Source organism: Pseudoalteromonas sp. 2CM28B (genome assembly GCF_023161935.1).
The window spans coordinates 115,343-173,013 of sequence record NZ_JALNTH010000008.1; the positions used below are offsets into that span (position 1 = coordinate 115,343).

Genomic DNA, 57,671 nt, shown 5'->3' on the forward strand with positions numbered 1-57,671 from the left:
AAGTGACTAATTGTTTAGAAATAACATACATGTCTTTTTGCTCAACTAGCTTTTTTTGAATACTGCTTGATAGGGCATCATCTTCTATGGCGCTATCTATGCTTTCGTAGGTATTTACAATAAGCTGAGCCGATTTAGTCCCTATGCCTTTAACGCCGGGTACATCGTTAGTTTTATCGCCCGCTAAGGCCCAAAAATCAATAAGTTTACTTTGCTCAATACCAAAGCGCTGCTCAATGCTGTCGCAATCTAGGTAGCTCTTTTTAAAATAATCGTACACACAAATATAGTCGTTCAAAAAAGGTAAAAAACCCTTATCGGTAGAAACAATGGTACTGATTATCTTATTTTTTGCAGCTTTGTCGGCTAAGGTGGCTATGATATCGTCGGCTTCATCGTTAAGCGGTTCAAATACAACGATACCCGTTTGCTCTATAGCTTCTTTAAAGTTGTGCAGCGCATTTTTAAGCGTGTCGGGCATGGGGGCCCTAGAGTGTTTATATTGCTTATAAAAGTGGTAGCGCCAGCTTTTGTCGCCATCAAAAACAGCTATAGCGTGAGTGGCATTTGTTGACTGTAAAAGCTTTTTGCAAGCATGTGCTACGCGCGCGCAACTGGCCTTTAGCATCTGCTCTTCACTATGGTGTGTTTGGTTAGCGTCAACTGCGTAAATGCGCCTAATTAAATTAAGCGCATCAATTAAAAGTAAATGGGGTTTCAAATAGTCAAACTCATGCTTTTATTTCATAACAAGGGATATACTTACTACCGGGTAACTTCATACGACCTTGGTCTACAAAGGCTTGTAATAGTTTATCCATATCTTTCATTAAATCAGGCTCACCACTTAACACATAGGGTCCATGTGCTTTTATAGCGCGCAGGCCTTCATCTTTGACATTGCCAGCAACAATCCCCGAAAACGCTCTACGTAGGTTAGCCGCTAATTGCTGCTTGGGCTGTTCTAGGTGCAAATCTAAACTTGCCATGTTTTCGTGCGTAGGTGCAAAAGGTTGCTGAAAATCGTTATCGATTTTAAGTGTCCAGTTAAAGTAGTAGGCATCGCCTTGGCTTTTACGATAATTACGTACATTTGCCATAGCTGATTTTAATTTTTGCCCTACTAGCGCAGGATCATCAATGATTACTTCAAACTTATCAAGGGCTTCTTTGCCTAATGTCAGCTCTACAAACTTACATAACTCGCTAAAGTACGCTTCGCTTTCTTTAGGGCCGGTTAAAATAACAGGCAAACACTGTTTTTCGTTATCTGGGTGCAGCAAAATACCTAATAAATAAAGTAATTCTTCTGCAGTACCGGCACCACCTGGGAATATAATAATTGCATGCGCCGTTCTGATAAATGCTTCAAGGCGCTTTTCAATGTCGGGTAAAATCACCAGCTCATTTACAATAGGGTTTGGCGGCTCTGCGGCAATTATACTAGGTTCGGTCAAACCAAGATAACGGTTTTCGCTAATACGTTGTTTAGCATGGCCAATAGTGGCACCTTTCATCGGGCCTTTCATTGCCCCTGGGCCGCAGCCAGTACATATATTTAAACCACGTAAGCCAAGCTCGTAACCTACTTGTTTTGTGTATTTATATTCTATTTCGTTAATTGAATGTCCACCCCAACACACAATCATATTTGGTTCGCTGTTAACGCGCAGCGCGCCGGCGTTTCTAAGCATATCAAATACCATGTGGGTAATGGCTTTTTGTTCTTTAAGATCTTTTTCGTACTTTTGGCAAATAAATAAAATATCGCGGATCACCGAAAAAATATGCTCGTGAATACCGGTAATTATTTCGCCATCAACAAAGGCGGTTTCGGGAGGGTTTTCTAACTCAATTTTAATGCCGCGCTCGCGACTGACTAGACGAATATCAAAGTCTTGGTATTTGTCGTAAATTTCATTACTTGCGTCTGTGTGGCTGCCTACGTTAAGGACGGCTAAGGCACAGTTTCTAAAAAGTCGATAACGTTCACTGGCTGAAGATTGCTCTAATAAATCAACTTCCAATTGTGACAGTAAATCTAAAACCCCAGTCGGGTTTAACTGTATTAACATCGGCATTCTCCTTGCTGCTTAAAATGTAAAAACTGCATGTCATCTACTTTAGCACTCAAACTAATTGAGAATTATGACATTATTTACTCATACAAAGGCGATCCCGACCCGTTTTCTTTGCTTCATAAAGGGCGTCATCTGCTCTGTCGAATGCTTTGAGCGGTGTATCGCCTTTTTTAAATTGTGTAGCGCCTAACGAAATGGTGATTTCTATTTCTTTTTCTCTAAATTTAAAAGGAATATTTTTAATCACTTTTCTAAGTTTTTCAAGCGGCTGCGCTGCGTTCAACAACGAAAGCCCAGGCATTAGTAAAACAAACTCTTCTCCGCCGTAGCGGGCTATAAAATCAGACTGCCTTACTGATTTTTGCAGCGCCTTTGCAATAACTTGTAAGGTTATATCGCCTGCAGTATGACCAAATCTATCATTAATTGACTTAAAGTGATCCACATCAATAACCACTAGGGTAACATCCGAGGCTTGGACATTAAATAAGTGAAGCTCGTGATTGTAACGTTCATCAAAAGCCGCTCTGTTAGGAAGTTTTGTAAGGCTGTCGAGTAAACTTTTAAAGCGTTGCTCGTTTAGGCGTTTTTTATATTTGGTTAGTTTGCCTTCTAAGCTGCCGATTCGCTCGTTAATTTCATCAAAGCTGGCAATCAGCGTTTCGCGGTCTTTTCTTTCTAGCTGCTCTTTAGCAATAAAGTCTTGGCTGAGAGATTTTAGCTCGTTATCAACTAATTCTTTTAAAGAGGAAATAGACGTAGCAGATTGGGTTTGCTCGTTTAAATGCTTTATTTTTCCTTCAATACGTTTATTTAGTGTATCGAACTCTTCCCCCATTGACTTAGAGTGCTGGCTGGTAGATACAATTGATGAGTGCAACTCTTCTAATGTTTGGTTAAGCGAGACTAAAAAGCTTTGTGCCGATTGGCGCTCTTTACTGATATTTTTGACCACGATGCTTATTATATTTAAAGCAGCTTGCAACAGGGCTTCTAAATTATCGTTTTCGGTAATTGTATTTTTTATTTGTTTAATTTGTTCAGTCGATTCATCCTCTAACACCAGCTCATTTGCAAGCTCTAACAGCTTTTTAGCCATACGAGGAGAAGCATTGGTGCTTGTTTCATCCGTGGTTGAGAGCTTGCTATGCAAAGCATGGTGATAAAAGTTAATAAGCTGATTTAATATCGGGATGTAGTCGTGCGTAGACTGTACATTATTAATTTCGTGGTCGAGTAAATGTCTTAAGGTGCGGCGGGTATCATCTGGTAAGCCTTTGGTTTTTTGTAAAAGCTTACCGGCTGTTTGTACGCTCGAAAACAGCTCTCGCTGATGGGCTGTTTGTAACGCCTCTTGGTTTTGGAGTAATAATAAAATGTCATCTATTAAAGGGGATAATATTTCAAACCCGACACCTTTATTTAGCGAACTTCTAAATTTGGCGAGTTTATTATCAAGCTCAATATCAAGCCCTTTACAGCTTAAAGACAGTTTTGCAGTTAGATTTGATAAAGTATCAACTTGGAGCTTACGCGCATTTTCAATGGCTACCCTTGCTTCAATTGCTTGCTTTAACTTTTTATCTACAGCGTTAGAGTTTTCAGACACCTAAGCATACCGCCATCGTATTAATTACATTACCTTCAGTTTACAACAAAATCATATTAAGTGTAGTTATCTAATTAAAAACTTAGCATTTTTACTTAGACCCTGCATGTAAACTGAGCTATTAGGTTGTTTGTCGTTTTTAATTCACTTTTAATTTATGCCTTGTTAGGCTTATTTCAAATAATAAGTAACCTTGAGTCATTATGAAAAAGCGTTTTGTCCTGTCAATGTTAGCGGCCTGTTGTGCAGCCCCTGCGTTAGCCGATGTAAATTATTCTTTAAGTATTACACAGCCACAACATCATTTAGGTAATGTAAGTGTAGAGTTTCCAAAGTCGGCGCAATCGCATATCGATGTTAAATTGCCTGCATGGCGTACTGGTCGCTACGAAATATTAAATTTAGCCAATGGGGTACGTTACTTTGCGGCCACAGACGACAATGGCAATGCATTAAAATGGGAAAAAATTAATCACAGCACATGGCGAGTGCATTTAGCTGAGCCAACACACGTGAATATTGATTACCAAGTATATGCAAACGAGTTAGGTAAACGTGCACGCCACATAGACGATAGCCATGCGTTTATTGATGCATCTGGCTTTTTTATGTTTAGTGAATCGTTTCGCCAAGAACCAGTTACCGTAGATTTAAAGGTGCCTAAAGCGTGGCGCTCTGTATCAGGCATGGAAAATGCGAGTAATAAACACAGTTTTAAAGCAGCAGATTACGATGTACTGGTAGACTCACCAATAGAAACAGGAATTAACAAACTTCATAAATTTGAAGTAGATGGCCGCCAATACGAGTTAGTTATATGGGGCGAAGGCAACTACGATGAGCAACTAATGCTTACTGATTTAAAAAAATTAGTGACCACAGGTAATGTTATTTGGGATAGCTACCCGTATGAGCGTTATGTATTTATGGTGCATGCCACATCGGGTGCTGGCGGGGCTACTGAGCATTTAAACTCAACCATTATACAGCGCCCACGGAATCGTTTTGGTAGCCGCGAAGACTACTTAGGCTTTATAAGTACCGCCGCGCATGAATTTATTCATACCTGGAATGTAAAAGCTTACCGCCCTAAAGGGCTGGCGCCTTATGATTACACCAACATGAACTACTCAAATTTATTATGGATTTCGGAAGGTTCTACTAGCTACTTTGAAGATCATCTATTAGTGCGATCAGGCATAGAAACCACCGATGAGTTTTTTAAAGTGATGAGTAAAACGATTAATCGCCACTTACAAACACCAGGTCGAGAAGTACAAAGTGCCAGCGAAACAAGCTTTGATAAATGGATAAGCCAAGGCGGCGACCACGCGCGTAATTACAGCACCAATATATATTTAGAGGGCTCATTGCTTTCTATGTTGTTAGATATACATTTATTAGAAACAACCCAGGCAAAAGTTAATTACCGCCAAGTACACAATGCTTTATACAACAAGCACACGTTACCACAAGGGTTTACTGAGCAAGATGTACTGGCAATATTAAAAGACCTAACAGGTGAAGACTACACAACGTGGTGGCACGATAACGTGAGCACCCCAGCTAATATAGATTTTGATGCTTTATTAGGTAAAGTTGGCTTAGAGCTTACTCGCCCTGAGAGCGCTAAGCCATTAGCAAGCATTGATGCAACTGCAAAAAATAGCGGTGAGTTATTAACGCTCACCCACGTTCGCAGAGGCGGAGCAGCATGGCAGGCGGGCCTCACAACAGACGATAAAATTGTGGCGGTTAACAAGCAGCATGTTGGAAAAGATTTAAAATCGAGCTTAGAAGTATTTAAAGCGGGAGAAAAAGTCACTATCGATTTTATTCGTCGCGATGCGCTCCAATCGACAACCCTCGTTTTATCGCAAGATTATGATAAACCTAAAAAGGTGGTTGCTGATAAAAATGCAACTTTATCTCAACGGGCCTTATTTAAAGCATGGATGGGGGTAGAGCACCCAATTAATGTGCAAGCTGATTAACATAATAGCGTTTTATTAAAGGAGCTTTGGCTCCTTTTTTATATCTTATGCAAAGGTATATCACTTAAAAACCAACCTAAAAGTGCTAATTTTAAGAGTACGTCCTATTATTGTGTTAATAACGACTCTAGGTTGCGTATAAATGAAGTCATTAAAAACCACTCAAATCCTCTCACATCAATTTGTGCTTAACGATCCGCTGCATCAGTTATTTGATGCGATACACAGTATTTCTGTGCAAGGATACGATGAGCAGCGCCGCGTTATTTATTGGAATAAAGGCAGTGAGCTGCTTTATGGCTATACAAAAGAGTACGCAACCGGAAAAAAACTAGAAGATTTAATTATTCCGCCCCCAATGCAAGATGCGGTTATAGATGCTCATCGTGAGTGGCTCATAAACGATATCGAAATACCCGCGGCTGAGCTTACATTACAGCATCAAAATGGCAGCAATGTTACTGTGTTTTCAAGCCATGTTATGTTTACAAATCAGCATGGGGTAAAACAGATGTACTGCATAGACATAGACTTGAGCGATGTAAAACAAGCACAAGCGCAAGCTATGGATAAACAGCAGATGCTCGAAAAAGTATTTGAAGCCATTCCTGATTTGTACTTTTTACTCAAACCGGATGGCACCATAGTTGATTACCATGCAAATGATTTGAGCAACTTACATTTACAGCCTGAGCAATTTTTAAATAAATCGATGTTTAGCGTATTGCCCTATACTGTAGCCAAAATGTTTAAAGACAATATTCAAGAGCTGTTAATTCACAAAGGTAATGTATGCTTTGAATACGAACTTTTAGTACCCAAAGGCGTGTTGTATTTCGAAGCGCGAGTGAGTTATTTACATCATTCAGACCAAGTAATGGTGATAATTCGCGACATAACAGAGCAGCATGAGTCAAACAAACTTATACGTAAACAAGCCTATTACGATAGCTTAACGCTACTCCCTAATCGTTTTAATTCTTTAAAACGACTTACTCAGCTAATTAACACTGCGAGCGAAAAAAACACTTTAGCCGCTGTTATTTTTATCGACTTAGATGACTTTAAAAAAGTAAACGACACACTCGGGCATGAAATTGGCGATTCATTACTTATCAGCGCCGCTAATAAATTGAGCCAAATAGTTAATGAAAACGCGACCGTAGGCAGGTTGGGGGGCGATGAATTCATTATTTTACAACCAGAGCTACACAGTAAAAAACAGCTAGACGAGATTGTTACACGCTTACTTAAAAGCTTTAGAACCCCCTTTGAAATAGATGGCCGCGAATTGTTATTAACGTTAAGTATTGGCGTGGCTTTGTACCCTGATAATGGGGTAACAGCCTCTGATTTATTACGCCATGCAGACACAGCAATGTACCAAGCAAAAGCGCTTGGCAGAAACACCTACGCCTGCTTTACCAGCGAAATGAATACCGCCATAAAAAGGCGGTTAGCAATAGAAGAGCAGATGCATGTTGCTCTTGAAAAAAACGAATTTGAATTGTATTTCCAACCTAAATGCGATGCTAAAACACTTAAAATAATTGGGGCTGAAGCGCTATTACGCTGGAACAATAGTGTGCTTGGTAAGGTTATGCCCGATGAGTTTATTCCGTTAGCAGAGCAAACAGGTTTAATTATTCCTATTGGAAAGTTTGTTATTGAGCAGGCATTAGCATTTTTAACGCAGTGGCAGGCAAGCTCTCAACAAAACTACAGCATGGCAATTAATTTATCACCAAGCCAATTTAGAGATTCAGAGCTGCTAAATTTTATAGCAAGCACGTTAGAAAAAACCGGAGTAAGCGCTAAAAATGTCGAGCTTGAAATAACCGAAGGCGTGTTAATGAGCGTGCAAACCAATATTACAGAGTCATTGTATGCACTTAATAAGCTCGGTATTAAACTATCTATGGATGACTTTGGCACAGGCTACTCATCGCTTCGCTATTTAAGGCAATATCCGTTTGAGGTATTAAAAATAGATCGCAGCTTTATTTGTGGTATTACCGAAAACCAAGAAGACTACAGCTTAGTTAAAGCCACAATTGCAATGTCGCATAGCTTAGGCTTAAGTGTGGTAGCTGAGGGCGTAGAAACATCAGCACAACAAAAACTACTAGCCGAGCTAAATTGCGATCTGATTCAAGGTTACTATTTTAGTAAACCGCTGCCTGCATTACAGTTACTTGATTTTAAAGCGTTATAAGTACATTTATTATAAGTGTCAACCTAAACCCAGTGAGCTGTAAATAGCGTAAATTGAGCCGCCCACCGCATTTAGTATTTAAACCCTTTAGCCAAATAACGCTACACATTAATATGATAGGCTTTACTGCTTCTGCTTTGGTATTTTGATAAAACAAAACCTATGCAGTGAAATAAAACACCCTCTAGATTGAGCAAAACTCATCCCGCAAACTTTAATACCCCTGACACTCATAATTCATTAATTTAATTCATGTGCATTTTATAAGCTAATAATGCTAGGTTTAATCATCACAATATTGAAGGAAATAATTATGAAATTAGAGTCATTAGCACTGCACCATGGTTACGAGTCTGAAGAAACCACAAAATCAGCAGCAGTGCCTATTTATAATACCTCATCTTACACGTTTGATAACACGCAACACGGCGCTGATTTATTCGACTTAAAAGTACCAGGCAATATTTATACTCGTATTATGAACCCAACCAATGCGGTGCTTGAACAGCGTATTGCTGCAATGGAAGGGGGCATTGGTGCGCTAGCGGTAGCCTCGGGCATGGCAGCTATTACCTATGCTATTCAATGCTTGTGTGAAGTAGGCACTAATATTGTGAGCACCAGCCAAGTATATGGCGGTACATATAACTTATTTGCCCATACGTTACCGCGCCAAGGTATTGAAGCTCGCATGATTAAAGCTGATGATTTTAGCGCCTTTGAAGACGCGATTGATGATAATACCCGCGCAGTATTTTGTGAGTCCATTGGTAACCCGGCAGGTAATATTGTCGATATTGAGCGTTTAGCTAATATTGCTCATAGTAAAGGGGTACCACTTATTGTTGATAATACTGTGGCTACCCCGTATTTATGCCGCCCATTTGAGTTCGGTGCCGATATAGTGGTTCATTCACTGACAAAGTATATAAACGGACACGGTACAGCTATTGGCGGTATGATTGTTGATTCAGGTAAATTTGATTGGAAAGCCAATGCCACACGCTTTGCTATGATGAACGAGCCCGATCCGTCGTATCACAATGTGGTCTATACCGATGCCTTTGCAGAAGCAGCCTTTATTGGTCGTTGTAGAGTAGTGCCACTTAGAAATACCGGTGCAGCACTTGCGCCTAAAAACGCATCTGACATTTTAATTGGCCTAGAAACCTTAGGCTTGCGAATGGATCGCCACTGCGAAAACGCGCAGCAACTGGCTGAATACTTAGAAAATCACCCTAAAGTTCTTTGGGTTAACTACGCTGGTTTAACATCAAGCCCATATAATGCAATGAGCCAAAAAATCACCAGTGGTAAAGCCTCAGGCATTTTAAGCTTTGGTATCGCGGGCGGCCTTGAAGCAGGTACGCGCTTTATTGATGCGCTTAATATGATCCTGCGTTTAGTTAATATTGGCGATGCTAAATCGCTGGCTTGTCACCCAGCGTCAACCACGCACCGCCAATTAAATGATGAAGAGCTTGCAAACGCAGGTGTGAGCCGTGATTTAATTCGCCTATCAGTCGGTATTGAAAACATTGCCGATATTATTGCCGATGTAAGCCAAGCGCTCGATAAAGCATAGTTATAAAATTAAGAACCTTGCGTAAGTAAAGAAGGTGCTTTTGAAGCGCCTTTTTTATTAAGTTTAATTTGCTTGGTTTGTTTTATAAATGCATTTGTATAAAGTTTATTTAAAACGCCGCTGTGTAATTGTTGAAACTTACGTTTAAAAAAAGCTTTTTTAACCTTGGTTTTAGTAGCGCAGCTTGCAATATCGCTCTGTATGTCTGTATTTTGCAAAACAGGGTATGGCATAAGCGAAAAACCATTTACGTGGGTTTCCCAAATATGCTGTAAGTCGCAATCTACAGGGCGGCCAAATTGGGCTGTGGCTTTAAGTAATTGCTTAGCCCCTTCATAGCTTATTGCCGTAGCACAACAGCCGGTCATTAGCTTTTTATGTATGACTAATTGCTGGTGGTTATTTAGGTTTTGCTGATAGGCAATAGGGCGAGTGCGGTTTTCATAAGCGGCGAGTTTAATAAGCTGCCAGGGCTGCTGTAGCAGCTCAATATTTTTTATCGCATTATGAATGCTCTCATCAATATAAAAGTCATCCTCGAGCACAATCGCGTAATCTAGTTTTTCATCAACTATTTTTTGCCATGCTTTACGGTGGCTTAAATAGCAGCCAATTTGGCCATTGCTTAGCGGATAGTGATACTGCTGTTTATTTAATTGCGGGCTGTAATGTAGGAGCTTTTGTTGTGTACTCAATTGTGCGCCATCTACGGCATCAATCCGTTCAAATGACAAGTTAACACGTGCCAGTTGCGTTTGAGTATTTGCGAGTCGCTGCGCGGAGCGCGCTAAGTTTATTACAAATAATGCTGCCATGATGTTCACCCCCTACCGTTTTTAGCAATACTAAAGGGGGGCTGTTACACGCAAGTGGCAAATTTATGGCTTTTTTAAGTCAGCTCGCGGCTGCGCTAAAATGGCGTTTTTTTCTTCTTGGCTGAGGATGATCCAATCAAATATTTCTTCATTAGTTCGCCCGCAGCCAGTGCAATAACCGCTGCGGCGCTCACATATGCCTAAACAGTCTGTTTTTAACTTAGTGTTTGAGTGTGTGGGTTTTTGCATTTAATTTCCTAGCGGTGGAGCAATTTCAAAACGGGTAATATAGCGCGTTCTGTTTTGAGAGGTAAATAAGGTGATAACTGGATGAGCTTCATCCAAAACAAAGTTACTACTCATTGAGGTTGCTGACTCTTTCGTATTTTCGTACCAGCCTTGTGACGCTACACATTGACGTATTTTATCCACTGTTTGTATATGTAGATTTGTGGCATGGGCTTGTTTGTTCTCACTCGTGCATTGATAACTAAACTGCTTATTATGTTGAGTAATGGTGCAGGTATTGCCTATAAAATGAGTATTAGCATGCCACTGGTTTATAAAATCATTTCCCACTTTATTTGCTTTTACTGCATTAAAGCCGTTAGTGTGCGCATTAAGTAATGTGTTTAGTGGCCTACATGCGTTTTGCGTTTTTACTATTTTAGGCGCAGGGGCTTTTTGGCTTACACAGCCTGTTAGTACCAATAAGGATAAGGCTGTGATAATTGATTTATTCATAAGCAACGCTAAAAGAATTCGATAAGCTGCACCATACGCAACCTATGTAAAAAAATAAATACCATAACGTAAAAAGGCCCATAAAATATGGGCCTGTAAATGCGCTAAAATAAAGCAGCTGTATTATTTATGGCGACCTTGCAGGCATTTTACAACGTCTTCAAGGGCTAAGCCTTGGCGTTGTAGTAATACAGTAAGGTGGTAAATTAAATCAGCGGATTCATTAGTAAGCTCATCGTTATCGTGTTTCATTGCAGCAAGCGCTACTTCTACGCCTTCTTCACCTACTTTTTGACAGCTACGGCTTAAGTCTTTAGCAAACAATGAAGCTGTGTAGCTTTTTGATGGGTCGTCGTTTTTACGCTCAACAATCACATCTTCTAATTGCGCTAAAAAGCTTAGGCTAGGTTTTGCGTCATCACCAAAGCAGCTTTGTGTGCCTAAGTGACATGTTGGGCCTTCTGGGTTAGCCAGTACTAAAATTGAGTCGTAGTCACAATCGGTATGCACTGATACTACGTTTAAGTAGTTTTCTGATGACTCACCTTTGGTCCATAAACGTGACTTTGAACGCGAGTAAAAGGTTACTTTGTTACTTTCAAGCGTTACCTTTAGTGCTTCGCTGTTCATGAAGCCTTGCATTAAAATAACACCAGAGCGAGCATCTTGAACAATCGCAGGGATCATTTCGCTTTTAGCAAAATCTACTTGAGTTTGGTTTTGTTGTGTTACTTGCATAGTCTTGCTGCCACTTGGTTATCAGTTAAAAATTGTTTTAATTCGCCAATGTTAATCACATTTTTGTGAAAAACGCTTGCTGCTAATGCGCCATCGACTTCGCTTTGTTTAAATACATCAGCAAAGTCTTGCATACTGCCTGCACCGCCTGATGCGATTAAAGGAATATTACACAATGCGCGCATTTTACTTAGCTGCTCATTGTCGTAACCGTTACGTACGCCATCTTGGTTCATACAGTTTAAAACAATTTCGCCTGCGCCTAAGTCTTGTACGCGTTTAACCCATTCTTCGGTTTTATAACGTGTACGGCTTGATGCATTAGGATCGCCGGTTAATTGATACACTAAGTATTCACCGGTTACTTCATCGTAAAAGCTATCAATACCTACAACAACACATTGCTTACCAAATTCATCATGTAGCTCTTTTATAAGCTCAGGGCGGGCAATAGCAGGGCTGTTAATACTTATTTTGTCAGCGCCACGCTCTAGTACACGTGCTGCATCGGCTACCGATTTAATACCGCCAGCCACACAAAATGGAATATCGATGTGGCGGGCAATGCTCTCTACCCAATTTACATCAAGTAGGCGTTTTTCAACGCTTGCGCTGATTTCATAAAAAACCAGTTCATCGGCGCCGGCATCGCTGTAGGCTTTTGCCATTGTTAAAATATCGCCCACTATTTCGTGGCCTTTAAATTTAACGCCTTTTACTACTTGGCCGTCTTTTACATCTAAACACGGGATTATGCGTTTTGATAACATGCCAACGCCTCCTCAACACTAAATGCGCCATCAAGTAGTGACTTACCTAAAATAACGCCGCCTACGCCCAGCTCTTTAAGCTTTTTAATGTCATCAAGTGAGCTTACGCCGCCCGAAGCTTGCACTTTAATGCTGCTGTTATGGCGAGTTAAATCTTCATAAAGCTCAAACGATGGGCCAGTCATGGTGCCATCTTTACTGATGTCCGTGCATAAAAAATCAATAACGCCCAAGCTTACATAAAAATCTACAAGCTCAAGTAAACCAAATTCAGATTCACTTAACCAACCATGGGTTGCAGGTGCCCAGCCCGTGGCTGTTTTATTTACATCAAGGGCAATAACAAAGTGCTCTGCGCCAAATTGTTCAATCCAGGCTTTTACTTGCTCGCGTTTTTCTACCGCCATAGAACCAATAACAACTTGGTTAGCACCGGCTTTTAGCCAATCGCTTACATCTTGCTCTGAGCGAATACCGCCGCCCACTTGATACGGTACGTTAAGCGCTTTAGTTGCGGCTTGAATATGTTGCCACTGTTTTTTACTTGGATCGCGTGCGCCTTCTAAATCTACAAGGTGCAATTTACCTGCGCCGCTGTCGGCGTATTCTTTTAACCGTGCGCCAAGCTCAAAAGGGTAAAACTGAGCGGTGTCGTACTTACCTTGGTATAAACGAACAATTTGATTTTGTAATACGTCTAATGCTGGAATAATCACAAATAATCTCTTTATTGTTGGTTAATGGGCCGTTTATAACTGCCAATCAACAAAATTTTGTAATAAACGTGTGCCTACTTTTGCACTGCGCTCTGGGTGAAATTGCATGCCAGCGTAGTTGTCTTTTGCAACAATGGCTGAAAAGGTTTGGCCGTATTCGCCGCTTACAAGTGTTGCATCGTTTACGGTGTGCGCAAAGCTATGTACAAAGTACACTTGCTCGTCTTGTGTCAAGCCTTTGGTAAGTGCATGCTCTTTATTTACGCTTAAGTTATTCCAACCCATATGCGGCGACGTTAAACTGCCAACATCAAGGGCTTTTACTTGCCCTGGTATTTTACCTAAGCATTGTACGTTACCTTCTTCGGTGCTTTCGCACAGTAACTGCATACCTAAGCAAATTCCCATAAGTGGGCGCTGGTATTCGTTTATAGCTTGTTGCCAGCCGTTACCTACAAGGCGTTTCATGGCAACTGATGCATGGCCAACGCCTGGTAATATTGCACGCTCAAAACCAGCTAATTGCTCTGGTGAGGTAATGACTGTTGGCGTTTGACCTAAGCGTTCAAAGGCAAAACGAACTGAATTTATATTGGCACACCCGGTATTAATTATGGCAATCATAAACATCCCTTAGAGCTGGCTGTTTGTTGGGTCGTGTCTTGTGCTACTGCCATACGAAGGGCACGTGAAAACGCTTTAAATAAGCCTTCTACTTGGTGATGACAGTTACCGTCGCTCACCGATAAAATAAGGCTAATAGCGGCATTATCGCTTAAGCTTTTGAAAAAGTGCTCAACCATTTGTACGTCTAAATCGCCGGCTTTTTCGCGGCTAAAGTTAGCGTTTAATACAAATGAAGCGCGGCCCGATAAATCAATTTGTGCTTCAGCTTTACACTCATCCATTGGCAGCGCAAAACCATAGCGCGCTATTTGCGATTTAGTACCCAGCGCTTGTTTAAGCGCAACACCAAGAGCAATACCTATGTCTTCAACAAGGTGGTGCTCGTCTATGTGTAAATCGCCTTTCGCTTTAATATTTAGACCAATGTTGGCGTGGGTGCGAATTTGATCAAGCATATGATCAAAAAAGCCAAGGCCTGTTTCAATGCTACCGTTTTTAGTTTGATCTAGGTTTATGGCTACATCAATTTGGGTTTCTTTGGTGTTACGCGTAACACGACCTTCACGGTTGGCAGTTGTAAGCTTTGTAACAATGGCAGGCCAGCTGCCATCATACAAAATGCCTTCACAACACAAGTTTTGAGCAAGGCCAATATCGGTTTGACGATCGCCAATCACGTATGAGCGAGCTAAATCAACTTTGCCAGAGCGCATAAGTTCAGTTAATAAACCTGTTTTAGGTTTACGGCAATCACAGTTTTGCTCGTCAAAGTGTGGACAAATCAATACCTCGTCAAAGCTAATGCCTTGGCTTTGCAGTATGTCCATCATTTTATCTTGAGCTATATCAAAGTCAGCAGTCGGGAAGCTGTCTGTGCCTAAGCCATCTTGGTTAGATACCATTACTAAGCGGTACCCTGCGGCTTGTAATTGTAATAAAGCCGGGATAACACCAGGTAAAAACGCTAATTTTTCTAGGCTGTCTACCTGTTTGTCGGTGATTGGCTCTTCAATTATGGTGCCGTCACGGTCAATAAATAAATAGGGGTTACTCATGATACTTCTTGTCCTGATAAAAGAGGTGAGGTTGCTGGCTTATCAAGGCCATCTAACCAAATTTTTACTTGCTCAAGTTCTTGCTCATTACCAATGGAGATACGTAACCAATCGTCTTCACCGTATAGGGTAAACGCGCGCATCACTAAACCTTGTTCAAGTGCTACTTTAAAGTAGTTTTTGTCGGCTAATTTTAAGGTAACAAAGTTACCTTCACCAGTGAGAATTTTTAATGCAGCTGGGGATGCGTTTAACCACTGTACAAGTTTAGCTTTTAAACTATTTAAAATAGTCACTTGTCGGCGCATTGATGTTATTGCATCAGGCGCTATGGCTTGTGCTGCAATACTTGCTACCACACCCGATACCGGATACGGCGCAATCACTTTACGAATAGGTGCAAGTACAGTTTCTTGTGCAAGTGTAAAACCGGTTCTTAGCCCTGCAAGTGCAAACGCTTTAGATAAAGTGCGCAGTACCACTACATTACTATATTCGTTAATCAGCGCTGTAGCACTTTGCTCAGGGCAAAACTCAATGTAGGCTTCATCAACAATAACTAAAGCTTTACCGGCAAGCGCTGTTGCAATTGCTTTTACTTTTTCAAGGGGGGTTATGCTACCGGTTGGGTTATTTGGATTACAAATAAACACCAATTTTGAGCTGCCCACTGCCTCAACTATTTCATCAACACTGCCATCAAGTAATAACGCTTGGGTTAAGCCATTGATTGCAACGTTGTGCGTATCAGCGGTTACTTTGTACATACCGTAGGTTGGCAAAAATAACGCGATACTGTCTTTTGCAGGTTCGCAGTAGGTACGTACTAAAAGCTCAATGCCTTCATCGGCGCCGCGCGTCATTAATACGTTTTCGCTTTCAAGCTCTGCATACGCAGCATAGCGGTCAATAACCAGTTGCGGTTGTGGATCTGGGTAGCGATTTAAATCTTCAATACTCAGTTCAATATTTTTAGCGTACGGGCTTTCATTGGCATTTAACCACGTTGACCCTGTTAGCTTTTCACTTTTAGCAGAGCTATATGCAGCAAGAGCTGCAATATTTTGTGGTAATAAGCTTGTCGCTTGTGCGCTCTTATTGCTCATTTTTAATTGCCTCTAAACGAATTGAAACCGCATTTGCGTGTGCATCAAGGCCTTCTGCATCTGCTAGTGGCAAAATAGCTTTTGATAGCTGTGTTAAGCCACTTTTACTTATAGTTTGTACTGTGTAAGTGCGGAAAAAATCAAGCAAGTTTAAGCTTGAATAGGTTGCACTGTAACCGTAGGTCGGTAACACGTGGTTAGTACCCGATGCGTAATCGCCCGCTGATTCTGGCGTGTAGTCGCCAACAAATACCGAGCCTGCATTTTTTACTTTATCTAAGTAAGGTGTTGAATCTGCTAATTGCAAAATTAAGTGCTCAGGGCCATATTGCGCTGATACGTCAAATGCTTGCTCAACAGAGTCGACTAAAATAAGTGATGAATTAGCCAGAGCTTGCTCGGCTGTATCTTTGCGGCTTAAGTTAGCAAGCTGGCGCGTAAGCGCCTGCTGCGTTTGCTCAATGATACTTTCGCTGTTACACAATAAAATAACTTGCGAGTCTGCGCCGTGCTCAGCTTGCGAGAGTAAATCTGCCGCTATAAATTCTGGGTTTGCACGCTCATCTGCAATCACTAATACTTCAGAGGGGCCTGCTGGCATATCGATTGCCATACCAGGAATTGTTTGCGCAACAAGCTGTTTTGCCATCGTTACAAAGCTATTACCTGGGCCAAAAATTTTGTTCACTTTAGGTACTGATTCGGTGCCGTAGGCCATTGCGGCAATTGCACCTGCGCCACCACTTTCAATTAAAGTTGTAATGCCACATAACTTAGCTGCATATAATATCGCAGGGTTAATGCTTTCATCACCTTGCACAGGGGTGGCAAGTACGACGGTTTTAGCACCACTTAATTGTGCAAGTACACCTTGCATAATAACCGATGATGGCAGTGGAGCACTGCCACCTGGTACATAAATACCCACAGCTTCGATGGCCTGATATTTCAGTTCACATTCAACGCCAGGTTGGGTTGATAACTTAATATCTTTAGGCAATTGCGCTTCGTGAAAACGTTTAACGTTTGCATAAGCGGTGTCAATTGCGTATTTAAGCTCTGCGCTTAGTGCTTGCTCTGATGCGTTTATTTCATCAAGCGGTACACGTAAACGAGGGTTAGCTCTATTATCAAACTTTTTAGCCATATCAAGTAAGGCTTTATCACCTTGCTCTTTCACATCGCTCATAATTGTTTGGCATATAGCTTCAACCTTTGCGCTGGCAGAAACCGCAGGGCGCATTAGCGCCGCTGCTTGTACTTGTGAAGATTCCTCATTCCAACGAAGCATGGTACTTACTCCATCATTTTTTCAATTGGCATTACTAAAATAGAGTTAGCGCCTAGGGCTTTAAGCTGCTCCATTGTTTCCCAAAATAATGTTTCGCTGCTTACCATGTGTAGCGCTACGTACTCTTCGTTACCAGCAAGTGCAAGTAGAGTAGGTTGGCCAGAGCCTGGTAAAATTTCGCAAATTTCATCAAGTTTAGTTTTTGGCGCGTGTAGCATAATGTATTTGCTTTCTTTAGCTTGTTTAACACCACGAAGGCGCGGCATAAGCTTATTAATTAGCGCTAGTTTGTCTTCATCTTGCAGGTCTTTATTTTGAATTAAACACGCGTTTGATTCTAAAATTGTATCACCTTGAATTAATCCGTTCGCTTCAAGCGTTGCACCGGTAGAAACTAAATCACAAATTGCATCTGAAAGGCCGGCACGTGGGGCTACTTCTACTGAACCTGTAAGCATTACAGTACTTGCATTAATGCCTTCGCGCTTTAACCACTGCGTTAAAATTTCTGGGTAGGTTGTTGCAATACGCTTGCCTTCAAACCAGCTTTTATCACGTGGGCCAAGCTCTTGTGGCCATGCAAGTGCAAGTCGGCAGTAACCAAAGTCTAGTTTTGCTAGTTTGCTAACTTCGCTTGGTACACCTTGGCGTTCACGTTCGGCTTGTACTTCTACTAGTACGTTTTCGCCAACAATACCTAAATCACAAACACCGTCCATTACTAAGCCCGGAATATCGTCATCGCGCACGCGTAGTACGTCAATTGGCATATTAGTTGAGTGTGCAATTAAGCGTTGCTCACGTAGGTTTAATTTAACACCTAGTTGCTTTAGTAAATCTTGACAATCTTTAGACAGGCGACCGCCTTTTTGGATGGCGATACGTAGACGATTTGTGTTACTCATTATTCATTTTCCTTTAATTTAAAAACTAAAAACCCCGAGGGGAACCTCAGGGCGAAAATGAATCAATGTGTTTTGAATCGCCAGAGGTTCCTTTTAGGAATAACCTCTCAGCGAAAGACCTGACAGGTTATTCCGGTGAATGGTGGTGATGATGTACTATTGTCAGGTTTAAGCGCATTTTTGTATCCTATTTTACTTACCGCTATTTAGTGAGCGTTAAGCTTTAATCTGTTTCAATAAATTTCGCATTCATAAAAACATAAACCGCCTAGCTTAGGCAAGTTTTTTTTTACCAAATTAAAGCATATCTTATAACTGCCGATAATATTGAGAGCTAAACAGTATTTTTAGTTGTTTTAATGTTTAAATTGTAGGCAAATTGGGCTTTATTGGTCAATTTATCTAATTTTTAATAAACAAGTTAAGGAGGGGGCTATGGATATAATGATCCCTTTTTTAGGGAAAATTTCGCGGTTAGAGCTTGAGCCTAAAAGTACATTTCATATTGCAGGTGTGCAAAATATGCCACAAGCGCAAAAAATTAAGCTTGAAAATGAAAAAAAGCAGACACTCAACAAAAAAAGATTAGCGCAAGCGCAGGGCAAAAAAAGTGCAAGTGCAGCTAATGAAAAAGCGATTACTGTAGATGATCAAGGGAATAAACATTTAGATACATGGGCATGATCTAAACCCTTAATAGTAAAAAGCCACGTACAACTTTTTACTATTAAGGATGTGTTTGCTAGCGTTTTTTAGCTTTAATAATGTAAAAGCTAAATATAACAGCTACGGTAAGTTGCGCTATAAAGCCTTGCCACGTAGATTTTAAACCCAGTAGTGCAATATCAAAGTTTATCGGCATTACACTAATTGCGACTAAATCAGCCTCTTGTAATGCAATGACAGCTTTACCCATTAATACAAAGGCAAGTGCAAATAATAAATAAGTTGTATAAGCAAAAAACTTAGCAATAGGTAACTTAATTGAATATTTAACTAACACCCATGCAATAAGCGCTAATAAAACCATACCCAGTGCAAAGCCCATCGCAACCGATGAATACTGTGCTTGCGAGCTTTGCGTTAATAACGACTGATAAAATAATACCGTTTCGAACACTTCACGATATACCGCTATAAACGAGAGACCCGCGAGCCCCCATAGTGTGCCAGACTCTAATCGCGTATTAATATTTTGCTGAATATATGCCTGCCACTGCTGAGCACTGGTTTTACTGTGCATCCATACCCCAACATATAGCAAAATAATAGCTGCAAATAGGGCGCCTATCCCTTCCATTACTTCGCGGCTTGCACCACTTATTTGTATTAATGTTTGCGCTGCCGCCCATGTTAAGCCACCTGCTATGAGGGCCATTACCCAGCCAATATGAACGTATTTAAGCGCATCTTGGCGTTTGGTTTTTATAAGTACGGTCATTAGCGCAATAACAACTAATAGTGCCTCTAGGCCTTCGCGCAGCAAAATAAGTAAACTGGCTGATAGCAAGGCGCCATCACTGAGTGTGGTGTCATTAAGTAGGTTGTTTGCTTCTGCTAATTGTGCAAGTACAGCATTAACTTGCGCACTGACAAGCTCGGTGTTTTTTTCATTTTTGAATGTGTTACGTAAGTTCATCAATTGTACTTCAATGCTTTTACGCAAGCTTTCATCGTATGCATTTAAATTATTTTCTATCAGCTCAAAACCATCTAAATAGGCACTGATAGCCAGTTCGCTGGCTTTTGCATACTCACCATTAGCATGTGCATTTTGCGCTGCAATAAGTTGCGAGCGTGCAACGCTAAGTGGCTCCGCTTTGTTTTTAAATAAGTGTTCAGGATTACCGCGCAGCCACTTAATAAATTGAACTTGGGCAGGGGATTGATTTTGTGAAAGCTGCGCAGGGTTAAGATTAATGATGTCTGAAGTGCTGATCGTCTGGTTATTGTGTTGCGGTTTAGTTATATCTTGAAAAGCTAAACTGCCTACATAAAAGGCGAGTGACCAACGTTGTTGCTCATTAAATTGGCTAAAAGCAACCATTGGCGTATCGTCTATGCCATTGGATACAGCTTCATATAATCCCATAATTGTGCGATTTGTGGCTCGCTCTTTATCCGTAAAGTTGGTGGGCTGTGGTGTTAAACCTTTAGCAAGTGGGCCATCACCTTGTCCATTTATGCCATGGCACATAGAGCAATTTTCTGCAAAAAGTGCTTTTGTTTGTTTTAGGGGTAATAAAGATGTAGGCAAAGAAAGCTGTGGCATAAATTCAAGCAAAGACTCCCTAAGCTTTGAGCTGGCAGCACGAACACTTTGTACGCTTTGTTTATTTATAATGGCGTTATGTAAGGCGCCAGCTTGTATTTTTATATGACTGTATTGATTATTAGCACTGCTTAACTGTGTGGCTAGCGTGCTTATTAAATTTGCAAACTCAGACATTTCTTGAAATTCGTCTTTACTGACTACCTCGCCTTTTTGCACCGCGCCAACGTAATCAACCCCTACGTACTCTGCAAGTTGTGATATTTGTTTAATTTTAGCTTGCTCAGCAGGCGTTGAGGCAAAAGCAGAAAAACATAAAAAAGTGAGTAAGAACAAAGGAAAGAGGAAAACGTGGCGACGTGTAATGCCATAAAATAACGAAAAAACACTTGTATACTTACTGGACATAATTAGCCCTATAAAAAATATTTAAAATTAAAACTATTTTTATTACGCTTAAAATAAATAAAACCGTGCTAAAAATAATCCCCCATAAATAACTAACCCGCAGTGAATAGACTGCGGGTTTAATAAAGAAAACTTAGTGACTTTGCTCGGCAGATTTAATACTACTTTGAATGAGAGGAGAGATAGTTAAACCTTGCACAATAATAGAAAATATAACCACAACATAGGTCACAATAACGATTAAATCATGCAGATCACTGCCTGATATAAATACTTGATCCCGAGGAATAGCTGCAGCCATAGCTAATGCTAAACCGCCACGTAAACCACCCCAAGTTAAAATTTTAACGCTGTGTTTGTCGTAGTTTTTAAAGCGCTTAAATATTACAAATGGTGCACCAACACTAATAAAACGTGCTAATAAAATAGCAGGGATCATAACAAGGCCTAAGCCAATTTCACCCATTGTTACTGGCATAGTGACAATCAGCATACCAATAATCAAAAACAACAAAGCGTTTAAAAAGCTGTCGGTGGCGTGCCAAAAGTCTTTAATATAGCGCGTGTTTTCGGGCCCTGTGCGCTCTGTTGCTTTTGCGCGAGTAATATTACCTAAAATAATACCACTGGTTACCATGGCAAGTGCACCAGATATTTCCCATACATTGGCAGCGGCAAAACCCGCAGTTGGAATGGTTAAGGTTATTAATAGGCGTATATTTACATCTTTACAGTTAATAATTAAAAAGTGCCCCACAAGGGCCATTGCTAAGCCAAACACGATTCCACCTATGGCATCAACAAAAAACAGCTCTGCAATGTCGGCTGGGTTGGCATCGGTGCCAAAAAATGCAACAGAAAACAGCGTAGTAAAAATTACCAAACCAATACCATCGTTAAATAAAGACTCGCCTTCTACCTGTACCGAAATACCTTCAGGGGCGCGTAATTGTTTAATAATTGCCAGTACAGCAATTGGATCGGTTGGGCTTATTAAGGCGCCAAAAAGTAAACAATAAATAAAAGGGACGGGCCAGCCAAGAGCGGCAAAAATATAAAAACTTAAATAGCCAATTAAAAAAGTAGAGACTACGGTAGAGAACAAAACTAAAGCGGTTATTTCCCATCGTTGTTTACGCAGTGCCAACAGGTTAATTTCTAAAGCACCTGCAAATAACAAAAATCCAAGCATGCCTTTTAAAAGCAATTCATTAAAATTAATACTGGCTACAACTTGCGTCATTTCTAATGCAGTTGTATCGCCTAATAACTTAACTGAAATAATTAATAACAACGATATAACAACCGAGCCCGTTGTTATAGCAATCGTTGTTTGCATTTTAAGAACATACTGGTTTGCATAAGCAATAAAAATTGCGATAGCAGAGAGAAAACAAATGAGATACCAAGCATTCATTGGCTAACCTTAAATTTATTTTAGAGAACAAAAAAGAGCGAATTAAACGAGCTGTATATTACTCCTGTGACTAGGCTGTGTCACAGTATTTATGGGGCTTTTAGCACTTTTTTTATGTCTTTAGGAGACATATAGTTAATGCAAATTTACTGGTGTTATTGCTTGTAATGAAGAGATTAACATAAGGTTGCCTAGGCAACGTAATGACTGATTACTGCCGTTAATTGAATAAAGTAAACGCGGCTATTTTGCGGGTGTAATAGTGTAATTTAGTGTAAATATATGTATACAATTTGTATCTGTTTAAGGTTTTACTGATTTTGTGTGTTTTTTAACCTACTGTAATTTCTGTTGTTCTTACGTTTCCTAATACTTTACTTGTAAATTAAATGTTTAATTTTCATAACTCAAATTTGTAACATAAGCTTGATCCTTAATCGGGTACAAGTAGTTCCGGTTAATACAAATCCACTACAAACTAAATATTTTGACGGAGCGTAAACGTGAATTTATCAAAAATCACATTAGCAACTTTTGCTGCTTTAACCTTGGTTCAAGCAACAGATGCAGTAGCTGCGAACAAGAAATACCTAAATCAACAAACGGCTTTAAATAATATGATGCAATCAAATTCTGCATCCATTTTATCTACTAGCCCTAAAGACTTGATTGGGTTAAGTGTAAGGAACGAGTTAGTTGTATTAAAAGAGTTTATAAGTAATAACGGTGAAGTAACTCGCCGTTATCAGCAAACATATCAAGGTTTACCAGTAATTGGTGACACTTTAAGCCTTACATTTAAAAATGGCATGCTTAAAAAAGCCCATGGCGCTGCGGTGTACGATATTGAAGGCGATATAAACGATGTAAGCGCTAAATTATCTGTAAAACAAGCCATGCTTCAAAGCCAAAATGTAGGCATAGCTGCAAAAACTAAAGGCTTAAAAAAACACAATGAGAAATCAAGGTTAGCGATTTGGGTTGATCAACAAAGTAAGGCGCATTTGGTGTATGAAGTATCGTATGTAACCTACGGCAAATCGCCATCACGTCCTTATCAAATAATCGATGCTAATACCGGTGAGGTTTTGCTCAGCTACGATAACTTACAACATGCTGATGCTACGGGACCAGGGGGGAATCTCAAAACAGGTAAATACATTTACGGTACTGACTTTAGCAACCTAGATGTGTCTCAATCTGGTAACACCTGTGTTATGGATAATGCCAATGTAAGAACTATAAATCTCAATGGCGGCACAAGTGGCTCTGCTGCCCATTCATTTACTTGCCCTGAGAATACAGTAAAAGAGATAAATGGGGCTTATTCGCCGCTTAACGATGCTCATTATTTTGGTAACGTTATTTTTAATATGTATAACGACTGGGTGGGATCGCCACCGCTAAGTTTTCAGTTAAAAATGCGCGTACATTATTCAAGTAATTATGAAAATGCATTTTGGGATGGCAGTGCAATGACCTTTGGCGACGGGCAAAGCACATTTTACCCACTCGTAAGCCTTGATGTATCGGCGCATGAGGTAAGCCATGGCTTTACCGAACAGAATTCTGGCTTAATTTACAGCGGTAAGTCGGGTGGCTTAAATGAAGCTTTTTCAGATATGGCTGGTGAAGCGGCTGAGTATTACATGAAAGGCACTAACGATTGGTTAGTTGGACAAGATATTTTTAAAGGCAATGGCGCGCTTCGCTATATGAATAACCCATCACAGGATGGACGCTCTATAGATAATCAAGGTAGTTATACCTCTGGCATGGATGTGCACTATAGCTCGGGTGTATTTAACAAAGCATTTTATAACCTTGCTACTACATCCGGCTGGGATACTAAAAAAGCATTTGTAGTTATGGCACGTGCAAATCAGCTTTATTGGAGTGCGAGTACAAATTGGGATTTAGCTGGTAACGGCGTTATGGACGCTGCGTGTGACTTAAGTTACAACCCAAGCGATGTACAAGCTGCATTGGCGGCAGTGGGAGTTAGTTCAAACCTAAGTGCGGGGAGCGATTGCTCGAGCACGCCTGTGCCTTCGGATGAGGCGTTAACAAATAAAGTGGCACGTACGGGGATCAGCGGCTCTGCAAAAGCGCAGATGTTTTTTACACTCGATGTACCAGCGGGGGCAACAGATCTTGAGTTTAATACCGCTGGTGGCTCGGGCGATGCAGATTTATATGTAATGTTTGGAAGTAAACCCACACTGAATACGTATGATTGTAAAAGTACCACCTCTTCAAGCACCGAAAACTGCAGTATTTCGAACGTTCAAGCAGGCACCTACTATGTAATGGTAGAAGCATGGAATGCTATAGCTGATGTATCGCTTACTGGGAGTTTTAACAATTCAACAGGAGGCGTCACACCGATTAACAGAACCGAGTCTAATATTAGTGTTTCAACTAATAGCTGGGCTCGATTTACTCAAGACTTAGGAGAGGGCTATAGTAATTTAACCGTTACTATTTCTGGTGGAAGTGGCGATGCCGATCTTTATGTAAATTATGGTTCGGCGTCGAGTACGTCAACTTATTTGTGTAGACCTTATAAAAATGGCAACAGTGAAACGTGTTCGTTTGATAACCCACAATCAGGTACCTGGTACCTAGATTTAAGAGGGTACAGTAATGCAAGCGGAGTAACACTGAGTGTGTCTGCTAATTAAACATTGATACCAGGGGCCTAGTGCCCCTTTTAAATTTTATGGATACCAGTATTGCCAATTATAAGGAATACCAATGAAACCTTTTAAACTACTAAGTGCGCTGAGCTTATTTACTACAATGGGCGTTGTAGCACAAAGTGAAACAAACAAAGTGTGGGTAAGCATAGATTCAACTGCAGCGGCACATTATGAGTATACCCAGCATGGATTAGTACAAAGATTGCCCTTTGCACAGCGCTCAACAAGTGCGCTTAAAAATATAGACTTGGTAAATATACCTGCTGATCAGGTAAATAATCTAAGCGAATTTATGCACCACAATTATAATCGGTGCGGTGGGTTTGTGGCACATGATTCATGGCAAGAGGCGAGCAGTTACGCAACACAATTAGCCGCGGCGCATACTATACAAAATACATTAGCATTTAGTTATTCTATTGATAACGAACAAACAGTACAAAATTTAATGTCATCAATTAGCACCGTTAACCTCGATAGCACTGTTAACTCTTTAACCAGTTTTAATAATCGTTATTACACCTCACAAACAGGAGTAGATGCTGCAAATTGGTTAAACACATATTGGCAACAAATAGCGCAAAGTCGCAGTGATATTAGCATTGCAACTTACCCGCATAATTGGGCGCAATCGTCGGTTATAGTGACAATTGAAGGCAATGAAAAAGCAGAAGAAATTGTTATTATTGGCGGCCACCTTGATTCGATAAATCAGTCAAACCCAAGCAATGGACGTTCACCTGGTGCTGATGATAACGCCTCAGGCATTGCTGTGCTATCAGAGGCGCTGCGCGCTATTGTACAAACTAATTACAAACCACAGCGTACGATTCAAATTATGGCGTTTGCAGCGGAAGAGGTCGGCCTTAGAGGTTCAAGTGATATTGCAAGCAGCTACCAATCACAGGGTAAAAATGTAGTGGGCATGGTGCAGTTTGATATGACAGGCAATAATGGCAGCCTTGAAGATATAGTTATGATGACTGATTATACTAACAATGCACAAAATCAGTTTTTAGCAGCGCTTTTAGATACCTACTTACCGCAATTAAATTATGGATTTGATCAGTGTGGTTATGGGTGTTCTGATCATGCGTCATGGTATCAGCAAGGGTTTGCAGCCTCTATGCCTTTTGAATCAAAAATGGGCGATATAAACCCGCTTATTCACACCCAAAACGATAACCAGTTTGATGCTCAACATGCCAGTAAATTCGCCAAGTTGGCAGTAAGTTATGTTGCCGAAATGGCAAAAAATGCCGGCGATACTTTGCCTCCTACTAATAACCAATTAACCAATGGGCAAACACTTAGTGGGATCACAGGGGTTGCAAAAGAGCAGTTTATTTACACATTAGCTGTGCCACAAAGTGCGAGCAATTTAAATTTTATTACGACTGGGGGCACAGGCGATGCAGACTTATATGTACGCTACAATCAAGCACCTACGCTGAACGATTATGATTGTAAAAGCACTACCTCAAGTAGTAATGAACGTTGCGATATTAATCCCTCTAGTGAAGGAGTTTACTATGTGATGGTACACGCATGGAATGCGATAGAAAATGTATCCCTAACCGGAAGTTACAATGAAGGGGGGAGTATTGAGCCTATCAATCGGAGCATAACAAACATTAGTGTTTCTGCTGGGAGCTGGCAACGCTTTAGCCAAAGTTTAAATACGCAGTACGCATCATTAGATATAACAATGTCTGGTGGCAGTGGCGATGCTGATTTATATGTAAACTTTGGCACTCCTTCTAGTGTTTCTCAGTACTTGTGCAGGCCATATAAAAATGGCAATAGCGAAACCTGTTCGTTTTCTGCGCCACAAACAGGTAATTGGTATATCGATTTAAAAGGGTATAGCAATGCCAGCAATGTCACGTTATCTATAAATGCACAATAACGTGTAAAGGGGTGTGAGCCCCTTTACAAAATTCTAATTTCAATTGGCTTGCCCTTATAGCCAGGCTTACGTAAAATCTCGCTATTATTTTTTGTAAAGTGACTGGTATTATCAAACAGCTGTTTAGTGCAACCGGGCCGTTAGCGTTATCTTTAGATGGATACACGCCTCGCCAACCTCAAATTGATATGGCCGTTGCCGTTAACGATGCATTAAAAAATAGCACGCAGTTAGTGGTTGAAGCGGGCACTGGTACAGGTAAAACGTTTGCCTATTTAGCGCCTGCCCTTAAATCTAAAGGTAAAACAATTATCTCTACAGGCTCTAAGGCCTTACAAGAGCAGTTATACCACCGCGATTTACCTCAGCTAGTAAAAGCACTTAATGCCTCTAAAAAAACCGCATTGTTAAAAGGGCGCGCTAATTATCTGTGCACTTATAGGCTAAACCAACATGTAGCCCATGTACCAACAGACGATCCTGATGTAATGCATCAACTTGCTATGGTTGCAAAATTTGCCAGTGAAACACACTCGGGTGATTTAGCCGATTGTATTGGTATTGAAGAAGACGCCAAGGTACTGCCCTATGTTAATTCGACAGCCGATAATTGTTTAGGCAAAGAGTGTCCAGACTTTCAATCATGTTATATACGCAAAGCGCGTTTAAATGCAGCCGAAGCGGATGTAGTGGTTATAAACCATCATTTATTTTTTGCTGATATGGCAGTAAAAGACTCCGGTTTTGCCGAACTTATGCCCACCGCCGACGCTTATATTTTTGACGAAGCACACCAGCTTAGCGAAATTGCTAGTGATTACTTTGGTGAAAGTATTAGTACTAAAAAGCTGGTGGATTTAATTAACGATTTACGCGCTATTTACCGTGCAGAAATTCCCGATATGCTGCAACTTGGAAAAAGCCTTAATAAGCTTGAAACCAGTGTGGCTGATTTACGTTTACAGTTTGGTGTAGATGGAAGCCGAGGAGATTGGCGCGAAAAGCTCAGTGATAAATTAATTTGCGCAGCGCTGCATCGGGTAATTAGCGATTTAGACTTTGTTTATCAGGTATTAAAACTGTGTCTAGAGCGAAGTGATAAAATAGAGCACCCGTTTGAGCGCACTTTAGCGTTTAAAGGTCAGTTAGAGCGTGTTTTTGATACCGCACAAACGGGCTTTAGCTATTGGTACGAAACCACGCGGCGCTATTTAACGGTTAATATTACGCCACTTAATGTCTCTACTAAATTTGCTCAAATGATGAAAGACACCGGCGCAGGGTTTGTATTTACCTCAGCCACGTTATCAGTTGATAATAAGCTCGATCACTTTAATGCAAGCTTAGGTATTACTCCTGCGCAAAGTATGATGGTTGATAGCCCCTTTGATTACCCTAATCAGGCACTTTTATGCTTACCACGATATTTGCCAGAATCGCATGCAGAGAACATGCCTCATGCAATTATAAAATTAACCCTAGAGCTGATTAAATCGGCTAAAGGGCGTTGCTTTGTGCTGTTTACAAGTTACCGAATGATGCATTTGGTGGCAGAGGGGTTAACCACACAAATGGACTACCCAGTTTATATGCAAGGGCAAATGTCTAAGCGTATAATACTGGAAAAATTTACGCGCCATGGTAATGCGGTATTGTTAGGTACTGCCTCGTTCTGGGAAGGGGTTGATGTACGTGGTAGCACGCTAAGCTGTGTTATTATTGACAAGTTACCTTTTGCAGCACCGGATGACCCATTACTGCAAGCCAAAATGCAAGATTGCCAAATGCAAGGCAAAGACCCATTTGCTCATATACAGTTACCGCAAGCTGTTATAGCGCTCAAGCAGGGCGTGGGGCGTTTAATACGAGATAACAAAGATAAAGGCGTGCTGGTTATTTGCGACAACCGATTAGTAACGCGCCAATATGGCCAAGTATTTTTAAAAAGCTTACCGCCGATGCGCCGCACGCGAAGCTTAGAAGATGCAAACACATTTTTAAAACACATTAACTAGAGTACTAAAATGATTAAAAGTAATATTCTTGCCCTAGACGCCTCAACAGAAGCGTTATCTATAGTTTTACACTTTCAGGGCCAAACATTTCATCATTTTGAAGAATGCCCACAGCAACATAGTCAAAAAATACTCCCTTTAGTTGATGAGCTTCTTAATAAAGCACAGTGTAAATTAAAAGACTTAGACGTTATTGGCTTTGGCCAAGGGCCAGGTAGCTTTACCGGTGTGCGCATTAGTGTTGCTATTGCACAAGGGTTAGCTTATTCAGCCAATTTACCATTAGTGGGTGTATCAACCTTGGCAATTATGGCCCAGCAAGCGTACGAACAGACGCAGGCGCCAGTCGTGTATTCAGCTATAGATGCGCGTATGGGAGAAATTTATTTTGCCCAATACCAGGTAAATAACTCACGCATGGAGTTGGTAAATGAAGAGTGTGTTATAAAACCTGATTTATTAAGCAAAGAGCACATAAGCAGTGAAGATTTACACGCGATTGCCGTTGGCACGGGATTTAAAAGTTACCCTGATGCACTTAAAAACGTTAGCAATATAACCATAAATACAGCCATTACTTTGCCAGATGCTCGCTATATGCTTAGCCATGTAGATACGGCCTTTTTAAAGGGCGAGGTTGTTAAAGCAAGCGATGCGCAACCTAAATATGTGCGCGATACAGTAACATGGAAAAAACTACCGGGTCGCGAATAAGCACAAGAGTTGCAAATTGGGTGTTTTTAAATCATAATTTTTAATATGTTTATTGTTGGAAGTTATCTATGACTTTGCCAATTGGTGCTGGTTTTTTTACGGGGGCTATTCCTGCAAAGGTTACCTCTACAAAAATTATACCCTCTAAACCACAAGGTTTAGCGGATGATAGCGCCAGTCAAAAAACAAACACAGATTATGTAAAAAGTAGTAAAGCGGGTGTAGAGCTTGCTAATCAATACTTTAGTCAAAGCACCAGTAACGCAAAGTATAGCCAAACTATTTATGACCAACCAAGCCCAACGGTGAGTAAAGCAATTTCAACATATACTGAATTTGCAAATTTAGAGCGTCGCGCCGAAGTACAAGATTTAATAGGCGTCGATATATACGCTTAGCCCCCGTAATAGTAAAAAATAAAAAGCCCGAACACTGGTTCGGGCTTTTTGCGTAAGCTTATGGCTACTGTTTAATAAAGCCAATTAGTTTATCGGCAATATCTGTATTATTTTGAGCACCGTTAAAGTGTTCACTGCCTTTACCGTAGGCAAATACTTGTACATCTACAGCGGTGTGTCCGCCCGTTGTCCAACCAGTAAAGCTGGCGTCACTAATAATACTTTTAATGGCTAAATTAAGCGCTGTTTCGCCCATTTTTTTCGCTTGTTCAAGTTTTACTTTATTAGCCGGTGTATATTCAATACCTGTGTTGGCGCGCCAAATAGGCTCTAGGTCATCAGCAGCGAGTAATTGCTTTGTCAGCTCAACGGCTGTTGCTTTAACGCCTTTAATAACTTCTGTATCCCACTTATATTGTCCGTGCGCACCGAGGGTTAACCCACCAGTTGAATGATCTGCAGTAACCACTAATAAAGTATCAGGGTTTTTATCAATATAGGCTTTTGCTTTTTCAATCGACTGTGCAAAGTCATCCATTTCGGCCATGGCACAGGCTACATCGTTAGCATGTCCACACCAATCAATTTGGCTGCCTTCAATCATGACAAAAAAGCCGTCTTTATTTTGGCCGTCGAGTAAATCAAATGCTTTAGCTGTTAGTTGCGTTAAGTGGTTTGAATTAGCATCAAGTGCAAACGGCAGGCCCATTGGGGCGTATAAGCCAAGTGCCGGTACTTGTGTGATCTGACCAAGGCTTTTTATATCATCGCTATATTGATAACCAGCTGCTTTAAATTCATCAACGAGGTTACGGTCTTCTCTAATAAAATACTGCGTACCGCCGCCTAGCATTAAATCAACAGGGAGTTTACCGGCAATTTTGTTATCTATGTATTCATTAGCAATGGCATCGTAATTTCGACGTGATTCGTTATGTGTAGCAAAACTAGCTGGGGTGGCATGGTTAATTTGCGAGGTAGCTACTAATGCCGTTGTCATACCACGTTCTTTTGCTATTTCTAGCATGGTTTTAACGGGCTTTTTGTCTGTATCGACTGCAATAGCACCATTATAACTTTTGTGGCCGCTACTCAGTGCGGTTGCACCTGCAGCACTGTCGGTAACATAAGTGTGATCGTCAGGGTAAGTACGCGCCATGCCTGTTAAAATAGTATCAAATACGGTTGTTTCAATCTGCTTGGTGGTTGGATCATCTTTAAAATAACGATAAGCGGTTGTATAGGCAGGACCCATCCCGTCACCAATCATATAAATTACATTTTTAGGTGCATCGCTTGCATAAACACTGGTAGATGCACATAAAAGCGCTAATAAGCTAAGTTGGTTTTTCATTTTTATCCCTATGAATGTGCTGTTTAAATAGCACCACAATTGTATATGGTTACGGCGTGTTGAATTTGCAGCATAAATACCAAACATGCGCTGCCCAGAAATTCTTTCTAAGGCGATTAAATTTTTTGCTAGGTTTTTACTCAGCCCACAAGGTTACAAACCTCGTACCAGGATTTAACCGCCCGTAGATTGAACAAGTTTCAATCCACAAAGTTCAATACGCCCTTGTATAATAATGAAATGAAGTAAGAATAAAAAGCAAAGTATATAAACAGGTTTGGCTAATTGTCACTAAAACAATACAACCATTTTTTTAGCTTATGTTAATTATAGTGTAATGAATATAGTGGTATACATTACCTACCTGAAGAGTATTTAAGCTCTGTTTGTAATTATTTATTGAATTAATGAAACTTAAAATATTTTAAGTTGTTGAAATTAAATACATAATTTAAATTCAAAAGTTAACCTTGCAAATAAAGTGGTCTTTATAAATATAAAAAATATAAAAACTTTTGGTATTAGAGGTCTGACAACTAGTATGTTATAAATAATGTCGCACGTTAAAAAGAGGTGTCTGTTGCAGCCATTTGAAATAAAAACAAGAAATATAACATTGCGTGGCTTACAAAAAGGCACTGGCGATGAGCTGGTTATAGCCTTGCATGGGTGGCTAGATAACAGTAATAGTTTTACACCTATGTTGGATAAGGTTAATCCGCAGCATACTTGGTATTGTGTTGACTTTGCTGGTCATGGGCTATCTGATTGGCGTGCACAGGACGCTCATTATTATTTTGTTGATTATATTTACGATGTGTACCAACTTATAAAGAGCTTAGGGGCAAAAAAGGTACATTTAGTCGGCCATTCAATGGGCGCAATGGTGGCTGGTTTATTTGCTAGTTGTTTTAGTGAGTATGTGCATTCAGTTACCTTTATTGAAGGGATTGGCTGTGTTACAACCCCCAGTGATGAAGTATGTGAGCAATTAAAAGGGGCGATACTGAACAGAGAGCGCGCCTACAATAAAAAAAAGCGCGTTTATAAATCGCAATCAGCGATTATTGAAGCGCGTGCAAATACAACAGATTTAAATAACGAACTGATCACCTTATTGATGAGTCGTAATATTAAGCAAAGTGAACTAGGGTATGAGTTAACAACAGACCCTAAGCTTAAAAATCACTCAGGTTTTAGGTTTGATGAAGCGCAATGTATTGGTGCAATAAAACAATTAATTGCACCAAGCCAATTAATTTTAGGTAACCAAGGTTATTCGTTTGTAAAACAAAATTTGGCCAAGTATATTAGCTATTACAACAACTTGAAGGTAATTAATGTAGATGGCGGGCATCATTGCCATATGCAAAGCAGTGGGTTATGTTTTGAGCATATTCAAGCCTTTATGCTGCAAAATGGTGCATGTTAATTGTAAATTAGCGCCAAATGTGGGATTATTCCTGCATTAGAGTATTTGCTCAATTGTTAAAGTGCCTTACTTAGATTAAGGTTAATAAAAATATAATTATAAACAGGGGCTAAGAGTGGAAAAAATCTGGCTTAAGCGCTACCCAGAAGGTATGCCTGAAACAATCGATCCTGAGCATTACAACTCGTTACTCGAAGTGTTCGAAAAAAGTTTTACCGATTACAAAGATTTACCTGCATTTACGAATATGGGTAAAACATTATCGTATGATGAAATAGATACAGCGACACAACGTGTTGCCTCGTATATTCAAAATGATTTAGGTCTTAAAAAAGGCGACAAAGTTGCCGTAATGATGCCTAACTTGTTACAAACGCCTATCGCTATTTTAGGTATTTTACGTGCAGGGTGTGTGGTGGTTAACGTAAACCCACTTTACACAGTACGAGAGCTTGAGCATCAATTAAAAGACTCTGACGCGTCAGCTATTTTTATATTGGCTAACTTTGCAGACACGCTTGAAAAAGCACTTGCAAAAACGGATGTAAAACACATTGTTGTTACCCAAGTGGGCGACATGGTGGGTGGTATTAAAAAGCATATCGTTAATTTTGTGGTTAAATACATAAAAAAAATGGTACCCAGCTACAACCTGCCAAATACAATTAAGTTTTCAGATGTGTTAGCAGGTGACCCTGCAAAGTATACGCGCCCAGAAATGAGCTTATCTGATCTGGCCTTTTTACAATACACGGGTGGTACAACCGGCGTATCTAAAGGGGCGATGTTAAGTCATGGCAACATGGTTGGTAACCTTGAGCAAGTATCGGGCTGTTTAGATAAAGTATTAGACCGTGGTACTGAAGTTGTTGTTACTGCATTACCGCTTTATCATATATTTGCGTTAACGGCTAACTGCTTAACGTTTATGAAATACGGTGGTTTGAATGTATTAATTACAAACCCACGTGATATGCCTGCATTTGTTAAAGAGCTTAATCAGCATAAATTTACTGCTATTACCGGTGTAAATACCCTGTTTAACGGGTTACTTAATACACCAGGGTTTGCAGAGCTTGATTTTAGTCATTTAAAAATGTCATTAGGTGGCGGTATGGCGGTACAACGTCCTGTAGCTGAAAAATGGCAAAAAGTGACTAATTCTAAATTAATGGAAGGTTACGGTTTAACTGAGTGTGCACCGCTTGTAACTGTAAGCCCGTACGATTTAGAAGCTTATAATGGCTCTATTGGTTTACCTGCTCCTAATACCGAAATTAAGCTAATGCTTGAAAACGGAGAAGAAGCGGCAAAAGGTGAACCCGGTGAGCTATGGGTTAAAGGCCCACAAGTTATGCTAGGTTACTATAACCGCCCAGATGCAACCGCAGAATGTTTGCAAGATGGCTGGTTTGCTACCGGCGATATTGCCACATACGACGATGAAGGTTTCTTCTATATTGTTGACCGCAAAAAAGACATGATCATTGTATCGGGCTTTAATGTGTTCCCAAATGAGATAGAAGAAGTGGTTGCCATGCACGACGGCGTACTAGAAGTCGCGGCTATTGGTATACCGCACGATGTAAGTGGCGAACAAGTTAAAGTTTTTGTTGTTAAAAAAGACCCTTCTTTAACTGAAAAAGATATAATAAATCACTGTCGTGATAATTTAACTAATTATAAGGTGCCTAAACTCGTTGAGTTTAAGGATGAGTTACCTAAAACAAATGTAGGTAAGATTCTCAGAAGAGCCCTAAAAGATTAGTAAACTATAAAAAAGCCGGCATTAGCCGGCTTTTTTATTGTAGGAGATTAAGTGCAATACCAATTGATCGAAACACAAAATCAACTCAATACCTTTGTTGAGCAAATAAAAAACAAGCCTATTTTAGCCATAGACACAGAGTTTATGCGCCGCCGTACTTTGTACCCTGAAGTTGCACTTATTCAAGTATATGATGGCGAGCATCTTGCCCTTATAGATCCACTGGCCGAACTCTCGTTATTTGAATTTTGGCAAATATTACAAGATCCATCAGTACTGAAAGTGTTGCATTCACCTTCAGAAGATATTGAAGTATTTCAAAAATATGCAGGCTTTGTACCCGCTCCATTGTTTGATACACAATTTGCTCTTCAGCTTTTAGGCGAAGGCAACTGTATGGGCTTTGCGCTAATGGTAAAAGAGCTATTAGGCATAGAAATAGACAAAAGTGAATCGCGAACTAATTGGCTACAGCGCCCATTAACTAAAAAGCAGCTCGATTATGCAGCCGCTGATACGTTTCATTTACTGCCTTGTTTTGAACTAATAATTGAGCGCATAAACAAAGCTGAGTTATTTGATATTGTAATAAATGAGAGCGAGTTAATTGCAAATAAACGCGCCTTTCAAACCCCAGATGAGCTGCTTTACAAAGATATAAAAAACGCATGGCAACTAAAACCGCACGAGCTCGCGGTATTAAAAGAATTAGCTGTATGGCGTCGTAATAAAGCTATTCGTAAAAATTTAGCGCTTAACTTTGTGCTTAAAGAGCACAACATGACGGAAATTGCTAAACGTGGGCCTTCGAGTTTAAATACGCTAAGACAAATTCCGGGTGTTGAGTCAATGGAAGTAAACCGCTCTGGAGTCGAAATACTAAAGTGTATTGAAAAGGCCAAAGCACTCCCGGTTGATGAGCATCCGCCAGTGCTTAAACGTTTAATTGATTTTCTGGCTTATAAAAAAGTAGCTAAAGATATTAAGCAAAAAATCACTAAAGTGGCAAAAGAGCAGGGTATACCAGAGGATGTAATGGCCTCTAAAAAGCAAATTAATCAGCTTATTAGCTGGAATTGGAAACTCACCGATGAGCAAAAGCTAAATCATATTAAACCTGATTTACTTAATTCTTGGCGCTACAGTTTTGTTAAAGACGCACTTAAAGAGTGGGATAATTAAACCCACTTTTTAAGCTAACAGGCTATGTTATACCAATTCGCTAATATTTAATCATTTTTAGGGGCTAAAGGTGTCGCTATCTGCGTTAAAAAATTCTCATTTAGAACAACTAAATAGCGATTTTTTTGCCTTGCTATCAACACGTTTTTCCATACTCATAATAGATCACTTAATTATGCGAATTGGTATTAAAAATCGGGCGCTACGCTGAACGTTAAACGCTTATGTGTAATGGGGTGATCTAGCGCCAAATACTCGGCATGTAAGTGTAACCTGTTGGCTTTTTTACCGTAATGTGTGTCACCAATAATAGGCATATTCAGCCCTAGGTGATGAGCGCAGTGTACCCTTAACTGGTGAGTGCGTCCTGTTTTAGGGTAGAGCTGTAGACGTGTAATATTGTTTTTACGTTCAAGTACCTGCCATGTAGTAAGTGCGGGTTTGCCGTTTTTATAACAAACAAGCTGGCGTGGCTTATCGTCAAAATCAAGTCGCAAGGGCAGCTCTATCTTGCCACAGTCCTTAGGCAAAATACCATCAACCAGCGCAATGTAACGTTTATCAATAGTGCGGGCAATAAATTGCTTTTGTAGTGCTTTGTGGGCTCGTTTATTGAGCGCCACCACTAATAAACCTGATGTAGACATATCTAGTCTGTGCACAATTAATGGACCTGTAGCGTGCGGAAATTGCGTTTGAATACGTAAATACACAGAATCTTCAATATTGACACCTGGTACAGATAAAAACTCGCTGGGTTTGTTTACAATAACAATATCATCGTCTTGATAGACTATCGGCAGCGTTTTACCTTCAGCAGGGTTAACGAGTAGCGGGTTATCTTCTATGCTGAGGCCTTTTAACATGTGCGATAAAATAGGTTGGCACTTACTGTAGCAAGAAGGGTAATAGTTTTTATGTTGGCGTATTGCCGATTTAGGTGCGGCCCCCCACCAAAATTCAGCCATTGCCACTGGCTTTAAATTATTAAGATAAGCGTATTGTAATAGCTTGGGCGCAGCGCAATCTCCAGCACCTGATGGCGGAGTATGCTCTGGCAATGCTGCAAATATGGCATTGAGATCTTTAACTTCATGCTCTGCATTTAAAAACTGGTACTGCGCAAACACTTGCTTTTGTAGGTTTTTAGATAAAACTTTACGGCGTTTTTTTAACTGTTTTATTTCGTCGTGTAGGGCATTAAGCGCCTGCTGTTGCTGAGTTATTTTGTCGTGCCAGTGATCTTTTATGCTTTGATAGTATTTTTTATCTTCTATGCTTTGTTTGGCCAATTCATTCAAGCTTGCTTGTTGCTCAGGCGTTATCGCTTGGCTTTGCTCAATTGCAAGTGCACTGCGCGCCTTTTTACGTGTTTTTCTATTGGCTTGCATTACGCTTTGTTGAGCGTGTAACTGCTGCTCAAACGCGGCTTTATCGGCATTTAATGACGCTGTTAATTTATTCAATGTACTTGCATTTTCTAGGGCATGTATTTGCGCATTTATCTCGTTAATTATTTTACTTTCTTTTAAATAACCCACATCTTCCAGTGCCATTGTAGATACATTAGGCACGCATTCTATATAGGTATTTAAATTTTCGAGCTGGCCTGAATACGCCGCTAAAAAGCCAAGATGTTGTTGCTGGTTTTGTACAACCAGTACACCAAACATTTTGCCATCATTCGTTGCTGTATTGCTGCTGTCATTTTCGTTATACGGTAAATGCGTTTCAAGTTGCTGCTGCAATTGTGTTGCGGCTAAAACAGATAACGGATGAGGCTGGTAGTAAAACGGAAACGTAAATTTATCTGGAAGCGGTATAGAATCTACAGAGCAATCAAATAAAGTAAAACAAGAAGCGTGATTTAACATAGCAAAGTAATAGCAGGCATAAAGCAAAGTAATGGGCCAATAATAACATATTCACTTAAGGGGTACTTGCTTAATCCTCTGCGGTTACTAAACCGCGCTTAGCTAAAAAGCGTACTAATAATAGTGTTAGGTTTTCTCTGCGTGCATTATTTGGCCATACCGCGTAATAACCAAGCGGCTTGAGTTGCCAGTTAGGTAAAATGTGAATGAACTCTTCTCGTGCTAATTGTTTTTTTACTAGGTTTTCGGGCAATATGCCTAGACCCAAGTTTTCAGATACAAAGTGACTTATTGCAAGCGCACTATTTACATTTACGCGCGACTTTTCACAAATACACACCACTTCGCCATTTGGAGAGGTAAAATCTACAGTGCTGCCGCGCATACTAAAATGAACCCAATCCCACTGTTTTAAATCGTTTGGGTGCGTAGGGGGTTGATGCTTACTCGCGTACTTACTTGAGGCAACTAAAAAGCGTTTACTCTCTCCAATTTTACGCGCCATGAGTGAGCTGTCTTCTAGCCAGCCAACTCGAATACTTAAATCGAGTCCTTCATCCATTATATTTATTACTTGGTCTGTGTAATTAAGAGACAAGTTCACTTTTGGGTAGGTTTGCACAAATTCTGCTATCGCGGCTGAAATTTCGGAGCTTGCTAAAAAGGCGGGCAGCGATATTTTTAAAGACCCTATAGGCTCATCACCCACGGAGTTAATTTCGTTCAAACCTGCCTCTGCGTGTTTTGTTATGTTTTCTACGTGGGCGTAAAATTTTTCACCTTCAGGGGTAAGCGACAATTTACGGGTTGTTCTATGTAATAAAGTGACGCCTAAAAACTGTTCTAAGTCAGAAACACTATGGCTAACACGTGAAGGTGCTATGCCAAGCTCCTTAGCTGCAATACGAAATGAACCTCCAGCAACCACTTTGGCAAAAATAGCCATGTGTCGTAAATAGTTAATCATTGTTCTGAAAGTCGGAATTGTATTGTGCCGTTATTGTATCTATTCGCTTGTGTATCTAAAAGTTATATTAACTGCGAATTCAACATTAGTCTTACAGCCCAATAATTTGGTTGTTAAAAAAATCAGGAATGACAATGAACACATTACAAAAAACTATAGTTGCCGCAATTGCTTTAGCGTGTACCACGCCTACTTTAGCTAGTGCAGAGGGATTTTATGGAACTGCACATGTAGGCTATAGTTCGCAAGCAAATGACTCTCAAGCCATTGGTAACAATATTGCCGTAGATAGTGATTTTCCATCTGAATTTGATGCCGGTGAGGGCAGTGTAGGCAGTATTGGTTTAGGTTATCAGTTCAATCCTCAATTTAGAGTAGAGGCGCGTATTAGCTATCATGACACCGATTATAGCGATACAAAAGTTGGCGTGGGTGCACGCGAAGGTGAGCAGTATGTATTAAAGGGGGATTTAAAAACTACCACTTATACAATTGAAGGCTTTTACGATTTTGATAACAGTACCGCGTTTACGCCTTATATTAAAGCGGGGTTAGGGGTTGCCGATAACAGCTATTCTGCAAAGTTAGGTGGTGCAGGCATTAGCGCCTTTGACGCATTCGATGGAAATGTTGATGGCTATTACGATGCGTATGCTGATGACGATTCAACTGAATTTACATGGAATATTGGTGCAGGGGTTAACTATCAAATAACTAAAACTATGTCATTATACACAGAGTATCAATACATTGAATTTGGTGATGTGCAAACGGGGCAAGATGCATTTACTGATGGCTTTAAAATTGACAGTGCAGCAAGCCATGAGTTTTTACTTGGTTTACGTGTAAACTTTTAAATTTAAAACACAACACAATGCACCACATACGTGTAGTGAGTGTGCAAAGCAAAAAGCGGCATTTAAAATGCCGCTTTTAGTTGTGCTACTTTTTTTCTTCGTCAGGTAATGTCACGTTGAGTTCAAGTACCGCTAAATCATCTTCGTTTTGATCAAACTGTACCTGCACTGCATCAGTGTTTACATTTACGTACTTACGGATCACATCTAAAATATCTTGTTTTAATTGTGGTAAGTAATCCGGTGTTCCGCGTTGCGAACGCTCGTGCGCGACAATGATCTGCAATCGCTCTTTTGCTAATGACGCGCTATTTTTCTTTTCTGAGCGGAAGTAGTCAAGTAAAGACACATTAACCTCCAAAAATCCGTTTAAATAAGCCTTTTTTCTCAACATCTAAGAAGCGAAAATCGACTGTTTCACCAAGTAAGCGATTGATTGCATCAGCGTATGCTTGCCCTGCATCTGAATCACCATCAAGTATTACTGGTTGGCCTGAATTAGACGCACTTAATACCGCTTGCGACTCAGGAATAACACCAAGTAAAGGAATCGACAGAATATCTTTAACATCTTCTACCGATAACATTTCGCCTTTTTCAACTCGCTCAGGGTTGTAGCGTGTTAATAATAGGTGTTCTTTAATATTTTCTAGGCCTTCTTCAGCACGTTTTGATTTGCTGTGTAAAATACCTAAAATTCTGTCTGAATCTCGAACCGAAGATACTTCAGGGTTTGTTGTTACAATTGCTTCATCAGCAAAGTACATCGCCATCATTGCGCCGGCTTCAATACCTGCAGGTGAATCACACACAATGTAGTCAAAGTCTTCTTTTAGTTCGTTTAAAACGCGCTCTACGCCTTCGCGGGTAAGGGCGTCTTTATCACGTGTTTGTGATGCGGGTAGTAAAAATAATTTTTCAACGCGTTTATCTTTAATAAGCGCTTGATTTAGGTTGGCTTCGCCGTTTATTACGTTTACAAAATCGTATACTACGCGGCGCTCACACCCCATAATTAAATCTAGATTACGTAAGCCAATATCAAAATCGATAATAACTGTTTTATAGCCTTTTAAAGCTAAACCGGTGCCTATTGCAGCACTTGATGTTGTTTTACCAACACCGCCTTTACCAGAGGTAACGACAATTACTTTTGCCATGAGATTTATCCTTTAACCAAAGCTGAAATTTCTAATGATTCGTTTTTTTGTTGTATTTGAACTGCATTGCCCCAGTGCTCACCTTGTAATGAGTCGCTGATCCAGTAATTGCCATCAATTGAAACCAATTCGGCTTCGAGCTTTTGGCAATAAATGCAGGCGTCTTTAATCCCTTTTGCACCTGCAATAGCACGCCCGCGTAAGGTGCCATAAATATGCACATTACCATCGGCTATTACTTCTGCACCATGGCTAACTGCACCAAGTACAATTAAGTCTCTGTCTTTTGCATAAACTTGCTGCCCTGAGCGTACCGTGCCATTAATTACTTGCGCAGGTAGGTACACGTTTTTTTCAACAATAGAGGTATTTGGCGCCTCTTGTTTAACGGGTGCACTTTTAGCATCTTGCGAGTAATTTAGTACAGAAAGGCCAGCGGCTTTAGCTTGCGTGTGTTGCTCATCTGAGCCATTACAAACACCTACAGCATTAAAGCTCATACGCTCAATAAGAGATTTTAAATGTACAAAATCAAGTGAGCTGTTTTTAATTTCTTCTAAATTAACAACAATAGGCGCTCCTTCAAAAAAACGAGGAGCTTGGGCTATTTTTACATACAACTGTTCTGCTAGAAGGGCGATATCAGTGCTATAAAGATGCAATACTGACAACGTGAAAAGGTTCCCTTTTAGCTCAAAAATTTGTTCCGACATACACGCTCAATTGATTTGTCTGATTAGAAATTAATTTTAGATAAACGTAGGCTGAATAAGGCCTTTAATGAAATTTCTAATCTAATTTTTCTAACTTATTATTACTCTCATGTTATAGTGTGCGGCAATGTTAAGCAAGATTAAATAGGGCCATTATGCTCACTGCGGTATATAAAAGTAAGAAAAAAGCGGATACCTTCTTATTTGTTGAAAAAAGAGATGATTTTAGTAAAGTGCCTGAACCTTTACTGGCTATGTTTGGTCAACCTATTTATGTAATGATTATCAATTTAGCAAAGCGTGATCATTTAGGCGGTGCCGACCTTGAAACAGTAAAAGCAGCGTTAGCTGACCCAGACAAGGGTTACTATTTGCAAATTCCACCGCCGGAAGAAAATTTACTTAGCCAATTACGAAAAGAAAACGGAGTTGATAGTGATTAAAAAGTTAGCCGTAATTTTATGCTCAGTGTGTTTAAGTGGCTCTGTAGTTGCTAAAACGCAGGCCGAATTTCAAATTTATTTAAGTGATTTAAAACAAGAGGCCATTGCTAAAGGGTACGATAGCAAGTTAATAGACGATGCATTTGCGACTGCCTCATACAAAGAAAAAGTTGTATCGGCTGATAAAAACCAGCCAGAGGTTAAAGAAACCCTCGAAACCTACTTACCAAAACGTGTACCGCAATGGAAAATTGATCGTGCACGTAAACTCTACGCAGAAAATAAAGATGTACTTGAACAAGTTGCAAAAGAGTTTGGCGTACAAGCACGCTTTATAGTGGCATTATGGGGCCTTGAAAGTAACTTTGGCACAATACAAGGTGGCCATAATGTTATTTCATCGCTAGTGACGCTTGCCTTTGATGGTCGTCGTGAAGCACTTTATAAGCGCCAGCTTTGGGCAGCATTAGATATTTTAAAGTCAGGCCATATTACGCTTGATAAATTTAAAGGCTCTTGGGCTGGAGCAATGGGGCAAACTCAGTTTATGCCTACCTCTTTTAACGCCTACGCTGTTGATTACAATAACGACGGCCGTAAAGATATTTGGACCACAAAAGAGGATGCATTTGCATCGATTGCCAATTATTTAAAACAAGAAGGTTGGAATGACTCACTAACTTGGGGTCGCCAGGTAAAATTACCTGAAAATTTTGACAGTAAATACGTGCTAAAACGTGGCACTAAAACACGTAAGCAATGGTTAGAATATTGGAACGACTCAGAGCGCTCGCTTGCAGACTGGCAAGCATTGGGTGTACGCAAAGCTGACGGGTCTGACTTACCTAATGTTGATGTACGCGCTGCACTGGTAATGCCTGATGACATTAATGGGCGTATGTACTTAGCGTATGATAACTACAAAGTGTTTATGCACTGGAACCGCTCATATTACTTTGCCACCAGCGTGGGCTATCTATCAGATAGAATTGGTTATCCAAAAATATAATTTATACGCTGTTGTGTAATAAAAAAAAGCCGCTATGCGGCTTTTTTTATTTGTTTAATCATGTTCTTTTTTAAATATTTTGTCTTTTAAATCGATAACCTTGCCAATTCCTGAACCAAGCTTCATTAGCTTATTAAGCTGCTCTGGGCTTAAGCGTTGTAACTCTGAAGACCACTTAGTAACCGTTTCGAGTAGGTTGTGGATTTCGCCCATTTGCTTTTGTGCATAGCGCTCTTCTTCGTTGTTTGCTTCGTCTAAAAGGTTATCACGTAGCAAACTTAGGGTAGGGTCTATTTCACGCTTTTTACGTTCTTCAAATACGCGATTAGCCATATCCCAAATTTCACCCGCTGGGGCGTAATATTCTTTACGATCACCAGGGATATGATGCACTTTAATTAATTGCCATGACTGGAGCTCTTTAATTCCCATGCTTACATTGCCACGCGAGATACTTAGCGCATCGGCAATCTCATTTGCGGTCATGGGCTCTTTGGTGATGATCAGCAAACCGCACATTTGGCCAATCGTGCGATTGAAACCCCAACGGCTGCCCATTTCACCACAGTGCATAACAAAGGCTAAGTTTTTTTCAGATAGACTCATAGCTTTTTAAGTTTCAGTAAATTCAGAAAGTAATGCTAGCACGCTTATAAATTATAGCAACGTTTAGCCTGGTATCTTTTGTAGAGTATTAAATCAAGATTAGGTTTAATTTACTCCTACTTTTTGTAGGAGTAAATTAATTGCTTAGGCAGGGTTAAAGTGTGTAGCTAAAGCTGAGCTTAGCGTTGCGCTCTTCGCCTGGCATACCACCTAAAAACATGGCTTTAGAGTAGTACTTTTTATTAAACAAATTGTTTAAATTAAGCTGCATGTGCCATTTATCAGTGGTGTACGAAACTGCTGCGTCGTACACCGTATAGCTTGGTACATAGCCATCAGGAATACTAAACGAGCTAGAGTTTGTGCTTCTGTTATCAACAAAAGTAATACCGCCACTGATGTTAACAGCCTCAGGTAGGTTAAACATATCGGCGTAGTAGGTAACCCACGTACTTGCCGTTACATACGGTACGCCTTTTTGGCGTGTATCGTAACTGCTGCTATTTGGATTAGATTTATCGCGGGCATCTTGGTATACGCCGTTTACATTTACTTTCCATTGCTCGTTTAAGTGCGCATTTAAATCGAGTTCAACGCCTTTGGTTTGCTCTTCACCATCGTAGTAGCTCTCTACTACATCAGGCCCAGACACACCGGCTTCATACAGTGGGTTTGTGTATTCAAGGTTTGTACGCGCGCTTTCAAATACCACCAGTGATGCTAAAAGTTGATCATCAAATGCTTTAAATCTAAAGCCTAAATCGTTACTGACAGACTCAGAGTCTTCACGGTCGGCCTCTGTACCTGCTACTGAGCCTAATACACTGTAGGCAGTACGGCCTTTAGCGTGGTTAATAAACACGGAAAAGTTTTCAGTAGGTTGATACGTTGCGCCTAAGTTATAAGTTAAGCCACTGTCTGATGTGTTTGCTTCAGGTGTTGGTTCAGCGCGACTTGAGCTATAACGCTCATCTACACCATAGTGCTCATATGTTTGCTTAATGCGATTATAAGCAACACCAACTCGAGTTGTAAGCTGCTCAGTAATATAGCCTACGTGCTGAATACCTAAGCCCCACGCTTGTACTTTTTTATTGTAGTCACTGGTTTTTAGCGGGTCGTAGTCATCAAAACTACCTGTTGGCCAATTTGGCGAGCGCATATCATAAATATATGGCAGCGTGCCTTGATAAAGTACATTTCCTTCGCTGTCGTAAATAACTTTGTCTGCGTCGTAAATAGAATACTGTTTAAAGCGAATGTCTCTGTCTTCGTAGTTTGCATTAACCAGTAATTCGTTATCCACGTCGCCTAACATAAAGTCATAGCGTAAATCTAAGAAATACTGCCATGACTTTTCATCAGCTTCTACTTGGCGGTATTCTTGGCGTCGCGCTGCAAACGGGTAAAGCACACCGTCTTCAACTAACGGGGCACGCGGGTCGTTATTTATAATGCCATCGCGTGTTGAATACACATAATTAAACGCACCAGTTTGACGAGCAAAGCTTGATGTGTAGTTACGGTACTGTAACTGCTGATTTAAAAATAAATCATCTGTAATAAAGTAATTATGGGTTAGCTTAAAGCGAAGCTCTTCACCTTCATTATCATCCGCCATAGGAGAGATAATACCGTTAGTACCAAAATCGTACGGGGTAAGGCCATCGGTTGATGAAAGCGAATCTGCCAATTGTGTTTGTTGAGCCGCAGTTAATTGAACACCATTACCAGATGGGTCATTTACTAAATCTGCGCCAGTTACTTCACCTGCAGTTAAACCATTGGCGGTTTCTGCGTTATAAATTCGAATAGGGTGGCCAATAGAATCTACTGCAATTGAGTCTTTAATATAGGCAGCAGAGAGCATGATATCTTGCTTGTCACTTAGTATGTATTTAAGCGAGGTATAAATTTCGTCGCGGTCTTCTTTTAAATCACGAAAGCCATCGCTTGAGGCCGTTTTAGCCATTACGCGATACGCTAGGTCATCGGTAATCGCATTGGTGCTATCAAAGGCAAGTGAATAACTATCCCATTGGCCAAGCTCGGCAGATATTTTATGTTTTTCTTCAAACTCAGGCTTTTTTTCAATCAGATTTATAACACCACCAGCACTGCCTATACCATATAAACCGGTAGCAGGGCCTTTAAGTACTTCAACCGACTCAACATTAGTGAGTGAACGAGTTGGGTTAAATGTATTACCTAAGCCTGCACCGCCATACATACCATCGTAAGTGTAATTAGCATCAAGACCACGAATGACTAAATTGTCGCCTATACCGTAGTTATTACCGGCTTGAGTTAAACCACTTACATTACGTACAAGCTCTTGTAGGCTATCTACACCTTGTGACTCTATAAGTTCACGGTCAATAATAACAACCGGTGCCGGTGTTTCCATTAACGACATGTCTGATTTAGTTGCAAGGCCTGAGCTCATTACAACTTGGTTTTGCTTTTCGTAAACGCTGATGCGCTCAATGTCTTTTTCAGCCGTTGTTGCAGCAACCGCTAATGATGCGTTTAAACACGCAAGTGTAACAAGAGAGTATTTGAACCTTTTCATATTGATAATTATTCGTATTCCATAAAGTATGCGAATAGTAATAGTTATTATTCGTTAAGTGAATAAAAAATTCTAAAAAAGTGAAATTAATTGCGTGGTAGGTGAGTTATTGTTCTAAAAAGTAAATTTAAGGTTAAATTAATGCGGTTAATAAAAAGCATGAAAGTGTAAGCTTTCATGCTTTTGTAAAACAATAGATTAATTAGTGACTATTTTTTATAAACAACGCCTGCTTTCATAACAAAAGGAATGCGCTCAAGCACAGAGATATTTTTAAGTGGATTACCTTTTACGGCAATGATGTCGGCTGCAAACCCTGATTTTAGCTGACCCAGTTTATTATCCATTTTTAATAGCTTTGCACTGTTAATGGTGGCAGCCTGTATTGCTTGTAGTTCGCTCATGCCAAATTTAACCATACGGCTAAATTGTTTGGCGTTATCGCCGTGAGGGTAAATAGCAGCATCGGTACCAAATACCATATTTACACCGGCTTTTACTGCGCGGTTAAAGCTGTCGCGCTGCTTTTTAGACACTTGGCGTTCTTTATTGAGATTTTCTTCATCTACCCCATTTTGCTCACCAAAGCTCAGTGTGTATTCTGTATTATAAATGTCCATTGATAACCACGTGCCATGTTTTTTGGCAAGTGCGATGGCTTCATCATCTAAAAAGCTGGCATGTTCAATACTATCTACGCCGGCTTTTATAGCTGTTTTAATACCACTTGTGCCATGTGCGTGAGCGGCTACAGGTAAATCACGCATGTGGGCTTCATCTACAATGGCTTTCATTTCTTCAAATGAATACTGCTGTACACCCACTTTTGTACCTTTAGAAAAAACGCCGCCTGTGGCGCAAAACTTAATGGCATTAGCGCCATACTTTATGTTTTCTCGTACTTTTACACGTGCAGCCCATGGGCCATCGGCTACCCCTGTTGAAGTGTATTTTAGCTCTGGTGGTAAACGGTTATTATCGCAATGTCCGCCTGTGATCCCAAGCGAAGGGCCAGCTGCCCAAATACGCGGGCCTACAATATCTCCGGCGTTAATACCATCACGCACTGCAATCACGCTATAGCCCTCGGCCCCTACATTTCTGAGGGTTGTAAAACCAGCAAGTAATGTTTTTTTAGCAAAGTGCGCGGCTTTAATGGCCATGCGCGGTACCGACTGACTTAAACGCTCACTTCGAGATACCGTAGGGTCGCTGGTCAAATGTACATGCATATCCATAAGGCCCGGCATTAAAGTGAGCTCGGGTAAATCAATATGCTGATCATTTTTGGTCATGCTCGGCTTTTTGTTTTGTGCGACGTTAGTGATCACCCCATTATCAATGGTGATCAGCGGCGATTGAATAACCTCGCCAGTTTGTACATCTACCATGGCTTTAGCAGATATATAAGTAAGGGCTTGCGCGTTAAAGCTTCCTAAACACATAAGTGCAACGGAGGCGCTGAGTAGCTTTTTTTTCATTGTTTTTTCTTCTGGTGGCGGTTTAATTAATTGAAATGTAACAACCTAATATAAAAGTGTAAATATAATAGGTTAATCGCCACTTATCGTAATTTCTTTATTAACGCAGGTTAAGTGCGCATAATCAGCTGACGATACTAAAAAGGATTACCATGAAATCAATTAAATTAGCCTTAGTTGCCAGTGGCGTTATGTTTGCTTTAAGTGGCTGTATGAACACACAAACCAGTAATAACACTGGCAATAGTGGACAGCTAAACACGTCAAACGCACCTGCAGCTATTGTTTCAGAGCTCTCTTATGAGCAGCAATTAGATGTACTTGTAGCACAGTACTACAACGAGTTACTCAGCTTTAAACCTATTAATGCAACTTATAGTGGTCGCAGTGAATTTAATGATAAGTTTACCCCCGCTATTACCCAAAAGAATAGGGCAAAAAAAGCCGCGTTTTACAAAAAGTATCAACAACGTTTAACACTTATTGATAAGGCGCAGTTAACAGGGCAAGCGTTACTCAGCTATGAAATATTACAAAGAGACCTAGCACTTAATTTAGAGGGAATGCAATTTCCAAGCTATATGCTGCCTATTAACCAAATGGCGGGAGCGCATAATACCTTTGCCGGTTTTGGCTCGGGACAAAGTGCGCAGCCATTTAACACCGTAGAAGATTACAATAATTTTATAAAACGAAGCGAAGGCTTTATTACGTGGCTCAGCAGTGTAGAGCGCGCGATGGCGAAGGGGATTAAAGCGGGCATTACCTTACCAAAACCATTAGCTAAAAAGCTTCAGCCACAATTTGCTGCGCATGTGGTTAAAAATGCTGAGGATTCGTTGTTTTGGGGGCCAATTAAAAACTTACCAGCCTCATTTACTACACAGCAAAAGCAGCAAATAACGGCGCAATATAAAGCACTTATTATGCAGCAATTAGTGCCTGCATATAAAAGTATGAGCGACTTTTTAGCCAATCAATACATTCCTCAAAGCCGAGAAACGGTAGGCTATAGCGACTTGCCTAATGGTAAAGCTTGGTATGAATATCAAATTAAAAAAAATACCACGTTGAGCCTTTCTGCAGATGAAATACATGAGATTGGTTTAAGTGAAGTTTCGCGTATTTTAAGTCAGATGAAAAAAGTAAAACACGAGGTAGGTTTTAACGGCACCTTAGATGAATTTTTTCAGCACTTACGTGATTCGGACCAATTTTATTACGATACGCCAGAGGCATTAATTGCAGCGTATGAAGATATAAAACAAAAAATAGATGCGCGCGTCCCTTTACTGTTCGATGTTGCGCCTAAAGCCCCTTATGTTGTAAAAGGGGTTGAACCTTACCGAGCCCAATCTGCAGCGGGTGCATCTTATGCAGCGCCGGCACCTGATGGCTCTCGCCCAGGTATTTTTTACATCAATACTTATAACTTAAAAGCGCAGCCAAAATTTTTATTAGAAACGCTCTCTATTCACGAAGCCGCGCCAGGTCACCACTTTCAAATTGCTTTACAGCAAGAAATAGATGGCCTTCCAGATTTTAGAAAGTTTGGCGGCTACACGGTATTTGCAGAGGGCTGGGCGTTGTACGCAGAAAGCCTAGGAAAAGAGCTGGGCTTATTTACCGACCCTTATATGTGGTATGGGCGTTTGGCCGATGAGCAACTTAGAGCAATGCGCTTAGTGCTTGATACTGGCTTTCATGCAAAAGGCTGGACTCGACAGCAAGGTATCGATTACATGCTGGCAAATTCGTCAATGGCTAAAAGCGATGTGATAGCAGAAGTTGAGCGTTATATTGCATGGCCTGGCCAAGCACTGTCGTACAAATTGGGGCAATTTAAAATTCAACAATTACGTGACTACTCTAAAAAAGAGTTAGGCGATAAGTTTGATATTAAAGCGTTTCATACGCAAATATTGATTGATGGCGCCTTGCCGATGCCTATTTTAGAGGAAAAAATTAAACGTTGGGTTGCTGCCAGTAAATAGCAAAATGCACAAAGCCCGTACAAATAAAGGCACGGGCTTTGCGCACGCTGTAGCAATACGTTAGAATGCGCGCTCTTTAGGGGCGCGAGTAAATTATGTTTGATCAAGAGTTAGCAAATACACAGTTTTGGCTTAAAAAAAGCTTAGCCGATATGAACCAAAACGAATGGGAAGCGATTTGTGATGGTTGCGGAAAATGCTGTTTAAATACCTTTATTGACAGTGAAGATGAAGACGAATTTACCGCCACCGACCAACTACGTGAAGGTGAAGAGCTTATTTTCACCAACATTGTTTGCCAATACCTTGATAACAATACCTGTGGTTGTAGCGAATACGAAAACCGCCAAACGCTGGTCCCTTCTTGCGTTAAACTAACCAAAGCCAACCTTAAAGATATCTTTTTTATGCCGCAAAGCTGTAGTTATCGCCGTCTCCACGAGGGGCGAGGTTTAGCTTCTTGGCATCCGCTATTAAATCAGGGTGACAAAACCCAAATGCATGCGCTTGGTATTTCTGTTAAAGATAAAACCGTAAAAGACTGTGACGTAAAGCTCGATGACTTTGATTTATACATTGCTGAGTGGCCAACAAAGGATTGCGACTAATGAGCGAGCTTAAGGCTGTAATAGGTTTAATTAATCCTAAAAGCCCTACAAATGTTGGCGGCGTTTTACGTGCCGCGGGTTGCTATGACGCTAAACAAGTATTTTTTACCGGTAGTCGCTACTTAAATGCTAAAAAGTTTCATACCGACACTAAAAATGTTGTTGAGCGTATTGCGCTTACGGGCACTGATAACCTACTCAGTGTAAAACCTGAAGGCGCAAAGGTTGTGGTTATTGAACTGATTGAAGGCGCCACGGCGTTACCTGATTTTAAACACCCTGAAAACGCATTTTATGTATTTGGGCCAGAAGACGGCTCAGTACCAAAAGAAGTTTTAAAATGGTGCGATGAAGTGGTTTACGTACCTACAATTGGTTGTATGAACCTTGCGGCCACCTGCAATGTGGTACTTTACGACCGTTTAGCCAAACTTGGCGGGGTGGAGAGCAGCGACTCAACTATTATTAATTCTCGTGATACCAATAATAAAATGAAGTGGGTAAAAGCTTAAGCGCCCACAGCTGTAATTTTAATTAAAATTTCTTTTACTTTATGTACTAAGTTCTACACTTTAGGAACATATTGTAAATGAAATTTAATTATGCGTTTATTTTTAATCCTCATACTCTTTTCATCTTATTGTTTTGCTGAGGTTCCTGTGACCTACATGCAAGATGATACTCGTCACACTGTAATTGGTGAGCGCTATAAATCGGGTTACCTATTTAGCGCGCCTAACAGTAAAGGCACTATCCATGTGGTAACCGAAGATTGGCCGCCTTACATTGGGAACAAACTTTGTAACAAAGGGTGGGTATACCAATTTGCGGTATCTACATTTAACAGTGCCGGCTATAATATTTATATTGAATTTGTACCCTGGGCTAGAGCTGTCAGAGCCGTTGAACTAGGCAAAGCGGATATTTTATTGCCAGAGTACTTTATTGAAGATACAGCCCCTTCTGATTACGTACCAAATCATACTCGTCGAAAATTACTTGGCCTTTCAAATTCGTTTTCGGGCGGCAATATCGGTTTTTTAAAACGCAAAGGCGAGCCCGACAGGTTTAATGGCAATTTAAAGTCGCTTAAAGGCGCGCGTATTGGTGTTGTAAGAGGGTACCAAAACACTCCTGAGTTTGATGCCATGATGGATAATAATGAGTTTATTATTATTCATGCCGTAGACGACTTACAACTTGTAAAATTACTCGCTGCGGGACGTGTAGATTTAATAATAGGTGACCCTGAAGTGCTAACTTACTCAGTAAAGTATGCCTCTTTAGCTGAAAATGAAAAACGCGCTTTACTCAGTGCCGTAGAGCCAGAAAGTAAGGTAATTCAATATAACCCTTTATATTTTGCGATAAGTAAAAAAACACCAAACTGGCTCACTGTTTTAGAAGATATTAATACAGCTTTATACAAATTTAAAAATAGCGGCGAAACCCAAAGGATGAAACAGGCCTTATTAAATGAATGTGATTAATTGTAACGTTCCAATTATTTTGTACTTATATTATGTCGCAAACGTGTAAAATCATTTTCAACTTGTTAATGGAGTGAAAATGACGTGAGTGAAATAAATACCAATCAATCATTTGCGGTCAAAGAGCAACAAAATAAAAATTACCTGTTACCGCTGACTGCAATGACCACACTGTTTTTTTTATGGGGTTTTATTACCGTTTTAAACGACGTACTAATCCCTCGTCTGAAAGGCGTTTTTGACCTAACTTACTTTGAAGCAATGCTCGTACAGTTTTGCTTTTTTGGCGCCTATTTTATTGTCTCTATTCCAGCTGGAATTTTGGTTAAACAATTAGGTTATAAAAAAGGCATACTCACTGGCCTAGTGGTTGCCTCAATTGGCTGTATGTTGTTCTACCCTGCGGTAGTGGTGCATGAATACTGGTTGTTTTTAGGTGCTTTATTTGTACTGGCTGCTGGTGTAACTGTTTTGCAGGTTTCTGCGAACCCGTATGTAGCTGCTTTAGGGCCAGAAAAAACCGCCTCATCTAGGCTAAATTTAGCGCAAGCACTTAATGCCTTAGGGACAACCGTAGGCCCGTATGTTGGAGGTATCCTGTTTTTTGGTACCGCAGGTACATTAGCGGCAAGCGCTGCTTCTGCTGAATCTGTAAAAGTACCTTATTTAATGTTAGCAGCGGCCTTACTCATTATTGCTATCGTATTTGCCTTTATTAAACTTCCTGAAATAGAAGGCCATAAAGAAGAAAATAACCCGGTTAATGAAACTCGCTCACTAACACAGGCACCTCATTTAACAATGGGCGTATTTGCTATATTTTGTTATGTCGGTGGTGAAGTGGCTATTGGTAGTTTTTTAGTTAACTTTTTTGGTGAAGCACATATAGCTGGGCTTGAAGAGCACGCTGCTGCTGCACTGATCAGTTACTATTGGGGCGGAGCAATGGTTGGCCGTTTTATTGGCTCTGCTGCGCTACAAAAAATAGCGCCATCTAAAGCATTGGCTTTTAATGCCTGCATGGTAATTGCCTTATTACTTGTAACTATATTTACGCAAGGCAATGTAGCCCTGTACGCGGTACTGGCCATTGGTTTATTTAACTCAATTATGTTCCCGACTATATTTTCTGTAGCGATAGAACGCTTAGGCTCATTAACCAGTAAAGGCTCTGGCTGGTTGTGTTTGGCAATAGTAGGGGGTGCCTTGGTGCCGTTATTACAAGGTTACATTGCTGATGTTGTTAATATTCAGCAAAGCTTTTTTGTTCCGCTAGTATGTTATGTATTTATTGCTTGGTATGGCTTAAACGTGGTTCGTTTAGCTAAAAAGTGGTAAATACCCCCCGATGAAAGAGCGACTGAATACGTATTCAGTCGCTTTTTTATTGCCATTTTATAGGAACGTTCCAAGTGCGGGTTTGTTTTTAAAAAAATAGAGTTGTTACAACTATATACCGAATAGAGCTGGTTCTTTATTCTTATTTTAAGTACATAACCTGCTTATCTACCTCATTAACGACGACATACCTTTAAATTTTTGCTAAAAATATAATTAATAACAAAAAAATAAAAAAGGGCAGTCATGCTTAACTCACTTAAATTCACCTCAAAAGTGACTATTGCAGCATCTATGGTACTGGTTATTGTACTGGGTTTATTTGCTATAAATAATTACATCGCCATGCGAAACCAAACGCAACAGCAGCTCGATTTAGTCCTTAAGCAAAATTCAGAATCTACCTCACAAAACATTGCAAGCTGGCTTAATGCCAAACTCACCATAGTAAATTCGATTGCGCAAACTCACCAAAATAGTGATCAAAAGCAGTTAACCCTTGCCCAGCTTAATACTGCTAAATACGCTGGTGGCTTTAAAAACACGTATATAGGTAAACCAAGTGGTTTATTTATACTTAACGATCAAAGCATTGTGTTACCTTCTGATTTTGATGCCACCTCGCGCCCTTGGTATAAGTTAGTCGAAAATAAAAGCTATACCGCATTTACCACCCCGTATATTGATGTAACCACCAACGAGCTGACTATATCTGCCGTTGTGCCCATTCAAAGCAATGGCCGCTTTAGTGGCGTAGCGGGTGCAGATATAGACATGCACACAGTGTCTGAAATAATTAACGATATTGATTTTTTAGGGTTAGGGTATGCTTTTTTAGTAGATAAAAATGGCCAAGTGCTGAGCCATCCTAATAGCGAACTTAATTTAAAAAACACCGCCGAATTATTTGGCCAACCTACCGCGCTTAATAGCGAATTTACACAATATGATATAGCGGGTGAGCCGCAGTTGATATCGTTTACTAAAATACGTGGCATAGACAATGTTGACTGGTATTTAGGTGTCGTTATTGATAAAAACCAAGCCTATGCAGAGGTGTCTCGTTTTGGTATTAACGCGCTTATTTATATGTTAGTGGGAATTGTGGCCATTATTGTGTTTATGCAATTTTTACTGCGTTACTTAATGCAACCTATGGCGCGCCTAAATGATGCACTAGAAGATATTGCAAAAGGCGAAGGCGATTTAACCAAACGTTTAAAGGTTGAAAACAATGATGAGTTTGGCCAAATTAGTCACTCGTTTAACATTTTTATTGAAAAAATTCAGCACTCTATAGAACACGTTAAATTAACGACTGAACAACTCGATAGCGTAATAGCCAGCGTGGTGTCGCAAACACATTCTTCACTAGCCATGCACGATGACCAAACAAAACGTACTGATAGTGTGGCCATGGCGGTTAATAATTTTTCACAATCGGCTATGGCTATTGCTAATAACGCCAGTGACGCTTCTGTAATTGCTAAAAATGCAGATGAGCATTCAACACAAAACCAGCAAACCTTATTGCACAGCGTTAATAGTATTCATCAGTTATCAGCCAATATGGAACAAGCGCAACACACTATTAATAGCCTTAACGCGCATACAATTAGCATTGGGCAAGTGCTTGAGGTGATAAAAGGTGTGAGCGAGCAAACCAACTTACTTGCATTAAATGCGGCAATTGAAGCTGCAAGAGCAGGCGAAGCTGGGCGCGGTTTTGCTGTTGTTGCTGATGAGGTACGCCAGTTAGCTCATCGTACTCAGCAATCAACCCAAGAGATTGAAGATACCGTAGGGCAACTACAAAGAGGCTCAAACCAAGCGGTAGAGCTGATGAAAACAAGTATTCAAGACAGTGAAAAAAGCGTAGAGCACGCTGAAGGTGTGAGCGTGTTAATGGGCCAAATAATAGAGTCAATAAAACAAATTAGCAGTGCTAATCATAGTGTTGCCAATGCCACTGTTGAGCAAAACGGCCTTGTTAAAGTGCTCGACGCAGACATTACAAGCATGAGTGAGTTATCGGTACAAAGCCAAGAAAATTTAAAAAACACCCTCAATGAATGTACTAAACTTAAACAACAATTTAGTGATTTAGAGCAAATGGTTCAAAAGTTTAGAGTTTAAAATATGCCAAAAAAATCGGTTACAGGACAAAGTTGGTTAAGCCTTATTAACATAGATAAGGTGTATAGCTCGGATAAACAGCGCCAAGCATTTTCACTATTCACCATGATAGCCATTGCTATTATTGTTATCTCTATGTTGGTGGTGTTTAACTACAAGGTGTATTCACCTATTCTTACCGCGTCGTTAATCGCGGTTAATATTACGCTTATTAGTGGCACTTTTTATTTTATAAAAACAGCCAAGCTGGAAATGGTTGCACTTATAAGTATGTGTATAGTGTTTATTATGTGTGTGGCCCTTACGTATACAGGCGGAAAAGAAAATACCGCGCTTTATTGGCTAATGTTTTACCCTGTAGTGTGTTTTGCCTCTTTAGGTGTAAAGCATGGCTGCAGGCTTGGCTTAGGCTTATTATTGTGCTGCAGTATTATTTTATACGGGCCTGATTTTGGCCAAGTTAACTATGGCAGTATTGAAAAGTCTCGTTTTTTAGCCTCTTTTACACTGGTGTTTATTTTTTCGTTTATAGGTGAATATTTCAGGCATAAAAGTCACCTGGCAATTGCTGATATAACCCTTGCGCAAACGCAAGATGCCTATACAGATCAGTTAACGGGTGGCGCGAACAGGCGTTTCATCACCGCCCACTTTTTAAAATTAGCTGCTAAAACGCCCGAAAACTACCTGCCGTTTTCTATTTTATTACTTGATTTAGATTATTTTAAACGACTAAACGACACCTATGGTCATGATTTTGGCGATACAGTGTTGATAGAATTTACCAAATTACTTGATTCACAATTTCCAAATTCCGCAGTCAAAGCTCGTTATGGAGGCGAAGAGTTTGTGGTGATTTTACCTAAAGAAACAGCCCCAGTGGCTACAAAATTAGCCGATGATTTTAGACAATGTGTCGCAAAACAAGCTATTTTAACCAGCGATAATAAACGGGTATTTATTACCTGTAGTATTGGGGTGGCACAGGTTGATAATGTGGATCATTACAGCCGTGCACTTAAACAAGCAGACGAATACTTGTACCTAGCTAAAGAGCAAGGGCGTAACAAAGTTGTATCAAATCACACAGGAACACTATGACTCAAACTAAACTTATATATGTACACGACCCTATGTGTAGTTGGTGCTGGGGATATAAACCGACGTGGTTAAAACTAAAAGCCGCATTAGCTTCGCAGCTGACTATAGAATACAAAGTAGGGGGGCTTGCTCCAGATAGCCAAGAGCCCATGCCAGAAAATATGCGCGCCATGCTCCAAAGCACGTGGCATAAAATTAGTGCGATGTTGGGCACACAGTTTAATTTTGATTTTTGGCAGGTTTGTCAGCCAAGGCGCTCTACTTACCCAGCCTGCAGAGCGGCGATTATTGCCAGAGCGCATAATAAAGAGCCACAAATGATAGAGGCAATTCAACATGCTTATTATCTACATGCCCAAAACCCATCTGATGAAAGTACTCTAATTACCTTAGCTGAAAAAATCGGGCTAGATAAACAACAGTTTTGCGAGGAACTTTGCTCTGAGGCTTTGAATCAAAAATTACATGAGGAGTTAGCATTTAGTGCAAGTTTGCCAATACAAGGCTTTCCTTCGTTAGTATTAATAACTGATAATAAAGCCATTGCAATTAAAATAAATTACACCGATCACCAGCAAACACTAAACACAATTAACGCTTTATTAGCCTAACAACTAGCCAAAATGCGTGTATTTGCTGCTTTAATACACGCTTTGCTTATAAACACTCCGATATAAGACGCAAATGTTACAGCTGTAACAAAATAGACTTTTTTGCGCAACATGCCTGTCATTATTCATCTATACAATTTCACTCATTGAAAATCTTTAGCCTAAAACAAGTCAGTTTAGGCTAAAACAACAAACTAGCAAATCCGCTAATTAACGAGTAAAGGTGTATGCGATGAAAGGCGTTAAACCATTGATCTTAGCTGGTATTGTAGCAGCAAGTGCTGCAGTACATGCCAATGATTTAGAAAAGGTTATCGATAAAAGCAGTGAAATAAATAAATCAGCTGCGCAATCACAAACAAAAATAGACAAGATTGCTGATTCAATGCAAGGACGTCTTCAACAGTTTAAAATCCTTAATAAAGAAATTGATGGTTTAACTGTTTATAACGCGCAATTAACTAAACAGTTAAATAACCAAATTGAAGAAATGGAGTCACTTAACCTTTCAATGGATCAGGTCTCTATTATTGAGCGTCAGATCACACCACTAATGCTGCGCATGATTGAAGGGCTTGAGCAATTTGTAGCACTTGATGTGCCATTTTTGCAAGAAGAGCGCACTAAGCGTATTAGCTCTTTAAACGCCATGATGGACCGTGCAGATATTAACTCAAGCGAAAAATTCCGCCGCGTATTAGAAGCATACCAAGTTGAAGTTGATTACGGACGCACTATTGAAGCCTACACCTCACTGCTAACGGTAGACGGTAAAGAGCGTGAAGTAGACTTTTTACGCATTGGCCGCTTAGAGCTTATTTATTTAACACGTGATGGTAAGCAAGCTGGTAGCTGGGATGAAGAAACAAAGTCGTTTGTTACTTTACCA

Annotated in this window: 49 protein-coding genes (2 of these 49 running past the window's edge); 24 read left to right on the forward strand and 25 right to left on the reverse strand. The window is 40.2% G+C overall.

The annotated features are described in order from the left end of the window. From xni to MTN96_RS13350, 3 genes are all read right to left on the reverse strand, one after another. On the reverse strand, positions 1–721 hold the 5' portion of the coding sequence (xni, locus tag MTN96_RS13340) for a flap endonuclease Xni (RefSeq protein WP_248531909.1). It extends 53 nt beyond the left edge of the window; only the first 721 of its 774 coding nucleotides appear in the window; it begins with the start codon at positions 719–721; the stop codon falls past the left edge of the window. A 10-nt stretch (positions 722–731) separates the two neighbouring features. After that, positions 732–2,075, reverse strand: coding sequence for a nucleotide 5'-monophosphate nucleosidase PpnN (gene ppnN / locus MTN96_RS13345; protein ID WP_004586396.1), 1,344 nt, complete (start codon positions 2,073–2,075; stop codon positions 732–734). Positions 2,076–2,154: 79 nt separating this feature from the next. Next, positions 2,155–3,690, reverse strand: coding sequence for a GGDEF domain-containing protein (locus MTN96_RS13350; RefSeq protein WP_248531910.1), 1,536 nt, complete (start codon positions 3,688–3,690; stop codon positions 2,155–2,157). A 203-nt stretch (positions 3,691–3,893) separates the two neighbouring features. On the opposite strand from MTN96_RS13350, the gene MTN96_RS13355 reads away from it, so the two are divergent. The 3 genes from MTN96_RS13355 (at position 3,894) to MTN96_RS13365 (ending at position 9,484) form a co-directional block, all read left to right on the forward strand. After that, positions 3,894–5,684: a M61 family metallopeptidase gene (locus tag MTN96_RS13355; protein ID WP_248462029.1), complete on the forward strand. Its 1,791-nt coding sequence runs from the start codon at positions 3,894–3,896 to the stop codon at positions 5,682–5,684. Between the two features lie 142 nt (positions 5,685–5,826). Next, positions 5,827–7,899 (forward strand): bifunctional diguanylate cyclase/phosphodiesterase, encoded by a 2,073-nt coding sequence (locus MTN96_RS13360; protein ID WP_248531911.1) that lies wholly within the window; start codon positions 5,827–5,829, stop codon positions 7,897–7,899. A 313-nt stretch (positions 7,900–8,212) separates the two neighbouring features. Continuing rightward, entirely contained in the window at positions 8,213–9,484 is a 1,272-nt protein-coding gene (locus tag MTN96_RS13365) for an O-acetylhomoserine aminocarboxypropyltransferase/cysteine synthase family protein (RefSeq protein ID WP_248531912.1), read from the forward strand. An 8-nt stretch (positions 9,485–9,492) separates the two neighbouring features. On the opposite strand, the gene MTN96_RS13370 is transcribed toward MTN96_RS13365, so the two are convergent. The 11 genes from MTN96_RS13370 to hisG all read right to left on the reverse strand — a co-directional run bounded on the left by MTN96_RS13370 (position 9,493) and on the right by hisG (position 18,251). Beyond that, a complete protein-coding gene (locus MTN96_RS13370) occupies positions 9,493–10,299 on the reverse strand; it encodes a glycosyltransferase family 25 protein (protein WP_096042983.1) in 807 nt (268 codons plus the stop codon). Between the two features lie 63 nt (positions 10,300–10,362). After that, on the reverse strand, positions 10,363–10,548 hold the full coding sequence (locus tag MTN96_RS13375) for a DUF1289 domain-containing protein (RefSeq protein WP_024031736.1): 186 nt from the start codon (positions 10,546–10,548) through the stop codon (positions 10,363–10,365). After that, positions 10,549–11,043 carry a lipoprotein gene (locus MTN96_RS13380; protein ID WP_248531913.1) on the reverse strand — a complete coding sequence of 165 codons (495 nt, stop codon included), beginning with the start codon at positions 11,041–11,043 and terminating at the stop codon, positions 10,549–10,551. A 123-nt stretch (positions 11,044–11,166) separates the two neighbouring features. Continuing rightward, the gene (gene hisIE, locus MTN96_RS13385; protein ID WP_054981937.1) at positions 11,167–11,781 is read right to left on the reverse strand and encodes a bifunctional phosphoribosyl-AMP cyclohydrolase/phosphoribosyl-ATP diphosphatase HisIE; all 615 of its coding nucleotides are present in this window, start codon (positions 11,779–11,781) and stop codon (positions 11,167–11,169) included. Next, on the reverse strand, positions 11,772–12,551 hold the full coding sequence (gene hisF / locus MTN96_RS13390) for an imidazole glycerol phosphate synthase subunit HisF (RefSeq protein WP_096042984.1): 780 nt from the start codon (positions 12,549–12,551) through the stop codon (positions 11,772–11,774). The genes hisIE and hisF overlap by 10 nt, the downstream gene beginning before the upstream one ends. Then, positions 12,533–13,267 carry a 1-(5-phosphoribosyl)-5-[(5-phosphoribosylamino)methylideneamino] imidazole-4-carboxamide isomerase gene (locus MTN96_RS13395; protein WP_004586383.1) on the reverse strand — a complete coding sequence of 245 codons (735 nt, stop codon included), beginning with the start codon at positions 13,265–13,267 and terminating at the stop codon, positions 12,533–12,535. Before MTN96_RS13395 ends, hisF begins: the two co-directional genes overlap by 19 nt. 33 nt (positions 13,268–13,300) lie before the next feature. Then, on the reverse strand, positions 13,301–13,891 hold the full coding sequence (gene hisH / locus MTN96_RS13400; protein WP_096042985.1) for an imidazole glycerol phosphate synthase subunit HisH: 591 nt from the start codon (positions 13,889–13,891) through the stop codon (positions 13,301–13,303). After that, positions 13,888–14,949, reverse strand: a complete 1,062-nt coding sequence (gene hisB / locus MTN96_RS13405) for a bifunctional histidinol-phosphatase/imidazoleglycerol-phosphate dehydratase HisB (RefSeq protein ID WP_024031732.1) — start codon at positions 14,947–14,949, stop codon at positions 13,888–13,890. Before hisB ends, hisH begins: the two co-directional genes overlap by 4 nt. Then, entirely contained in the window at positions 14,946–16,055 is a 1,110-nt protein-coding gene (gene hisC / locus MTN96_RS13410) for a histidinol-phosphate transaminase (RefSeq protein WP_096042986.1), read from the reverse strand. The genes hisB and hisC overlap by 4 nt, the downstream gene beginning before the upstream one ends. Beyond that, positions 16,045–17,346: a histidinol dehydrogenase gene (gene hisD, locus MTN96_RS13415; protein WP_096042987.1), complete on the reverse strand. Its 1,302-nt coding sequence runs from the start codon at positions 17,344–17,346 to the stop codon at positions 16,045–16,047. The genes hisC and hisD overlap by 11 nt, the downstream gene beginning before the upstream one ends. Positions 17,347–17,351: 5 nt before the next feature. Then, positions 17,352–18,251, reverse strand: coding sequence for an ATP phosphoribosyltransferase (gene hisG, locus MTN96_RS13420; protein WP_004586378.1), 900 nt, complete (start codon positions 18,249–18,251; stop codon positions 17,352–17,354). Between the two features lie 435 nt (positions 18,252–18,686). Between hisG and MTN96_RS13425 the strand changes: the two genes are divergently transcribed. Beyond that, positions 18,687–18,935 carry a hypothetical protein gene (locus MTN96_RS13425; protein ID WP_024031729.1) on the forward strand — a complete coding sequence of 83 codons (249 nt, stop codon included), beginning with the start codon at positions 18,687–18,689 and terminating at the stop codon, positions 18,933–18,935. 58 nt (positions 18,936–18,993) lie between these two features. Here the strand turns inward: MTN96_RS13425 and MTN96_RS13430 are convergent, their stop codons facing one another. Further along, positions 18,994–20,931, reverse strand: a complete 1,938-nt coding sequence (locus tag MTN96_RS13430; protein WP_248531914.1) for a cytochrome c/FTR1 family iron permease — start codon at positions 20,929–20,931, stop codon at positions 18,994–18,996. Between the two features lie 133 nt (positions 20,932–21,064). Further along, positions 21,065–22,348 carry a sodium:proton antiporter gene (locus MTN96_RS13435; protein WP_064387250.1) on the reverse strand — a complete coding sequence of 428 codons (1,284 nt, stop codon included), beginning with the start codon at positions 22,346–22,348 and terminating at the stop codon, positions 21,065–21,067. 503 nt (positions 22,349–22,851) lie between these two features. On the opposite strand from MTN96_RS13435, the gene MTN96_RS13440 reads away from it, so the two are divergent. From MTN96_RS13440 to MTN96_RS13460, 5 genes are all read left to right on the forward strand, one after another. Then, positions 22,852–25,032 carry a pre-peptidase C-terminal domain-containing protein gene (locus tag MTN96_RS13440; protein ID WP_248531915.1) on the forward strand — a complete coding sequence of 727 codons (2,181 nt, stop codon included), beginning with the start codon at positions 22,852–22,854 and terminating at the stop codon, positions 25,030–25,032. A 73-nt stretch (positions 25,033–25,105) separates the two neighbouring features. Continuing rightward, positions 25,106–26,959 carry a M28 family metallopeptidase gene (locus tag MTN96_RS13445; RefSeq protein ID WP_248531916.1) on the forward strand — a complete coding sequence of 618 codons (1,854 nt, stop codon included), beginning with the start codon at positions 25,106–25,108 and terminating at the stop codon, positions 26,957–26,959. Positions 26,960–27,057: 98 nt separating this feature from the next. Beyond that, on the forward strand, positions 27,058–28,974 hold the full coding sequence (locus MTN96_RS13450) for an ATP-dependent DNA helicase (RefSeq protein WP_248531917.1): 1,917 nt from the start codon (positions 27,058–27,060) through the stop codon (positions 28,972–28,974). Between the two features lie 9 nt (positions 28,975–28,983). After that, the gene (gene tsaB / locus MTN96_RS13455; protein ID WP_248531918.1) at positions 28,984–29,688 is read left to right on the forward strand and encodes a tRNA (adenosine(37)-N6)-threonylcarbamoyltransferase complex dimerization subunit type 1 TsaB; all 705 of its coding nucleotides are present in this window, start codon (positions 28,984–28,986) and stop codon (positions 29,686–29,688) included. A gap of 68 nt (positions 29,689–29,756) precedes the next feature. Further along, the gene (locus MTN96_RS13460) at positions 29,757–30,086 is read left to right on the forward strand and encodes a hypothetical protein (RefSeq protein ID WP_248531919.1); all 330 of its coding nucleotides are present in this window, start codon (positions 29,757–29,759) and stop codon (positions 30,084–30,086) included. Positions 30,087–30,150: 64 nt separating this feature from the next. Here MTN96_RS13460 and MTN96_RS13465 read toward each other — a convergent pair whose 3' ends face one another. Further along, complete coding sequence (locus MTN96_RS13465) at positions 30,151–31,440, reverse strand: alkaline phosphatase (RefSeq protein WP_248531920.1); 1,290 nt, start codon at positions 31,438–31,440, stop codon at positions 30,151–30,153. 580 nt (positions 31,441–32,020) lie between these two features. Between MTN96_RS13465 and MTN96_RS13470 the strand changes: the two genes are divergently transcribed. From MTN96_RS13470 to rnd, 3 genes are all read left to right on the forward strand, one after another. Next, positions 32,021–32,872, forward strand: coding sequence for an alpha/beta hydrolase (locus tag MTN96_RS13470; protein WP_248531921.1), 852 nt, complete (start codon positions 32,021–32,023; stop codon positions 32,870–32,872). 115 nt (positions 32,873–32,987) lie between these two features. Then, positions 32,988–34,640 carry a long-chain-fatty-acid--CoA ligase FadD gene (gene fadD / locus MTN96_RS13475; protein ID WP_024031721.1) on the forward strand — a complete coding sequence of 551 codons (1,653 nt, stop codon included), beginning with the start codon at positions 32,988–32,990 and terminating at the stop codon, positions 34,638–34,640. Between the two features lie 51 nt (positions 34,641–34,691). Beyond that, the gene (gene rnd, locus MTN96_RS13480; protein WP_248531922.1) at positions 34,692–35,822 is read left to right on the forward strand and encodes a ribonuclease D; all 1,131 of its coding nucleotides are present in this window, start codon (positions 34,692–34,694) and stop codon (positions 35,820–35,822) included. A 188-nt stretch (positions 35,823–36,010) separates the two neighbouring features. On the opposite strand, the gene MTN96_RS13485 is transcribed toward rnd, so the two are convergent. Both MTN96_RS13485 and MTN96_RS13490 read right to left on the reverse strand, forming a co-directional pair. Beyond that, a complete protein-coding gene (locus MTN96_RS13485; RefSeq protein ID WP_248531923.1) occupies positions 36,011–37,696 on the reverse strand; it encodes a pseudouridine synthase in 1,686 nt (561 codons plus the stop codon). 70 nt (positions 37,697–37,766) lie between these two features. Further along, positions 37,767–38,663 carry a LysR family transcriptional regulator gene (locus tag MTN96_RS13490; RefSeq protein WP_248531924.1) on the reverse strand — a complete coding sequence of 299 codons (897 nt, stop codon included), beginning with the start codon at positions 38,661–38,663 and terminating at the stop codon, positions 37,767–37,769. A gap of 134 nt (positions 38,664–38,797) precedes the next feature. Between MTN96_RS13490 and MTN96_RS13495 the strand changes: the two genes are divergently transcribed. Further along, positions 38,798–39,520, forward strand: a complete 723-nt coding sequence (locus tag MTN96_RS13495; RefSeq protein ID WP_121638528.1) for an outer membrane protein — start codon at positions 38,798–38,800, stop codon at positions 39,518–39,520. 85 nt (positions 39,521–39,605) lie between these two features. Here the strand turns inward: MTN96_RS13495 and minE are convergent, their stop codons facing one another. Genes minE through minC form a run of 3 tightly spaced genes read right to left on the reverse strand, consistent with a single transcriptional unit; the run spans position 39,606 to position 41,393 of the window. Next, positions 39,606–39,869: a cell division topological specificity factor MinE gene (gene minE / locus MTN96_RS13500; protein WP_004586362.1), complete on the reverse strand. Its 264-nt coding sequence runs from the start codon at positions 39,867–39,869 to the stop codon at positions 39,606–39,608. Between the two features lies 1 nt (position 39,870). Further along, a complete protein-coding gene (minD, locus tag MTN96_RS13505) occupies positions 39,871–40,680 on the reverse strand; it encodes a septum site-determining protein MinD (protein ID WP_024031716.1) in 810 nt (269 codons plus the stop codon). 5 nt (positions 40,681–40,685) lie between these two features. Further along, the gene (minC, locus tag MTN96_RS13510; protein ID WP_004586360.1) at positions 40,686–41,393 is read right to left on the reverse strand and encodes a septum site-determining protein MinC; all 708 of its coding nucleotides are present in this window, start codon (positions 41,391–41,393) and stop codon (positions 40,686–40,688) included. 155 nt (positions 41,394–41,548) lie between these two features. Here minC and MTN96_RS13515 point away from each other — a divergent pair, with 155 nt between their 5' ends. Together MTN96_RS13515 and MTN96_RS13520 are read left to right on the forward strand one after the other, a co-directional pair. Next, positions 41,549–41,836 carry a YcgL domain-containing protein gene (locus MTN96_RS13515; protein WP_004586359.1) on the forward strand — a complete coding sequence of 96 codons (288 nt, stop codon included), beginning with the start codon at positions 41,549–41,551 and terminating at the stop codon, positions 41,834–41,836. Further along, positions 41,829–42,845, forward strand: a complete 1,017-nt coding sequence (locus tag MTN96_RS13520; RefSeq protein WP_248531925.1) for a lytic murein transglycosylase — start codon at positions 41,829–41,831, stop codon at positions 42,843–42,845. The genes MTN96_RS13515 and MTN96_RS13520 overlap by 8 nt, the downstream gene beginning before the upstream one ends. A 54-nt stretch (positions 42,846–42,899) precedes the next feature. On the opposite strand, the gene MTN96_RS13525 is transcribed toward MTN96_RS13520, so the two are convergent. From MTN96_RS13525 to MTN96_RS13535, 3 genes are all read right to left on the reverse strand, one after another. After that, positions 42,900–43,451 (reverse strand): GbsR/MarR family transcriptional regulator, encoded by a 552-nt coding sequence (locus MTN96_RS13525; protein ID WP_004586357.1) that lies wholly within the window; start codon positions 43,449–43,451, stop codon positions 42,900–42,902. A gap of 154 nt (positions 43,452–43,605) precedes the next feature. Further along, positions 43,606–46,023 (reverse strand): TonB-dependent siderophore receptor, encoded by a 2,418-nt coding sequence (locus MTN96_RS13530; RefSeq protein WP_248531926.1) that lies wholly within the window; start codon positions 46,021–46,023, stop codon positions 43,606–43,608. 209 nt (positions 46,024–46,232) lie between these two features. Then, positions 46,233–47,504: an amidohydrolase family protein gene (locus tag MTN96_RS13535; RefSeq protein WP_248531927.1), complete on the reverse strand. Its 1,272-nt coding sequence runs from the start codon at positions 47,502–47,504 to the stop codon at positions 46,233–46,235. Positions 47,505–47,656: 152 nt separating this feature from the next. Here MTN96_RS13535 and MTN96_RS13540 point away from each other — a divergent pair, with 152 nt between their 5' ends. The 9 genes from MTN96_RS13540 to MTN96_RS13580 all read left to right on the forward strand — a co-directional run. Beyond that, entirely contained in the window at positions 47,657–49,498 is a 1,842-nt protein-coding gene (locus MTN96_RS13540) for a DUF885 family protein (protein ID WP_248531928.1), read from the forward strand. A 95-nt stretch (positions 49,499–49,593) separates the two neighbouring features. Beyond that, the gene (locus tag MTN96_RS13545) at positions 49,594–50,106 is read left to right on the forward strand and encodes a YcgN family cysteine cluster protein (protein WP_024031710.1); all 513 of its coding nucleotides are present in this window, start codon (positions 49,594–49,596) and stop codon (positions 50,104–50,106) included. Next, entirely contained in the window at positions 50,106–50,618 is a 513-nt protein-coding gene (locus MTN96_RS13550) for an RNA methyltransferase (RefSeq protein WP_004586351.1), read from the forward strand. Before MTN96_RS13545 ends, MTN96_RS13550 begins: the two co-directional genes overlap by 1 nt. A 90-nt stretch (positions 50,619–50,708) precedes the next feature. Beyond that, positions 50,709–51,596: an ABC transporter substrate-binding protein gene (locus MTN96_RS13555; RefSeq protein WP_248531929.1), complete on the forward strand. Its 888-nt coding sequence runs from the start codon at positions 50,709–50,711 to the stop codon at positions 51,594–51,596. Between the two features lie 84 nt (positions 51,597–51,680). Continuing rightward, positions 51,681–52,934 (forward strand): sugar MFS transporter, encoded by a 1,254-nt coding sequence (locus tag MTN96_RS13560; RefSeq protein WP_004586349.1) that lies wholly within the window; start codon positions 51,681–51,683, stop codon positions 52,932–52,934. A 246-nt stretch (positions 52,935–53,180) separates the two neighbouring features. Further along, positions 53,181–55,070 carry a methyl-accepting chemotaxis protein gene (locus MTN96_RS13565; RefSeq protein WP_248531930.1) on the forward strand — a complete coding sequence of 630 codons (1,890 nt, stop codon included), beginning with the start codon at positions 53,181–53,183 and terminating at the stop codon, positions 55,068–55,070. A 3-nt stretch (positions 55,071–55,073) separates the two neighbouring features. Further along, on the forward strand, positions 55,074–56,171 hold the full coding sequence (locus tag MTN96_RS13570) for a GGDEF domain-containing protein (RefSeq protein ID WP_248531931.1): 1,098 nt from the start codon (positions 55,074–55,076) through the stop codon (positions 56,169–56,171). Next, entirely contained in the window at positions 56,168–56,782 is a 615-nt protein-coding gene (locus MTN96_RS13575; protein WP_248531932.1) for a DsbA family protein, read from the forward strand. The genes MTN96_RS13570 and MTN96_RS13575 overlap by 4 nt, the downstream gene beginning before the upstream one ends. Positions 56,783–57,014: 232 nt before the next feature. Next, positions 57,015–57,671: the 5' portion of a DUF3450 domain-containing protein gene (locus MTN96_RS13580; protein WP_248531933.1), read on the forward strand. It continues 96 nt past the right edge of the window; 657 of the gene's 753 nt are visible here — the first part of the coding sequence; its start codon is at positions 57,015–57,017; its stop codon lies off the right edge, out of view.

What these genes read in the sequence shown, in the direction of transcription:
- ppnN (WP_004586396.1), bottom strand. Translation starts at nt 2,075, where the DNA reads ATGTTAATACAGTTAAACCCGACTGGGGTTTTAGATTTACTGTCACAA.
- MTN96_RS13355 (WP_248462029.1), top strand. Translation starts at nt 3,894, where the DNA reads ATGAAAAAGCGTTTTGTCCTGTCAATGTTAGCGGCCTGTTGTGCAGCC.
- MTN96_RS13360 (WP_248531911.1), top strand. Translation starts at nt 5,827, where the DNA reads ATGAAGTCATTAAAAACCACTCAAATCCTCTCACATCAATTTGTGCTT.
- MTN96_RS13365 (WP_248531912.1), top strand. Translation starts at nt 8,213, where the DNA reads ATGAAATTAGAGTCATTAGCACTGCACCATGGTTACGAGTCTGAAGAA.
- MTN96_RS13370 (WP_096042983.1), bottom strand. Translation starts at nt 10,299, where the DNA reads ATGGCAGCATTATTTGTAATAAACTTAGCGCGCTCCGCGCAGCGACTC.
- MTN96_RS13375 (WP_024031736.1), bottom strand. Translation starts at nt 10,548, where the DNA reads ATGCAAAAACCCACACACTCAAACACTAAGTTAAAAACAGACTGTTTA.
- MTN96_RS13380 (WP_248531913.1), bottom strand. Translation starts at nt 11,043, where the DNA reads ATGAATAAATCAATTATCACAGCCTTATCCTTATTGGTACTAACAGGC.
- hisIE (WP_054981937.1), bottom strand. Translation starts at nt 11,781, where the DNA reads ATGCAAGTAACACAACAAAACCAAACTCAAGTAGATTTTGCTAAAAGC.
- hisF (WP_096042984.1), bottom strand. Translation starts at nt 12,551, where the DNA reads ATGTTATCAAAACGCATAATCCCGTGTTTAGATGTAAAAGACGGCCAA.
- hisH (WP_096042985.1), bottom strand. Translation starts at nt 13,891, where the DNA reads ATGATTGCCATAATTAATACCGGGTGTGCCAATATAAATTCAGTTCGT.
- hisB (WP_024031732.1), bottom strand. Translation starts at nt 14,949, where the DNA reads ATGAGTAACCCCTATTTATTTATTGACCGTGACGGCACCATAATTGAA.
- hisC (WP_096042986.1), bottom strand. Translation starts at nt 16,055, where the DNA reads ATGAGCAATAAGAGCGCACAAGCGACAAGCTTATTACCACAAAATATT.
- hisD (WP_096042987.1), bottom strand. Translation starts at nt 17,346, where the DNA reads ATGCTTCGTTGGAATGAGGAATCTTCACAAGTACAAGCAGCGGCGCTA.
- hisG (WP_004586378.1), bottom strand. Translation starts at nt 18,251, where the DNA reads ATGAGTAACACAAATCGTCTACGTATCGCCATCCAAAAAGGCGGTCGC.
- MTN96_RS13425 (WP_024031729.1), top strand. Translation starts at nt 18,687, where the DNA reads ATGGATATAATGATCCCTTTTTTAGGGAAAATTTCGCGGTTAGAGCTT.
- MTN96_RS13430 (WP_248531914.1), bottom strand. Translation starts at nt 20,931, where the DNA reads ATGTCCAGTAAGTATACAAGTGTTTTTTCGTTATTTTATGGCATTACA.
- MTN96_RS13435 (WP_064387250.1), bottom strand. Translation starts at nt 22,348, where the DNA reads ATGAATGCTTGGTATCTCATTTGTTTTCTCTCTGCTATCGCAATTTTT.
- MTN96_RS13445 (WP_248531916.1), top strand. Translation starts at nt 25,106, where the DNA reads ATGAAACCTTTTAAACTACTAAGTGCGCTGAGCTTATTTACTACAATG.
- tsaB (WP_248531918.1), top strand. Translation starts at nt 28,984, where the DNA reads ATGATTAAAAGTAATATTCTTGCCCTAGACGCCTCAACAGAAGCGTTA.
- MTN96_RS13460 (WP_248531919.1), top strand. Translation starts at nt 29,757, where the DNA reads ATGACTTTGCCAATTGGTGCTGGTTTTTTTACGGGGGCTATTCCTGCA.
- MTN96_RS13465 (WP_248531920.1), bottom strand. Translation starts at nt 31,440, where the DNA reads ATGAAAAACCAACTTAGCTTATTAGCGCTTTTATGTGCATCTACCAGT.
- MTN96_RS13485 (WP_248531923.1), bottom strand. Translation starts at nt 37,696, where the DNA reads ATGTTAAATCACGCTTCTTGTTTTACTTTATTTGATTGCTCTGTAGAT.
- MTN96_RS13490 (WP_248531924.1), bottom strand. Translation starts at nt 38,663, where the DNA reads ATGATTAACTATTTACGACACATGGCTATTTTTGCCAAAGTGGTTGCT.
- MTN96_RS13495 (WP_121638528.1), top strand. Translation starts at nt 38,798, where the DNA reads ATGAACACATTACAAAAAACTATAGTTGCCGCAATTGCTTTAGCGTGT.
- minD (WP_024031716.1), bottom strand. Translation starts at nt 40,680, where the DNA reads ATGGCAAAAGTAATTGTCGTTACCTCTGGTAAAGGCGGTGTTGGTAAA.
- minC (WP_004586360.1), bottom strand. Translation starts at nt 41,393, where the DNA reads ATGTCGGAACAAATTTTTGAGCTAAAAGGGAACCTTTTCACGTTGTCA.
- MTN96_RS13515 (WP_004586359.1), top strand. Translation starts at nt 41,549, where the DNA reads ATGCTCACTGCGGTATATAAAAGTAAGAAAAAAGCGGATACCTTCTTA.
- MTN96_RS13525 (WP_004586357.1), bottom strand. Translation starts at nt 43,451, where the DNA reads ATGAGTCTATCTGAAAAAAACTTAGCCTTTGTTATGCACTGTGGTGAA.
- MTN96_RS13530 (WP_248531926.1), bottom strand. Translation starts at nt 46,023, where the DNA reads ATGAAAAGGTTCAAATACTCTCTTGTTACACTTGCGTGTTTAAACGCA.
- MTN96_RS13535 (WP_248531927.1), bottom strand. Translation starts at nt 47,504, where the DNA reads ATGAAAAAAAAGCTACTCAGCGCCTCCGTTGCACTTATGTGTTTAGGA.
- MTN96_RS13540 (WP_248531928.1), top strand. Translation starts at nt 47,657, where the DNA reads ATGAAATCAATTAAATTAGCCTTAGTTGCCAGTGGCGTTATGTTTGCT.
- MTN96_RS13545 (WP_024031710.1), top strand. Translation starts at nt 49,594, where the DNA reads ATGTTTGATCAAGAGTTAGCAAATACACAGTTTTGGCTTAAAAAAAGC.
- MTN96_RS13550 (WP_004586351.1), top strand. Translation starts at nt 50,106, where the DNA reads ATGAGCGAGCTTAAGGCTGTAATAGGTTTAATTAATCCTAAAAGCCCT.
- MTN96_RS13555 (WP_248531929.1), top strand. Translation starts at nt 50,709, where the DNA reads ATGCGTTTATTTTTAATCCTCATACTCTTTTCATCTTATTGTTTTGCT.
- MTN96_RS13565 (WP_248531930.1), top strand. Translation starts at nt 53,181, where the DNA reads ATGCTTAACTCACTTAAATTCACCTCAAAAGTGACTATTGCAGCATCT.
- MTN96_RS13570 (WP_248531931.1), top strand. Translation starts at nt 55,074, where the DNA reads ATGCCAAAAAAATCGGTTACAGGACAAAGTTGGTTAAGCCTTATTAAC.
- MTN96_RS13575 (WP_248531932.1), top strand. Translation starts at nt 56,168, where the DNA reads ATGACTCAAACTAAACTTATATATGTACACGACCCTATGTGTAGTTGG.